Here is a 56,970-nt window from a genome sequence, read left to right as displayed (position 1 = left end):
TCTCGTTCACATAGTCGATCGCCTCGTCGATCCCGCGATAGGTCTTCACCGGCAGGACCGGGCCGAAGATTTCCTCCTGCATTGCCTGCATGTCGTCGGTGACGTTCTTGAGGATCGTCAGCGGCATCTTGCGCTGATTGGCATTGCCGAAATCCTCGTTCCCGGGATTGATCTCGATCACCTCGGCGCCCTTCTCCTTCGCATCCGCGACCAAACCTTTCAGGCGGTCGAAATGCCGATCGCTGACGATGCTGGCGTAGTCCTCGTTCTCGAGCATGGTCGGATACATGTTGGCGGTGCCCTGCCACACGCCGTGGATTGCCTCGTCCTGCTTGCTTTCGGGCACATACATATAGTCCGGGGCAAGACAGATCTGGCCGGCATTCATCATCTTGCCAAGCGCGATACGCTCACCCGCCTTGGCGAAATCGGCACTTTCGCCGAGGAAGACCGGGCTCTTGCCACCGAGTTCCAGCGTTACCGGCACCAGGTTTTTCGACGCCGCTTCCATGACCTTGCGGCCGGTCGCGGTGGAGCCGGTGAAGACGAGGTGATCGAAAGGAAGCTCAGAGAAGGCCCCCGCGACTTCGGGGCCGCCGGTGAAGACCGCGCACTCGTCGGGCGTGAAATACTCTTCCACCAGCTCCTGCGTCAGCAGGCTGGTCTTCTCGGTAAACTCGCTCGGCTTGATCATCGCGCGATTGCCGGCGGCGAACACCTGCATCAGCGGACCGAAGGCGAGATTTACCGGGAAGTTCCACGGGCTGAGAATGCCGATCACGCCCTTGGGCTCGTAGCGAACCTGCGCCTTGGCGCCCATCAGGCCGAGGGGGAACTGGACATGTCGCTTTTCGGGCCTCGCCCATTTGTCCATGTTCTTGAGACAGTATTTGCCGAAATTGATCGTGCCGGCGATATCGGTCAGCATCGACTGCATGGGCGAGCGATTGCCGAAGTCGGCGCTCATCACCTTGCATAGATCCTCGCTATGCGTTTTCAGCAAGTTGATTGCGCGCTCGATACGATCCTTGCGGAGCGCCATCGGTTCGGGACGCATCTGGTGGTGGGCCGCCCGCTGCTTGCGCAGGACTTCTTCCATCTCGCTCTTACGGTCGTCCGCCATCGTATTCTCTCCTGCATCGTGTTGCGCCACGCGGGCGCGTGTCCTATCTCGCGGCTACGATATTTCAGAACCAGAGGACCAGCACAAGCATGACCCAGTTCAGCGCAGCCGACCCCGTCGTCATCCTGTCTTACGCCCGCACGCCGATGGGGGGCATGCAGGGCGCCCTTGCCGACGTTTCGGCGACCGATCTGGGCGCTACGGCGGTGAAGGCCGCCGTCGAGCGGTCCGGTGTCGCACCGGAGAAGTTCGACCGCACCTACATGGGCTGCGTCCTTCCCGCAGGCCTCGGCCAGGCGCCGGCACGCCAGGCGTCGATCAAGGCCGGCCTGCCGAAATCGGTTCAGGCGACCACCGTCAACAAGGTCTGCGGCAGCGGTATGCAGACGGTGATCATGGGCGCAGAGGCGCTCGCCACGGGCGACGTGAACTACATTGTTGCTGGCGGGATGGAGAGCATGACCAACGCGCCGTACCTGCTGAAAAAGCACCGCAGCGGCGCACGCCTCGGCCACGATACCACTTACGACCACATGTTCCTCGACGGGCTGGAGGACGCCTATGAGGAAGGTCGCGCCATGGGCACCTTCGCGCAGGACACGGCGAACGAATACCAGCTGACCCGCGAACAGATGGACGACTATTCGATCGAGTCCCTGCGCCGTGCGAATGCCGCCATCGAAAGCGGCGCCTTTGCGGACGAAGTGGTCCCGGTCAGTTTCTCGACCCGTCGCGGGGACGTGACGGTCGAGCATGACGAGCAGCCCGGCAAGGGCAAGCCCGACAAGATACCGACGCTGCGTCCTGCCTTTGCCAAGGACGGCACGATTACTGCGGCAACCTCCTCTTCTATCTCCGATGGCGCGGCGGCTGTCGTCCTCAGCCGCGAAAGCATCGCCAGGGCCAACGGTCAGGAACCGGTTGCGAAGATTGTCGCCATGGCCGCGCATGCACAGGAACCGAGCGAATTCACCGTGGCCCCGGTTGGCGCCATCAACAAGGTGCTGGAGAAAGCGGGCTGGTCGGCGGACGACGTCGATCTTTGGGAAGTGAACGAGGCGTTCGCCTGCGTCGCCATGTTTGCGATGCGCGACATCGGTATCCCGCACGAGAAGATCAACGTGAACGGTGGCGGCACCGCTCTCGGTCACCCGATCGGTGCCAGCGGCACGCGGATCATCGTCACGCTGCTCAACGCCTTGAAGCAACAGGGGAAGACGCGCGGCGTGGCCTCGTTGTGCATCGGTGGCGGCGAGGCGACGGCCGTCGCCGTCGAGATTGTCTGACCGATGGGCTTTGCGGACTCGCGGGCTTCGTGTGCCCTGCTGGTTGCGCTGAGCGTCCTGCCAGCGGGCTGCGGCGCGTCCGATCCCGAACCCGCGCCTGAGCAATCGGACAACGCGGAGATTGCATCGAATATTGCTGGCAAATACGAGACGACGCTGAGCGACGGCACGGTCATCCTGCAGACCGTCTCGGCGGACGGAACCTATCGCGAAACCAATGCCGACGGGGCGATGACCGAAACGGGCCGCTGGCGTCAGGACGGCGCGAACATGTGCTTCGATCCCGAGGGCGATGCGCCGGAAACTTGCTACAGCGGCGGCGGCGCCACCGAAGGCGGTGTGCTTACGGTACTCGATGCCAATGGCGAGATCTCGACCACCGTGCGCCGGCTGAACGAGGAACCCGGCGCACCGGAGTGATCAGGGCGCGCCGGCACCCCACAGCATTTCTTGCGCGATCCAGCCCGCACGCGGGCCGATGGCGACCTCGCACCAGCCATCCTCGCAATCGCCGAGCGAAGCGACCACGCCAGGCTCTACCCGCCATTTGAGAGCCGCACCCGCCCCGGGAGCATCGCGCATGTCGACCGGTTCGTCAGCGCGAACAATTGCCCCGCGATCGGGGCTCAGCAGGCGCGCGACCACCCATCCCTTGTCGCCCGCCGGATCCTCGATCAACCGCCAGCCTTCCATCACCCTGATGACCTTCACCGGCAGGCCCGGACGGCGATAGACCCAAGCAATCTTGTACTCCGCGCTCGGCCCGACGCGCATGTTGAGTTCGCTCGCGCGGATGGTCGCCCAATAGGGCACATCGCGTTCCTGAGCGGATGCGGGCGTCGCGATCGCGAAAACGATAGCGATCGCTGGCAGGAGAAGTCTGATCATCGCTGCGATCCATACATGATTCGACATCGCTGCGGCAACCGCGCTTGACCGGATACCCCCCTGCGCCCTAGCGGATGAATCCAGATGGTCAGTCACAGCGAAACGGTCGAGAAACGCCTTGCGCGCAAGCCCCGCGTCTTTGTTACGCGACGCCTGATGCCCTCCGTTGAGGAGCGGATGGGCGAGCTGTTCGACGTCACGCTCAACACCAACGATGCCCCACTATCGCGCGAGGAACTTGTGGCCGCGCTGCAGCAGTGCGATGTGCTGGTGCCGACGGTGACCGATCGTATTGATGCCGACATGCTGGCTCGGGCGGGCGAGGACCTCGGCCTGATCGCGAATTTCGGCGCCGGGACGGAGCACCTCGACCTCGGCGCGGCGCATGACCGCGGCATCATGGTCTCGAACACGCCGGGCGTCTTTACCGACGACACTGCCGATATCGCCATGGCGGGGATCATCGGCGTCCCCCGGCGCGTGCGCGAAGGCGTGCAGCTGATCCGCAGCGGTGAATGGAGCGGCTGGACGCCCACGGCGCTGCTCGGCACCAAGCTCGCCGGCAAGATCCTCGGCATCGTGGGCATGGGTCGTATCGGGCAAGCGGTGGCGCACCGGGCGCATGCTTTCGGCCTCGAGATCGCCTACCACAACCGCAAGCGATTGCCAGAAGCGGTGGAGCGGATGTTTGCCGCAACCTACGTCGCCGATCTCGACGACCTGCTGGCCAGTTCCGATATCGTGACCCTTCACTGCCCCGCTGGCCCGGCGACGCGGCAGATGATCGACGCGCGGCGCATCGGTTTGATGAAAGCCGGCGCAAGTCTCATCAACACGGCGCGCGGCGATCTTGTGGACCAGGAGGCGCTGGTCGCCGCGCTGGAAAAAGGGCACCTGGCAGGCGCCGGGCTCGACGTCTATCCGGACGAGCCCCATGTCGACGAACGGCTGATCCGGCATCCCAACGTGATGACCCTCCCCCACATCGGCAGCGCCACGCGCGAGGGACGTGAAGAGAGCGGGTTCAAGGTCATCGCCAACATCCGCATGTGGGCCGACGGCCATCGGCCACCGGACCAGGTGCTGACGGGGCTCGGCTAGCCGGCTTCGCCCGTACGGACAGCAGAGCACTTGCCTTCGCACGCGCAAAATGTATCGCCTGCGCCATGGATGAATTCGCCACCAGTATCGAAGCGCTCGAACACCTCTGGATGCGTTCGTGGATGCAGCGCGATCGCAATCAGATGAAGGCGCTCGCCGCGCGCGATTTCATCTTTCTGCTGGGATCGAGCAAACCCGTGATTCTCGACCGCGCCAGCTGGCTGGAGGCTGCAACCACGCGTTTCCGGTGCACCGGCTATCGCTTCGACGAAGTCTATGTCCGCCGGCACGGCAATGTCGCCGTGTTCGCCACGCGCCTGGGGCTGGAGGCCTCGGTCGAGGGCCGCGACTGGAACGGGGATAGCTGGGTCGTCGATTTGTGGCAGAAGGGCCGGATGCGCCGCAAATGGAAGCTGATCGAACGCACGCTCTCGCGTCCGGATACCGATAAGCACATGCCCGATGCGATCAGGGCAATGCAGCTGTGGCGCTAAAGCTGTAGCGCCTTTTCGTAGAAGATGTTGAAGTCGGTCTCGACATAGTCGCCGAAGGCTGCGCGACGGGTGAAGCCGTTGCACAGAAAAAGCCGGTTTGCCGCCTCGAAGGCTTCGCCTGTCCCGGTTTCGAGGAACAGTTTCGCATACCCCCTGTTGCGCGCCTCGGCCTCTATCCCGTCGAGCAGCGTCTGTCCGACACCACGCCTCAGGGCTGTAGCTCGCGTCCGCATCGACTTGATCTCGCCACGCGTTTCCGGGAGCGCCATCAGCGCGCCAATGCCGAGCAAGCCGGTATGGTCCCGGACGGCGAAAACCGTAACCTCAGGCTGATCAAGCCCGCTGAGGTCGAGCGCGAAGGAGGTGCCCGGCGGCGAGGCATCATACATTTCGCGCTGGTGCAACGTGACAAGGTCGCGGACGTCGGCATCGGCAAGGCTGGCGATGCCGAACTCCACCGTCAGTCGCCGGTCAGAATCCGCTCGACCAGTTCCTTCACCGTCGGAGTGAAATTGTTCGAATAGAACGGGTCCTGCTTGAAACGATAAGCTGCGTGGCCCGCGAAAGCGAGGTTCTCGTCCGGGTCGCCGCCATGGGCAATGTCCTGCAGGGTCTTCTGGATGCAGAAGCTGCGCGGGTCCGCAAGGCGCCCGGTCGTGTGGTTGTCGTGATCCTTCCAGCTCGAGAACTGGCAGTGCGACAGGCAGCCCATGCAGTTTTGCTGGTCGAGCCGTATCTGCTCGGCACTTTCGGGCGTCACGAAAACCACCGTATCATCGGGTGTTTTCAGCGGTTCGGTAAAGCCCTCGTGCATCCAGCTTTGCGCCTTGCGCTGGTCGCCGGGGTGGACGAAGAAATACTTCGCCTTGCCGTGGTCGAGCAGCGGGATCGTGCCCTCCTCCTCGTCACGCTTGAAGATCGGAATCTGGCGCTCGCTGCGGTGCATCAGATCGTAAAGGAAGGGCGTCTTCACCGCGCTGGAATAGAAGCCGGTGGGTGAGAACTTGTGCAGCAGCACATCGCCTGGCTCGACCGTGCGCAGCATGTCCTTCCACACCTGCGGGATCGGACTTTCATGCGTCAGCAGCGGGCGCGTTCCGAACTGGAAAGCAATCGTGCCGAGCTCGGGATTGTCGATCCAGTCGTTCCACTCGCGCAGGAACCAGACACCCCCGGCCATGACGATCGCCGTGTCCTCGCTGACGCCCTCATTGCGCATGGTTTCGCGCAGCGCCTTCACCCGGGGATAGGGATCCTCGGGCTTGGTCGGGTCCTCGGCATTGGAGAGGCCGTTGTGGCCGCCCGCCAGCCAGGGGTCTTCATAAACCACCGCCGCCAGCAGGTCCGGCACCTTGGAATAGCTGCGCTTCCACAATGCGCGGAAGGCGCGGGCTGAGGAGACGATCGGCAAGTAGTGAACGTTGTAGCGCTGGGCGATCTCGGCCAGCTTGTAGGGCATCCCCGCCCCACACGTGACGCCGTCAATCTTGTCGGCGCAATTGTCGAGCACGCCTTCGAGCACCTGCTGCGCCCCGCCCTGTTCCCACAGAACGTTGATATTGATCGCGCCCTTGCCGTCGGCGATCTCGTAGGCGCGGTTCACCTGTTCGGTCGCCCCGTCGATGGCGTAGCGGACCAGCTGTTCGAAGCGTTCCTTGCGGGTCGCCTGCGGATACACCTGCGGGATCGGGTTGCCGTCCTCGTCATAGCTGTCGGCATTGACCGCGCTGACCGTGCCGATGCCGCCCGCCGCGGCCCAGGCGCCGGAACTCATGTGATTGGTGGCGGACACGCCCTTGCCGCCCTCGATCAGCGGCCAGACTTCCTTGCCGCCATAGACGATGGGTTTGAGACCCTTGAAACTCATTATGCTTTCTCTTTCTTCGTCGTCCGCTCGGTGGGCGGCGCGTCGTGCGCGACGCTGTCGCCGCGGCACGGTTCGATCTCTCCGGGTTCGGGCCTCGTAGCCGCTGCCTTGAACTGTGCATAGTAGCCGAGCAGTTCGGGCGCATCCTTGAAGGCGACCAGTTCGTACCCGACCCGCTCCAGCTCGCACGACAGGAGCAGCGGGTCGATCCCGTGTTGGTCGGTCGGGCGGTCCTTGTCCACCACGATGACCTGCCCGCCCTCGCGCAGCGAAGGCCACAGGCGCCAGAGGAATTCGTAAGGTTGTTCGATCTCGTGATACATGTGGACCATGAAGACACGGTCGAAACTGTTGGGCGGCAACCGCGGATCAGCCGGTTCGCCGCGACGGATCGAGACATTGTCGAGCCGCTGGCGTTCGACACGGCGCGCAAGCCGCGCGAGCGCATCGCCGTCGATATCCTGCGCCAGCACGCGCCCGTTTTCGCCGACACGCTTGGCCAGACGCAGCGTGTAATAGCCATTTCCCGCGCCGATATCCGCCACGGTCATGCCGGGCTCGAGTTCGGCAAGATCCATCACCGTCTGGGCCTCGCCGCGGCTGTCGCGCTGGTCCTCGCTGGCGACGGAATAGGTGCCGATACTGGATACCGGCCGGTCGGGAGTCGGGAAGCTGGCCGGTTCGCTCCCGGCGCTCAGCAAGTCGCCGTCGCAGGCGGACAGGCAGGCTGCGACGAGAGGGAGAAAAGCGAGGCCGCGCCTCACTCCGCGTCCTCCACCTCAACCGTCTCACCGGTAACGCGCTGGGCGAGCGCTGCCGAGATGAAGGGATCCAGCGCGCCGTCGAGCACATCGTCGGGTGTCGGGGATTGTACACCCGTGCGCAGGTCCTTCACCATCTGATAGGGCTGGAGCACATAGCTGCGAATCTGGTGACCCCACCCGATATCGCTCTTTTCCTGATACTCGCCCGATGCAGCCGCCTCGCGCTCTGCCATTTCGCGTTCGAACAGGCGCGCCTTGAGCATGCTCATCGCAGTGGCGCGGTTCTTGTGCTGGCTGCGGTCGTTCTGGCTGGCGACGACGATGCCGGTCGGCTGGTGCGTGATCCGCACTGCGGAGTCGGTCGTGTTCACATGCTGCCCGCCCGCGCCGCTCGCGCGATAGGTGTCGATCTTGAGGTCGGCCGGATTGATCTCGATATCGATATCGTCGTCGATCACCGGGTAGACCCAGACCGAACTGAAGCTGGTGTGGCGCCGCGCCGAACTGTCATAGGGGCTGATGCGCACAAGGCGGTGCACTCCGCTTTCGGTCTTGGCATAGCCATAGGCGTTCTCGCCCTTCAGCAGCAGCGTTGCGCTCTTGATACCTGCCTGGTCGCCTGCCTGATACTCAACCGTCTCGACCTTGAAGCCACGCCGTTCGGCCCAGCGGGCGTACATGCGAAACAGCATCTCGGCCCAGTCCTGGCTCTCCGTCCCGCCCGCGCCGGCGTGAATTTCGAGATAAGTGTCATTGCCATCCGCCTCTCCCGACAGAAGCGCCTGCACCTTGTCGCGGTCGGCGCGGTCGGCAAGGCCCGCCAGCGTGGCGAGACCTTCGGCAATGACCTCGTCATCCCCCTCCGCTTCGCCCATTTCGACGAATTCGACAGCATCCGCCATCTCGCTCTCGATCTCGCGGACGGTGTTTATCGCGGTTTCGAGCCGCTTCTGTTCCTGCGTGATCGCCTGCGCCTGTTTAGGATCATCCCACAGAGTGGGATCCTGGACGCGCGCGTCCAGTTCATCGAGACGCCGCAAGGCGCGCTCCCAGTCGAGCGACTGGCGCACCAGCGACAGCGCCGCTTCGATCCTGTCGATATTGGCCTGCCCTTCGGCACGCATCGGTAATTCCTTCAGAAACTTGTGTGCCGCCCCTAACGCGCGGAGAGCGATTGTAAAGCTGAGCGGCCGTGGCTGCCAGAAGATTTCAGCTAGTAGATACCGCCCTGTTCCTCGACGAAATCGGCCGGCTCGCTCTCGTTGCGGGCGCTCGTGGCCGCCTGGCGCGGGCCCTGCCGGGCGCGGCGGATGAGGTCGAGGATCTCGTTGCGCTTGGCCGCGATCGCATCGCCCCGGGTGGCGCGCGGCGGTTCCGTGTCGGGCTTGAACGCTTCCCAGATGACCGCGGCAGTCGGTTCGTCGGACGGCGTCGCATCGAACACGCGCTTGCCGCTTCGGCGGTCGATCTTGACCATGCGAATCCCGGGCGGTGCGATGAAGTCTTCCGCATCCCAGCGGTCACGCGTAGCCTCGACGAAGCGCTTCATGATGGTTGCCGCCGTATTGCCGCCTTGCACCCACCCGCCAAGATTGCGCGGCTGGTCGAAGCCGACGTACATGCCCGCGACGATATCCGGCGTCCCGCCGACGAACCAGGCGTTGGTCGGGCCGTTGGTGGTGCCGGTCTTGCCGAACATCGGCAAGTCGAGGCTGCGCAGGCGCACCGCCGTGCCGCGGGTAACGACGCCCTTGAGCATGTGCACGACCTGGAACGCGGTGCGCGGATCGAGCACCTGCCGCCCTTCCGGTTCGAAGCGCGGCATGGGCTGACCGTCCCATTGCTCCATGTTGCAACCGGTGCATTCGCGCTTGTCGGACCGGAAGATCACCTTGCCGTCGCGATCCTGGACGTAGTCGATGACCGAACCTTCGGTCTGACGTCCCCAGTTCGCGAGAGCGGAATAAGCATTGACCATGCGCGCCACGGTCGTGTCGCCGGCACCGAGCGCGAAGGAATAATAGGGCTCGTATTCGCCGATGCCGAGGCGCTTGATGGTTTGCACCACATTCGGCATGCCGGTCGTATCGGCGATGTGAATAGTCATCAGGTTGCGGCTCTGTTCGAGACCCCAGCGCATGGTGTGGACGCCGCCCCCGCCACCGCCGAAGTTGCGGAAGCACTTCTCGCCCAGTTGTGCACCCTGCCAGACGCAGAAGGTCTGGTCGGGCACTTCGGTCGCAGGCGTCATGCCGTGGTCGAGGGCGGACGCGTAAACGAAGGGCTTGATCGTCGAGCCCGGCTGCCGCTCGGCCTGGGTTGCGCGATTGAAGGCCCCCAGGCGGCTGTCGAAACCGCCTTGCATCGCCAGGATGCGGCCGGTCTGCGGTGCCTCGGCAAGGAAGGCCCCGGACACTTCGGGTACCCCGCGCAGGCGATAGCCATCGCCCGATTTGGCGGCTGCCACGACATCGCCAACCTTCAACGAGGACGGAGCGCCGACCAGCGGATAATCCTCGCCGTCGGTGAACCCGATCGTCGCAGACGAGCCGGCGGCAGTGATCACACCGATCTGCCAGTCCTCGTAATTGATCGAGAGGTTCGACGAGGCGAGCTGCGAATGCAGGTCGCCATTCTCCGGGTTCAGCGTCGCCACCGGCCCGGTGAAGCCGCGATTGCCGTGATAGCTCAGCAACTGTGCGCGCAGGGCATCGCGTGCCGCTTCCTGCAATTCGGTATCGAGCGAGGTGCGCACCCACAGGCCCCCGGCATAGACGCTGTTCTCGCCATCTTCGGCGGTCTCGCCGAACTGATCGATCAGCTGGCGGCGGACCTCTTCGAGGAAATAGCCTGCATCGGCCGAACGCTCGCTGCGCTGCTGGACCAGCCCCAGGGGTTGGCGCTTGGCGGCCGCCGCATCGGCAGCGCTGACGAAGCCGTTGGCCTGCATCTGGTCGAGCACGAAGTCGCGCCGCACCAGCGCCAGCTCGCGGTAACGTTCGCGGCCATAGCGTTCCGGTGCCTTGGGGAGGATCGCCAGGAAGGCCGTCTCATGCAGGTCCAGGTCGCCGACATCCTTGTCGAAATAGGCCCGCGCGGCGGCCTGCACGCCGAAGCTGCGGCGCCCGAGCGGGATTTCGTTGAGGTACAGCTCCAGGATTTCCTGCTTTGTCAGCACGCTTTCGATGCGCGTGGCGAGGATCATTTCCTTCAGCTTGCGGGTGATCGAATATTCGTCGCCCAGCAGCAGGTTCTTCGCAACCTGCTGCGTGATGGTGGAACCGCCCACCGCACGCTCGCCCGAACCGAATTTGACGAGATAGTCGACCGCCGCATTCAGCGTACCCGTAAGGTCGACGCCATTGTGGCTGAAGAAGGTCTTGTCCTCTGCCGAAAGATAGGCCTCGATCATTTGCTCCGGAAAATCGGCATATTGCAGCTGCACGCGCCTTTCGCGCGCGTAGGAATGCACGATCTCGCCATCCACCCCGCGAACCACGGTCGGCAGCGGCGTTTCATAGTCGAGCAGGGAATTCGCATCGGGAAGATTGCGAGCCAGCGTTGCCCAGGCGAGGACCAGCAGGACAACCAGCACGCCGGCGGCGTAGCTGATCACGCGCAGTTTTCGATTTGTAGCCCAATTGTCCGAGACCCAGGCGATCAGACGCCGGGGATCGTCGGTCAGGCGGTGGCGGACATAGGGGAAGGTCGAGAGGTCGGACATGGTCAGGGCGAGGTCTCTAGCACGCCAATCCTGCACTCTGCCAGAACAAGAATGGCCTTGCGGTGCGATTATTCCTGGCGTGCGAAATAGATCCGGATCGCACGCGCCATCACTTCGGCGAATTGCTCGCGTCCCTCGGGCGAGGCCAGTCGCTGCGCTTCGCCTTCATTGGTCAGGAAGCCGCTCTCGTACAGGACCGAGGGCACATCGGGTGCGCGCAAGACCTTGAGGGCCGACGAACGGATGGCCTGCGGATGAAACTGCAGCACGCCTTCCCCTTCCCGCCGGATCAATCGTGCGAATTCAGCCGATTGTTCCTGCGTGCGCCGCTGCGACAGTTCGACAAGGATCGTGTTGACCACATCGCTCTGGTCGGACAGCGAAACCCCGTTGAGCCTGTCGGAGGCATTTTCCCGCGCGGCATATCGCGCCGCAGCCTCGCTCGACGCCTCGTTGGACAGCGTGTAGATACTCGCCCCCGATATGTCGCTGGCATCCCCGGCGCTGTCGGCATGGATCGAGAGGAACAGGTCGGCTCCCAGGCGCCGTGCAATCTCGAATCTTTCGGCGTGCAACAGATAGCGGTCGTCATCGCGCGTAAGGGCCACGCGCACACCGCCCTGTTCCCGCAATTCCTCCGCTAGCGCCCGGGCGAGTCCGAGCACCAGGGTCTTTTCAACGATGCCCTGACCCGACGCGCCGGGATCGAAGCCGCCATGGCCTGCATCGATCACCACCAGGGGCATTGTGGTATCGCCTGTAACCTGCGGAAGGTCGAGCGTGTCGGCCGTCTCCGGCAATGCGATCCGCATGACATATGCGGGGCGAGCGGCAGCCTCGCTCGCGGAGTAGAGCGACGCGACAGCGCCCGCCACCAGCACGAGCGGTATCGCAGCAAGCAGAATGGTTTGCAGTCGCGGTGACATGAGGCCTTCGTGGTTAGGGCTTTCTTGTCCCGTGGCGCAATATGGTTGCCGATGGAAACCCACGGTGCTAGCACAGCAGTACCGGTTTTCCGGCGCCCGCAATCGGCGCGAATTCACGCGACGATACAGGTTGCCGTATTAGACCATCCAACCGATCCGCGGGCGCTCGCCCGATCGAGGATCGCAATGATTACAGGTTGATGCAGGACATGGTCTCCTTCTCCCCGACATGCGCAGCAAAGGCTTCCGTCCTTTCTGCGTTTGCATCGGGCCGGACACCGCGACATTCGCAAGGCCACGTTCCAGCAGTCACGAATACCCGAACCCGTGCCCCACGGCACGGTGATCGGTCCAGCAACGCCGCGCTCCGCATGGTCGGTCGCGGATTTTCCAACATGATACGCCGCGCGGACGACGGGCCCGCCCCGCCCCGCAGCGGCTGGAGACTATTACATGGCAACGCGCATGCTTATCGATGCGCGCCACCAGGAAGAAACCCGGGTGGCGGTCCTCAAGGGAAACCGCATTGAGGAATTCGATTTCGAATCTGCCGATCACAAGCAGATCAAAGGCAATATCTATCTCGCGAAAGTAACCAGGGTCGAACCGTCGCTGCAGGCGGCCTTCGTCGACTTCGGCGGTAACCGCCACGGCTTCCTCGCTTTCAGCGAAATCCATCCCGACTACTATCAGATCCCCAAGGAAGACCGCGAAGCACTGCTCGCGGCAGAGGCCGAGGCCGCCGAAGAGGAAGCCCGCCTGCGCGCCGAAGAGGAAGAGCGCGGCGAGATGCCCGGCGAGGAATACGACGCCGAGGAAGAGAGCGCCGAAGCGCTTGCCGAAGACCTTGCCGAAGACGGGCTCGAGGAAGTGGACACCTCCGACAAGGACAAGGTCGCCACGATCGAGGAAGGCCAGCTCGACGGTGACGACGAAGACGATGACGCCGATGAGGACGAGGACGACGCCGACAGCGAGGACGACGACAATGGCGGCAAGCGCAATGCGCGCGGTCGCAAGGGTCGCGGTCGTCGGCAGGGCAAGGGCCGCGCACGCGCCAAGGAAGTCGACGAAGCACGCGCCAAGCGAATGGCGCTGCGCCGCCGTTACAAGATTCAGGACGTCATCCAGCGCCGCCAGGTACTGCTGGTTCAGGTCGTAAAGGAAGAGCGTGGCAACAAGGGTGCTGCGCTGACCACCTATCTCAGCCTCGCCGGCCGCTATACGGTTCTGATGCCGAACAGCAGCCATGGCGGTGGCATTTCGCGCAAGATTTCGTCCGCCGCCGACCGCAAGCGACTCAAGCAGGTCGTCAGCGACCTCACGCTGCCGCGCACCATGGGGCTGATCGTTCGCACTGCCGGCCTCAGCCGGACCAAGACCGAGATCAAGCGCGACTTCGATTATCTCGCCCGGCTGTGGGACGAGATACGCGAACGCACCTTGTCCTCCGCCGCGCCGGCGCTGATCCATTCGGACAGTGACCTCATCAAGCGCGCCATCCGCGACATCTACAATCGCGAGATCGAGGAGGTCGTGGTCGAGGGCGAGGCCGGCTATAAATCGGCCAAGGAATTCATGAAGCTGCTGATGCCTAGCCATGCCCGGCGGGTGAAGCAGTATGCGGACCCCGTGCCGCTCTTCCAGCGCTATGGCGCGGAAGACCAGCTCAAGGCGATGTATGATCCGGTGGTGCAGCTGAAAAGCGGCGGCTATCTGGTCATCAACCCGACCGAGGCGCTCGTTTCGATCGACATCAACTCGGGCCGCTCCACCAAGGAGCACAACATCGAGCAGACGGCGCTGCACACCAATCTGGAAGCGGCACGCGAAATTGCGCGCCAGCTGCGCCTGCGGGACATGGCCGGGCTGGTGGTCATCGACTTCATCGACCAGGAGCACCACTCCAATACCCGCAAGGTCGAGAAGGCGATGAAGGAAGCGCTCAAGAGCGATCGTGCGCGCATCCAGGTCGGTCGCATTTCGAGCTTCGGCCTGATGGAGATGAGCCGCCAACGCCTGCGCACCGGCGTGCTCGAGGCGACCACCCGCGATTGCCCGCATTGCGATGGCACGGGTCTCGTGCGCACCGCCTCCAGCGCCGGGCTTTCGGCGCTGCGCCTGATCGAGGACGAAGCCGCCAAGGGCAAGGGTACGATCATCACCCTCGCCGCCAGTACGGAAGCGGCAGTTTATCTGCTCAACGAAAAACGTGCCGATCTCATGGAGATCGAAGAGCGTTACGGCGTGACCGTTGTCGTCCATCCGGAAGGCGAAGACGAAGGCGCGAAGATGAACGTCTCCAGCTCCGGCCCGCGCCCGACCAATGTGCCGAAGTTCGAAACACTGGTCGAGGATGACGAGGACGACGAAGCGGACACCGAAGCCTTCGATGACGATAGCGACGATGAGGAAGAGGATGGCCGCTCAAGGAAGAAGCGTCGCCGTCGGCGGGGTGGCCGCGGTCGCAACAAGCAACGCGACCGCGACGATGCCGAGGGGGACGATAGCGACGGCGACGATGCTTCCGATGATGCCGAGGACTCGTCCGACGACGATGGTTCGGATCGGCCCAAGAAGCGGCGTCGGCGCGGCGGACGCCGTCGTGGTGGCCGCGGCCGTGGTGGCAGGACCGACGATGGTGTCGACAGCGGCGATGCCGAGCAACTCGACGCCGTTTCGGAGCAGGTCATGGAAGACATGGCGGTGGTCGCAGGGCCCGAAGACACGCCGGAAACCGCCGAGGCAGCCTCTGCCGAAGAGGATGCGCCCAAGCCCAAGAAGCGCAGCCGGCGAAAGAAGACCGACGATGCCGAAACCGGCGGCGAGGACGACAGTGGCGAAAAGGCAGCCAAGCCGAAGGCCAAGCGCGCACGCAAGGCCAAGGCAACGGACGAAAAGCCTGAGGACACTGCCGATGCCGCCGAGGCAAAACCGAAACGCAGCCGGACCCGCAAGGCACCGGCCAAGGCGGCCAAGGAAGACGCTGCGGAGCTGGCCGAGCAGGTGAAGGACGACATGGCCGTCGTCGCCGGTCCGGACGAAGCGGGAGAAACGGGAGAGGCGCCGGCTAAGACCAAGCCCGCCCGCAAGACCAGAAGCTCCGGGAAGAAGTCGAAGGCTGAAACCGGCGCGACCGCCACGGAAGAACCCTCGGAAAGCGAGGACAGCGCCGGCACGGTCGAGACGGCAAAGCCACGCAAGGGCTGGTGGCAGCGGACCTTCGGCGAAAGCTGAGCCGCACACCCTCGCAAGAGACGAAAAGCGAACGCCCCGACCGGTCTGCGGATCGGGGCGTTCTGCTATCTCGGAGTGATCAAACGCCTTCCTTGCGCGCCAAGCCCCACTCCATCCAGCCCATTACTTTAGGGGCCTTGGGAAGGTACGCCTGGCCCAGCGGCTCCACGGAAAAACCCGCTCCGCGCAGGGCAGAACCTATCGGTCGGGTGAGGTGGCATCCGCCGGCCAGCGGCTTCCATAAAGGTTCAATCCGCTCCTGCCACCGGGCGATCCCGGGATCGGGCGCACGCCCGTGCTCGAGGAACAGCAGCTGGCCGCCCGGCCGCAGGATGCGGCGCAATTCCGCCAATACCTGTGCCTGGTCGTCCACGGAGCACAGCGTATAGGTACAGACCACGGTATCGAAGCTGCTGTCGGCAAAGGGGATCGCTTCCCCCACGCCCTGGCGCAGATCGACCTCCCATCCCTTGCGTTCAGCCTCGGCACGTGCGCCGGACAGCAGTTTCTCATGCGGATCGATGCCACTGAAACCAGTAACCTTCTCGGGATCGTAGAGCTTCTGGTTGAACCCGCCGCCGCACCCGATCTCGAAGACCTGCCCACGTGCCAGCGGAACCACCATCCGGCGTCGCTCCTCGATTTCCTTCTGACCGCAGGCATAGGTGATGAGCCTCGGCATGATGGCGGCATCGTACCAGCTCTTCAGTCCCACCTGCCGCCCTCCCCACTAAAAGGCCGGCCTTCACGCTAACCGGTTTCCCCCGTGCGGCAAGGAGATTTTCGCTGGCAGAAATCTGTAGCGGGGTGACGCGGGCAAGACTAAGGCGCCGGCTGGAAACAAGACGGACGCCCTCGACCAATGACCAATGCCATTTCGCCGCTCCGCATCCCCCAGGATGCCAAAGACCGCATTCGCATGCTCTTCATGGCCAAGCATGCCCTGTTCGGTGGCGGGATGCATCCCGAAGACGGCAATCATGCCATCTACCACCACGAGGTGCGCACCACGCTCGAGGATCTCGGGCTAAATCTCGAACTGGCCAACACTTACGAGGTTCTCTTCGAAAAGCCCGATGTCGACTTCGTATTCCCCCTCCTCAATCGCGGCGGCTTCGTGAACAGTGAAATGCTCATCCCGATCCTGTGCAACCGGGTCGGCCTGCCCTATCTGGGTGCAATGCCCTTCCTTCGCGGGCTGGGTGACGACAAGTCGGTTTCCAAGCTCGTCTGCGAACACGCAGGCGTGCCGACCGCCCCGTGGTTCTGCTATCGCCGCGGCGCCCCGGTCCTTGAGGAGAACCTGCCGGCAAAGGATGCCGGTCGCTGGGTGATCAAGCCCAACGCCTCGTCGGCCAGCTGGGGCATTACCGACGCTCGCGAGTGGACCGAGGTGGCCAACGCGGTCTGGCACATTCATACCGAGGGCCACGATGCCATCGTCGAGCCCTATCTCGACGGCTACGATGTCCAGTGCGCCTTCATTACCTTGAATGACGAACCCACCGCGCTGCCGATGCTGTGGTACGAGCGCGAGGATACGCAGCGTCTCTGGACCTATTACGAGAAGCGCGATCTCGTCGAAAACAAGGAGAAGGCAGCACTCAAGCGATTCGACGATCCCGATCTTGCGCCGAAGATCGAAGCTATGGCGCGCAAGGTGGCCCGCGAATTCATGCCCTTCGATTACGGGCGCATCGAATTCCGGCTGGATCTGAAGACCGGCGACATCAATTTCATCGAGATCAACCTCAACTGCAATCTCTGGTCGGAAAAGGTCATGGCAAAGGCTGCGGCCCACGCAGGCTTCAGCCACGCGGACCTGCTCGAAACGCTGTTGGCGGAAAGCTGGCGGCGCAATGGGTTGATGGCCTGACCCGCTGTTCCGCAAAGCCGAGTGGCTATGCTGTGTAAATAAGTTGCGTTGTCTTGCCTTGGGACGTCTTGCCTCTTGCAAGACGCCGTCCAATGGTTACGAAAGGGTTAGCTGCTGTCGCCGACGGCAACTTGGATCGTACACCTTTTCTTGGACTGGAGGGCCGCATGCCACGTCGCAACGTGCTTGCTGAAAACGCAGACTATCTCATTTCCCACACCTGCACCGATGCGTGCGACCACGGCGGTGAACTGTCGGAACAGCTGACCGTGGATACGGTGCTGGACTTCAACACCGGTGACATGACTCAGGACTTCAACCTCGATAACTTCGGTGGCTTCGGCTTCACCTATCGGGGCAAGATCGTTGCCGACCTCGACCAGGTTGTCGACCAGATCGATTCGGGCAACTCGCAGTCGATCAGCGGCAATGGCCGCATCACCTACACCTTCCTCGAAGGCAGCAACCTTACCGGACTGTACAACAATCCGAACTACGGTTTCGGCGCGAACAACGGTGCCAACTCTTTCACCGAAGCGCAGAAGGCCAACGCTCGCGGCTCGATCGCGCTGTGGGACGACCTGATCGCCCCCACCTTCGTTGAAAGCAACGGCCGCGGGGCGGACATCCAGTTCGCCAATTCGTGGGATCCGGCGCAGGCATATGCCTATTATCCGGAATACGACTTCACGAATGCGAGGGGCTGGAAGTTCTTCGGTGACGTCTTCATCGCCGATCCGCGCAGCTACTTCAGCGAGGAAGGCGAGCTTCTTCACGAGGGTAATTTCTCGAACGGCGACCTCAGCTTCGGCGGCTATGGCGCAACCACGATGATCCACGAGATCGGTCACGCCGTCGGCCTCAGCCACCCGGGGGCCTACAACGGCGCCGGCGCGACGAACTATGCCGACCAGGCGGAGTACGCTCAGGATTCCGAACAGTACTCGATCATGTCCTATTGGTCGGCTCAGGAAACCGGTGCGCGCATCGTTAACTGGGGCACGTTCTTCTTCAGCAATGCGCAGACCCCGCTGCTGCACGACATCTATGTCATCCAGCAGAAGTACGGCGCCGATCCGACCACGCGGACGGACGACACGACCTACGGCTTCAATTCGACGGCCGATCGCGACGTGTTCGATTTCACGCAGAACGAGCATCCATATCTGGCGATCTACGATGCCGGTGGCATTGACACGATCGACCTGTCGGGCTTCGAAGCCAGCGTGGTCATCGACCTGCGTGACGGGCAGTTCTCATCGGCCGGCCAGGGCAACATCACCACGGCCGACCAGGCAGAAGCGCTGCAGTCGCTCAACGACGCCTACGAGGTTGCCTATGGCGTCCCCGATTTCTTCTCGCCCCAAAGCCAGGCGACGATCGATGCCGTGATGGGTTCATTCATGACCCGCAACGCCAGCGACATTCTGGCCGATACGGGCCATGCCGGCGTTCGTACGACCCAGTACCAGAACATCGCGATCGCCTATGGTACCGAAATCGAAAACGCGGTCGGCACGGCCTATCGCGACGTCATCATCACCAACGAGCAGGACAATATCCTGACCGGTGGCGGCGGCGCTGACGTATTCGTCTTCGCGTCGGACGAGAAGCTGTTCACCGACGGCTTCACCAACGGTGGCACCGACATCATCACCGACTTCGAGGAAGGCGTCGACACGATCGACCTTTCGGGCCTCGGCCTCGGCGGTGATTCCGAGCTGACGGTGGTCGACAACCGCCTCGACATCGATATCGATGGCGACGGTATGATCGACCAGTCGATCATCTTCGAAAATCTCGATACGGTTCCGGTTCCGGACATCGTGTTCGGCTGATCCGAACCGGGGTCCTGCGGGACCAACAAAATTAAGCCGCCCCACGCATCGCGCGCGGGGCGGCTTTTTCGTTGCGAGGGTGATTGGCTTACGCCGGTATCGCCTTGCCCGCGAAATCGAACACCGTACCGCTGTCGGCCGGGTCGAGATTGCCGAGCACCGACAGCAGGTTTGCCGCTGCGTCCTGCGGAGCGGTAAGCTGGCCGTCCGGCAGATTGGACTGGAATGGCTCCGAGAGGCTGGTGTCCACAGTGCCCGGATGGAGGCCGACCACGACAGCCTGCTTGTGCGTGCGACCGAGCTCGATCGCGAAGTTCTTCAGCAGCATGTTCAGCGCCGCCTTGCTGGCACGATAGCTATGCCATCCGCCCAGGCGATTGTCCGAGATCGAGCCGACCCTGGCGGACAGTGCCGCAAACACACATCGCTCCTTGCGGTCGAACAGCGGCAGCATGTGTTTGGCAATGATCGCCGGGCCGATCGTGTTGAGCAGGAAGACACGTTGCATCGCCTGCGCATCGAGCCCGCGATAACTGCGCTCGGGGCCCGTCCCGTCATCGAGCGTGAGCACGCCGCTGGCGACGATGACCAGATCTGGTGGTGCCTTGCGCATGGCCTCCGCCGCATCAGCGATAGTCTGTTCGTCGGCGAGGTCGAAGGCGAACGGTCGCGCGTCCTTTATTCCGGGATCGCCCGAGCGGCAGCCTGCCCATACCTCGACACCGTCCTCGATCAGCGCCTGTGTCAGCGCCCGGCCGATACCGCCGCTGGCCCCGAAGACGGCGGCCCTGTTAACTGGCTTTCCTACTTCCATCGTACCGGACTAGACCGATCGCGCGTGCACATTGTTCCCCGAAAGCCCGCAGGTTTTCGCCATTTTCGCATCATTCTGCTTTTCCGCCCTGAACTGTGTTCCATGCGGTCCATGTCTTCGATCCTGTTGGACGCAGCTTGCGTGAAATGCAGCATACTCGGCCTTGCACCACTCGCCCGAACCGCTAGATGGGTTGCATAAGGCAACAGGACTGACGACGAATGGCGACCTTCACCCTCCCGAAGAACTCCAAGATTACCGGCAAGGGGCACGCCCACAAAGCCGATGGCGGCTCGCGCATTCGCAAGTTCAAGATCTATCGCTACGATCCCGATAGCGGCGAAAATCCGCGCTATGACACATTCGAGCTCGACCTCGACGATTGCGGGCCCATGGTCCTCGACGCGCTGTTCAAGATCAAAAACGAGATCGACCCGACGCTGACCTTTCGCCGCTCCTGCCGGGAAGGCATCTGCGGCTCTTGCTCGATGAACCTCAATGGGAAGAACGGCCTCGCCTGCACCACCGCGATCGAGGACCTGAAGGGCGAAATCCGCATCACTCCGCTGCCGAGCATGGACGTGATCAAGGACCTCGTGCCTGATTTCACGCATTTCTACGCGCAATACGCCAGCATTCGTCCCTGGCTGCAGACCGTCTCCACCACGCCGAGCGGCAAGGAGCGCCTCCAGTCGCCCGAGCAGCGCGAAAAGCTCGACGGCCTCTACGAATGCATCCTGTGTGCCTGCTGCTCAACCGCCTGCCCGAGCTACTGGTGGAACAGCGACAAGTTCCTCGGCCCTGCGATCCTGCTGCAGGCCTATCGCTGGCTGGCGGACAGCCGCGACGAGATGACGGGTGAGCGGCTCGATCAGCTGGAAGACCCCTTCCGCCTCTATCGCTGCCACACGATCATGAACTGCGCGAACGTGTGCCCCAAGGGCCTGAGCCCGGCCAAGGCGATCGCCGAAACCAAGAAGATGATCGCCGAACGCGCCATCTGACGTGCTGCCGGACGAGGTATTCGACCACGGGCCGGACCCGGAAAATCCGGGCTGGCGGCACTGGAATCTCAAGGATCAGACGCTGTTCAACGGCGCGGTGATGGGCAAGCTCATCACCCGGGTCGACGATGACGGAAAGGCGCGGCTGCGCATGTTTCCCGAACGGCGGCACGAGAACCTCCAGGGGATCATCCACGGCGCGGTGACGCTATCGCTGATCGACATCGCGCTGTTCACGACCTTGCACACGATCGGCAGCGGCAATGCCGGGCCATCGGTCACGCTTGAATTGTCGACCCAGTTCGTCGGTGCCGGACAGCCCGACCGTCCGCTCGACGCCATCTGCGAGATCGTGCGCGAGACCGGGAGCATGGTGTTCGTACGCGGCCAGGTCGTGCAGGAAGAGCATCTCGTCGCGTCCTTCTCTGGTATCGTGAAGAAGATGCATCGCCGGCCCCCCGCCCAATGAGCGGCATGCTTGCGCGCTACGAGCGGCTTGTCGCGGCAGGCGAACTGCGTCCCGACCCTGACCAGCGGCGGGCGGCCGAGCGGCTCGATCGTCTGCAGCGGGAAGTGCAGGCGGAGGCGCCCGGCGGCCTTCTCTCGCAGCTCTTCCGGCCCAAGAAAACGCGGCCGCAAGGCGTTTATATGTGGGGCGGCGTCGGTCGCGGCAAATCCATGTTGATGGACCTGTTCGTCGAGACGCTCGAGATCGACCAGAAGCGCCGCGTCCACTTCCACGAATTCATGCTCGAGGTCGACCGCCGCATGCGCGAGCGGCGCGAAACCGATCCGGGCGATCCGACGGGCAAGGTCGCTCGCGATATCGCGCGAGACGTCCGCTGCCTCGCCTTCGACGAGATGGTCGTGACGAACACAGCCGATGCCGCCATCATGAGCCGGCTGTTCACCGCACTGATCTGCGACGAGGGGCTGGCTGTCGTCACCACCAGCAACCGCCCTCCCCGCGATCTCTACAAGGATGGCCTCAATCGGTCTCTGTTCCTGCCATTCATCGATCTCGTCGAAGCGGAATTCGACGTGATGCCACTGAACGGGCCGACCGATTATCGCCTTGACCGCCTGGGCGACCTCGAAACCTGGCACGCGCCCCTTGGCGATGCTGCCACGGCGCAGGTTCGCGAGGCCTTCTTCCGCCTCACCGACTACAAACCCGAAGATGCCGACCACGTCCCGTCGGGCGAGGTGGACCTCGGGGGCGGCAGGACGCTTCACGTGCCGAAGAGCCTCAAGGGCGTGGCGGTCTTCAGTTTCAAGCGGTTATGCGGCGAGAACCGGGGGGCGGCCGACTATCTGGCCATCGCCCACGCCTATCATACCGTCATCGTGGTTGGCATCCCGAGGATGTCTCCGGAGAACCAGAACGAGGCAATCCGCTTCACCAAGCTGATCGACGCGCTGTACGAGAACAACGTAAAGCTGTTCGCGACCGCGGCGGCCGAGCCCGAGAATCTCTACACCGCGGGCGAAGGATCTTTCGAATTCGAACGCACTGTCAGCCGGCTCATGGAAATGCAGAGCAGCGACTACATGGCAAGCGGCCACGGCGTCGCCGCATAGGATGAACTAGCTCGTCGGGCTCAAGCGATCGAGCGAGCGTTCGAGCATCAGCAATTGCCAGAGCGTGCGGCTGTGGTCAGCCTGTCCGGCGATATGCTCTTCGGCAAGGCGTGCCAGCGGCCTGCGCGCGAACCATCCGGTCCCGACCAGTTTCTCGCTTGCGACAACCTCGCGCGCAACTTGCGCCAGTGGCCCGCGAAACCACTGCGCAATCGGCGTCACGAAGCCCTGCTTGGGGCGGTACAGGATGTCGTCGGGAAGATAGCGCTGCATCGCATGTTTCATGAGCCATTTGCCGGTCGTGCCGCGCAGACGCTCCCTGTGCGGCAGATTCGCAGCGAATTCGATGAGCCGATGGTCGAGCAGGGGCTCGCGAGCTTCGAGTGACACCGCCATACTGGCACGGTCGGTCTTGGTCAGGATATCGCCGGGTAACCAGAACTTGAGGTCGGCATATTGCGCGCGATCCAGACCGCTGCGCGCGGGCGCGTTGCGCATCAAATCCTCGAAAGGATGCTCGGCGCGATAGTCGCCCCGTTCGGCCAGCAGCGTATTGCCGTAGAGTGCATCGCGCTGCTCCGGTGCAAGGATCGACAGCGCGCGCGCATATCCGGCCTCGCCCTCCTCCGCGAGCGCCAGCAATGTCGCCTTGGCGCGCAGGGGCCGCGGGGCCCAATCCGCCTTCGGCCAAACCCGGCCAAGCGCGCCGAAGAGGGGTTGGCGCAGAAGTTTCGGGACGACCGCCCTCGCCTGCTCCTCACGAGCATGGAACATCTGGCGGCGATAGCCGGCCAGAGCCTCGTCCGCCCCGTCGCCCGACAATGCGACGGTTACGTGCTCGCGTGCCAAAGCACAGACACGCAGCGTCGGCAGCGCGCTGGCATCGGCGAAAGGCTCGTCGAAAATCGCCGCTATATCGTCGGCCTCGTCGAATTGGTCGGCGGAGACGACGCGCTCGTGATGATCGGTTCCGAACAGCTCTGCGACTTTACGCGCATGACTCGTCTCGTCGACGTCCTTGACATCGAATCCGATCGAACAGCTTGTGACCGGACGCGCACTTGCCTCACTCATCAGCGCGACGACCGAGGAGCTGTCGACCCCGCCGGAAAGGAAGGCGCCGAGCGGCACATCAGCCACCATTCGGCTGGTGACGCCCTCACGCATCAGATGCAGGAGTTCGACAGCGTGATCCTCATGCGTGCCGCGAAGACGTTCGGCAAAACTCACATCCCACCACTGGACCGGCGGACGAGGGGGCCGTCCATGGTCGAGCAACTGGAAATGACCCGCGGGCAGCTTGCCGACATTCTTCAGGATCGAGCGGTGATCGGGGACATATCCCCATGTCATGAAATCCTCGATCGCCAAGGGATCGATGCGGCGCTTCAGCAGCGGATTGGCAAGCAGGCCTTTCAATTCGCTCGCAAAGGCGAGCGCTCCGCCTTCGATTTCGGCGGTGTAGAGCGGCTTCACCCCAAGGCGGTCGCGGGCGAGGAACAGCTGGCGCTTGTCGAGGTCGTAGAGCGCAAAGGCGAACATTCCGTCCAGTCGCTCGAGGCAGGCAGGGCCCCATTTCTGCCAAGCGGCCAGGATTGTCTCAGTATCTCCGTTGGTGCGAAATTTGCTCCCGGCAAGCTCGAGTTCGCGGCGCAATTCGCGATAATTGTATATCTCGCCGTTGAAGACGATTACCGCCCGGCCGTCGGCAGAATGCATGGGCTGGGGCGAGCCGGCAAGATCAATGATCGACAGGCGGCGATGGCCGAGACCCACACCGGGGGCAGTCCAGACACCCGACCCATCAGGCCCCCGATGGGCCAGGGCGTCGGTCATCCGTTCGACCCGTTTCGGATCGACGGGCTTGACCGTCTCGTAATGGAAGATTCCCGCGATCCCGCACATTGCCCAGTGCCCTAGCCGAGCCGGGCGAGCGCGACAAAGGTCATTGCAAGACCGATACCGCAAGCCGTGATCGCGAAAGCCGAGCCATGAAAACGCTCCAGGCTATCGACCAGCGGCAAGCTGGAAATCTCGTCAGAGGTCCATCCGGAGTCCTCCGGATCACGCTCGAACCAGGGCCAGGCAAAGCCAAGAACCAGCGCGATGACGATGCCGAAGAAAACCCACCCATAAACGATATGATCGAAGCTGCCCGCCGCTTCGGCACCGACATATTGCGCGATGAAGATGGTCGCCCAGGCGCGAATACCGTTGGCGAGGATCGGAACGGCGATGCAGGCCAGCATGAACCACGCCCGCCGCGACCAGCTCTCGAAGCAAGTGAAGATGACGAGGACGCCCAATGTCACCATGGCGATCAGAAATTTCACCCCCGAACACGCCTCGGCGACGATGAAAAGCCCCGCTGGCGTATCGATATAGATCCCATCGGCGATCATCGCGATTCCGCTGAGGTCGGTAAGCCATGTTGCGAGGTTTGCGGTTACGGCCTGCAATTGCGGGATGATCTCGTCGCCGAAGGGCACCAGGAAACTGGAGTAAGCGATCGGCAGAGCGAGAAAGAGGCTGATGCGCAAGCCCAGAAGCGCGACCGTTGCGCCCTGCACCGCCATCAGCGTCCCTGTCTGCGCAAAGAGGTTCACCTCCAATGCGCGCCCGACCGTCCACAGAGCGAGGCCGAGCAACGCCCAGATCAGGCCTGGCCACCAGCCAGTGGGCGCAATCCGCACAAGGGCATCACGCTTCAGCCAAACCAGCCAGGCGATGATCGGTGGGATCAGAAGGATGTGGCTATAGGTGTCGATGTTCCACCATTGATGGAACATCTGCGCCCATTGGTCGAAGGTCGCGGCGAACAGCAGCGACCAGATGACGGCGAGCTGCGCGATCGCTGCCCTCCACGATCGTGTCGCGGCTCCGGCCATGGCAAAATCAGGCTGCATCGCGCCCGGCCGCGCCCGGAGAGACAAGTGCGGCCAACTGGCGATAGACGCTTTCCCAACTCAGATTCCCGACAACATAGCGACGAGCCTCCGCGCCCATCGCCGCCGCCCTTGCGGGTTGGCCGAACAACTCATCGATCGCCTCGATCCAGATTGCCGGGTTGGCCTCGCGCACCAGGAAATGCTGGGCATTCTGAGCATCGATGCCGGTTGCCGCACCGGGAGTAAGCAGGACCGGCCGGGCCATGGCCATCGCCTCGAGCACCTTGTTCTGCACTCCGCGAGCAAGGAGCAGCGGCGCGACCACGATGTCCGCGGCCCGCAGGAATGGCCGGACATCGGGAACTTCGCCCCATACCCTGGTCCCGACCTCGCCATGCCGTGCCGTAAGTCTGGCGGGGGCCGCACGTCCGACGACGTGGAAGCGGGCGCGCGGATGGTGCTGGCGGAGCCGCGGCATGACCTCATCGATCATCCACTCGACCGCAGCGATATTGGGCGGGTAATCCATCTGCCCGGTGAAAACGAGCTGCGGGTCCTCCGCCTCGGCCAAGTGCTCGGACGGGGTTATCCCGTCAGGGGCGAAAAACGCGGCATCGATCCCGTTGCCAAGGGATCGCACGTCGATACCGGCAGTATCGCCGATCTGCTGGCGAAACAGTCCGACTTCCGCATCGCTGATCAGGAAGGTCATGTCGGCGCGATGGGCCAGCCTTTGCTCTTCCCGCGCCAGCAGGCGAGCCTCCCTTCGATTGAGCCAGCGCCGCTGGCCGCTATCCGCATAGGCAGCGAACTTGGCGCTATCGACGTCGCACAGATCGACAATGATCCGCCCGCCGAAATCCGACGGAATATACTGACCCATCTGGCCGGAGAACACGAAGATCGTATCGATACGGTGATTTCTTACCGTCTTCGCGACATAGGACCGCATCGCCGCGTGATCGAATGCCGCCAGGCTCACGGGACGGTTCGTCACCACAGCCTGGAGTCCGGCGAGCGGCAACGGTTTCTGACGGTCGATCAATGCGTGCGTTTTCGCGAGTGCCGCCAGCTCTCCCTTCCGCATGCGATCGGCGGGTGTTTCCGCAAATGTCCCCACGTGAACCGGGGCAATCCTCGCCAACCCCTTCAGCAGGTGGTGCGAGCGTATCTTGTCGCCGCGATCGGGCGGAAACGGAACACGATGTCCGAGGAACAGGATGTCGCCCATCTTCGGCTCGATCAGCCCAGTCCGCGCGCGATATGCGGCCCGAACGCATTGGCGAGGGATAACGGCATGCGCTTCCATAGCTCGATCTTCGTCGAATAGCTCGCATCGTTCGGGTCGATATTGCGTTCCGCGCTGCCGGGCGCCGACCAGCTGCGATAGGTCAGCGGTTCTGGTTCGAAGCCCCAGTTCTTCTTGAAAGCAAACGGCCCGCTTCCCGTCTTGGAGCGGCCGAAGTCGAACCGGGAGCACCCCTTGCGACGGGCATGCAACATGAGTTCGTAGTACATGCGTTCATTGGCGCGCAGGCCTCGCGCGGCGAAGGTCCCGCCTCCCCAGAATGGCATGACCGTCCCTGCATGATAGAGCGAAAGAACGCTCGCCACCGGGCCGGTTTCGGCATGCACGGTCAGAATGTCTGCATCCGGGCCGAAGCCGTCCAGCACGGCGTCGAACAGGCTACGCGGAAAAACCGGCGTTCCGAGGTTGTGCACGCTCCGCGAAAAGACGGCATAGTGCGCCGCGCGATCCGCCTCGTCCCGGCCGACCGAAACCGTAAGCGGATTGGCCATTCCCTTGCGGACTTCCGCCCGGGCCTTGCGCGGAATAGCCAGCAGTTGCGCTTCGTCATCCGCGGCAAGTTCGCGCGAGAAATTGGCATGCTTGCCCTCGATGGACTTCCATTCCCCGGGCGCTGTCGCATCGCGCAGCTCGATCGTTGCGACGTTATGTCTCTCGGCAAGCTCGATCGCTGCCGCACCGAGCACCTCGATATCCGCCTCGCGCGAGACCAGCATTCCGCCACCGACACCGAAGCCGCTCGACACGAATGCCCGGCCGAACAGCGGCGAATGAACCAGCGTCAGCGGCAGCCATGCGTCAAGCGCGCCTCCGCGTTCGACAACGAGGCCGAAAGGCGTGTTTCGCGTACCCTCCGCAGTGGTTTCGACCCACAGTGGCCGCTGAAAGACGCTGCCCTCGCGATCCGCCACGAAACTCTCGACCCGCGCGATCTCGGTGCGATCGTTGAAGTCGACGGATCGAACGGCAGCCGCGAGCCGGACCGGAGCGTTCACGCTGCCCACTCGAGACTACGCCCGGCCTCGACCTTGGCGAGCTCGTCCATCCGGCCCCAGGAAAACTCCTTCAGCAGCCCGGAGAGCTTGTCCTCCATCCGCGCGAGATTGGTATAGTGCCGCAGGCGCGATCGCATCGGCGCGGTCGCAACACGCGGCTGGTCCGGATCGACTTCCCACGGGTGGAAGTAGAACACCGCTGGCCGTGCATCCCGCCGGTTCACCTGCCGGATCGCCCAGCGGCTGAAGCCATAGGGCAGGACGCGGAAGAAACCGCCGCCACCTGCGGCAAGGCGGCGGCCGCGAAACATCGCCGTAGTCACCGGTATTTCTACCAGATCGCTGCCTGCCACCGGGTTGAAGGCGAAGCGCGGCGCCTCGCGCCATCCGTAATGATCATGCACGACAGGCGCGACGCTGGAAGAATAGGCATACCCGTGGTCGGCAAGCACTTCATGCGCCCACGGATTGCGCGCATCGATGGAAAAGCTCGGCGCGCGATAGCCGGTTATGCGTGCACCGGACGCGTCTTCAAGGATCGCCCGGGCTCTGGCGATGTCGTCGGCGAATTGCTCCGGCGTGAAGGTGAAGACCCGCGTGTGGTCGTAGCCATGGCTTGCCAATTCGTGGCCCCGCTCCACGATGGAGCGCATGGCGGAGCGGTTGCGCTCGGCCACCCAACCCAGGGTGAAGAAGGTCGCCTTGACGCCGGCTTCATCGAAGAGGTCCAGGATCCGTGCGACATTGTCGCCGACCCGCAATTGCAGGGAATCCCAGTCCTCGCGATGGATGGTATTCTCGAAAGCACCGACCTGGAACCAGTCTTCCACGTCGACTGACAGGCCGTTGACGATGCCGGATTCTGTCATCGGCTCCTCCCGCCCACGTCAGGCCGCAGCGCGCGTAGCCTGGCTTTCGAAATAGTCGATCATCATCGTCAGGACATGACGCAGAGATTGTTCCTGTTCGTCGAGACGACGCTCGATGTCAGCCAGACGCTTATCCGCATCGCCCGAAAGCTCGCCACCGGCCTCTTCGCGGGCAGCAGCGAGCTTTTCGACCTCACGGCGCAAGCGTGCCAAGTGGCGGTCGCGTTCGGCAAAGGCGTGCTCGATTGCCTTGATCTGGCGGTTCAACAAGACTCCGCCAGACCGGCCCGCCGTTGCGGAGTCGGGCGTCGTCTCTCCATGAGCGCGGGCAATCGCATCCGCGGCAGGCAGGTCGCGATCCGGCCGTGGCTTTGATGCAGGCTCGCCAGCTTCCTCCGAAACTTCGTCACCGGACATCTCAAGCAGCACGGCCTCGAGCATCTCCGCATCGAGCCGTGCGCGTTCTTCCAGCGCGCCCATGAGCAACAGCCGGGTCATGATCTGGTTGACCTTGCGCGGAATTCCTCCACTCGCCTTGTGCAGCCTGACCCAGATCGCCTTGTCGATCTCCGGCGCACCGTCCCAGCCGACATGGCGCAGCCGGTGGGTCACATAGGCCTCGACTTCACCCGGCTGCATCGCATCCAGGTGATGCGCCGCGATCACGCGCTGGCGCAGCTGCTCCAGTTCCTCAGATTTCGCCAACAACTGCTTGAATTCCGGCTGTCCGAGAAGCAGCGTCTGCAATAGCGGATGCGAGCCCAGCTGGAAGTTGGACAGCATGCGCAATTCTTCGAGTGCACCGATCGAGAGGTTTTGCGCCTCATCGACGATCAACAGGACACGGCGCCCATTGCGGGCCTCTTCATGGAGGAACAGCTCGATGGCGGCGAGCGCGGTTGCCTTGTCGCCACCAGCGACATCGAGCCCGAAGCTGCGCGCAGCGACGTGGATCATCTCGTCATCGTCCAGAGCGCTCGTGACGACTTCGCCGACCGTCATCTGCTCGCCATCGAGCTTTTGCCGGAGATGCGCGACCAGCGTCGATTTGCCGGCCCCGACCTCGCCAGTGATGACAACAAAGCCTTCGCCCTGGTTCAGCCCGTAGCCGAGATAGCTCAGCGCCTTCTTGTGCGTGATGCTTTCGAAATAGAACGCCGGGTCCGGGGTAAGCTGGAAGGGGCGCTCGCTGAAACCGTAGAAATCTTCGTACATAGCTAGCGTCCTTATCAGAAATCGTAGCGCAGTCCGAGGAGCGCGGAGGCAGTCAGGAAGGTGTCAGGCGCAGCTTCCAGATCTACCATGGTCAAGGCAACGGCAGCACGTGCCGAAAGGTTGCGCCAAACGCGCTCCGAATAGGCTGCCGACGCGCCGACTGCGAAAGCATCGCCGAGCGAACTCGCGCCGCTGTCGAACCAGTTGGCGTAGCCGTTGAGCGAGTAATTGCCGCGAGCCAGAGGGCCGGCGAGGTTTGCCGAGACAAACACGCTCTCGTCGACGATACCGTCGGCCAGCTCGAGGATCGTACCCGGCGCGCCGATAAAGCGGCGGCGATCGTAGCCGGCACCGATGCCGGCTACGGTACGACCGAAATCGTAGGTATAGCTCGCCACGACACCGCGACCCCGGAATACAGACGACCTGACGGAGCCAAGCGCCCCGTCGAGGCAGCCGAGCCCGTCGAGGCTGTTGACGCAGCCGGTGATATCACCCGTCACGGGATCACGGACGACAGAGAAGTCGGTGGGCAGCGCTGCCAACGCATTGTTGAGCCGTCCACCAAAGCCCTGGATGCTATCGTAAACACCAAGGCCGAAGCTGCTGCGACGGTCGGGTTGCCAGGTAAAACTGCCGTAGAAAGTCTCGCTGTCGTAGCGGTGGCCGAAGGTCGCCTGAAGCTCGGTCCGGCTGCTCGGCCGCCACACGACACCGACGTCCCAGATCAGGCCGTCAGCTTCATAGGCGATGACGCGCGGGCTGGCCTCGTCGGTTATCAGCCGACCGTCGGTCCCGAGGATCGGATCGCCATCGGCATCGCGCAGCACATCGCGGCTCGATACCTCCACATCCTCATAGCCTGCCCCGAAGACGACAGCGAGCGTCGGGGTCACGGGTACCGTTACATCGCCGCGGACGAAGGCATCGCGCACTCGCTGGTCGAGATTGGAGATGTCTTCCTGGTAGAAACCCGCGCCAACGCCCAGCCCCACCGGCAAGCCTCCCCAGCCCGGCTGCGTTCCAGCGCGCGCGCTGGCGCTGTGGCTGACGCTCTCGTCGAAGATGTCGACCGGATCGCCCGCGAAAGTCAGGAAATCCGGCCCTTCGACGCGCGTGTAACCGATGCGGTAGTCGGCGGATATGTCGATATCCTGGACACGGGTCTGAAGGTTGGGCCCGGCATAGACCGAATAGGTCTGCGTAGTGAGATCGTCCGCCGCCAGTGGCGCGATGATGGATCGGCCGGATCCATCTACGCTCGTTCGCGACGCCAGCGCGCCCGCTTCCAGTGTGAGGACCCGCGGAACCAGCGAGACATAACCGCGCGCAAGCCCGGTCAGCGTGTCGGAATCCGCGCCGTCCGATTGATGCGCGAAATTGCGCTCGTAACGAAGGGATATTGCCCCACCGGTGTTTCGCCCCTGGACGGACCCGTCAACTCCGACCGCCAGCTGCGTGTAGGTGAGAACGTCGTCGCCCGGTGTGATCTGCCAGTTGGCGATCGTGTTCGCCTCGATATAGGGATCGATGCGCAGGCTCCGGCTCGCCTGCGCCTCTTCCGGCTCCGCCGATTGCGATGATGGTGCGGTGGCCCCCGATTGCGCATGCGCGGGGGTGGCCATCGCGCAAACGGCTGCCAAGGACAGCGCTATCGCTTGACCGGAATGGCGAAGAAAACCCATTATTTTTCTTCACCGTAGCCATAATAGCTGCCGAACTTTCGACCACTCGGGCTGAAGGTTGCATCGTTGAGCAGGAGTTTGATGTCGGGACACGCCGACAAAAGGTCGATCGCATCCTCCAGAGCCGCGCGTCCGGTCTGATCGCTCCGCGCCACGAGCAGGGCCTGCCCTACATGCTTGGCCAGTTCGGCTGCCGGTGTGGCCGCCAATGCCGGAGTACTGTCGAAGATTATGAAGCGGTTGGGGGCATTTCGCGTGAGCCGGTTGAGAACCTCCCAGGTTCGCTCGCTGGCGAGATACTCGCTGTCGCGACCCGTCCGCTCGCCCGCCGGCAGCAACCACAGCCCGGAGATGTCGGTACCGACGACGAAATCCTCGACCTGGCTCGCGGGATTGGCGAGCACGTCCATGAAGCCTTTCCCCGCCTCGAGGCCCAGTTTCGACATGATCGACGGCTTGCCGAAATCGGCGTCGATCAGAAGCACTTCCGTATCGCGTTCGGCTGCCATCGCCATGGCGAGATTGAGCGCACAAAATGTCTTGCCCTCATTGGGATGGGGCGAACAGATCAGCACGCGCCGCGCCTGCGCCTGGCCTTCATCTGCCTTGGCTGCCGCGAGAACCTGCCGCTTCACGATGCGGAATTCTTCCAACAGGGTCGAAGCACCGCCGTCGGGATCGATCAGACCCTGCTCGCGCAAGAGCGAGCGGACGATTTCGCGCTTCTCGCCGGTGAATTCTACTGCCGGCCCCTTGGCTTCGGGAACTGCCGTCTTGCGATCTTCGCGCTGCGTTGCGGCGGGAGCGGCGTGGGCAGGTTCTCCGATGTAATCGGATGCACGGCGGCGAGGCGTCTCCTGCCCCTGCGGGTCGCGGCCAAGCTCACGGTCTGAGTCGCGGCTCATGTCACGCTGTGGGTCGCGGCTGATCTCGCGCTGCGGAGCGAATTTGGTGGCCCTGTCGCTCGCCAGTCCCTTCGGCACGGCGGCAGGCTTCAGCTCGTCGAGCCCGAACGCCCCACTGGCGCGCTCAAGCAGAGAGTCCCGCTTGTCGTCCTTGCCCTCGGCGGGCGGAGTGAGATTGGCCGGCTTGTTCACTGACACGTTCCTCTCAGGCCACCGAGCCAACTTGAATGATTTCAACCAGCAGCAACACCATGCACAGACCGGCAAGTGCACCGCTTGCGGCGAAAAACTTCTTGAGCTGCACGCGCCCGCGACGCCTGTCGGCGACGGTCACCGATCGCGATATCGTGCCGACGACAGGCAGATCCAGCATGCGTTCGAGCTTGTCCGCAGTCGTGAAACTGGAGCGCAGCTGTCCCATGACGAAGGCGACGGCAGAACCGATCGCGACACCTGCGAGCAATACACCGACGAGGAGCAGCGGGCGATTGGGCGCAGCAGGCCGTGTCGGCGCAGTCGGCGGGTCGATGACCTCGAACTGAAACGCGCTGCGTTCGGTTTCGACCTGGCCGCGCAGCCGCATCTCCTCGCGATCGTTGAGGAGCTCGTCATATTTCTCTTTCAGCACCTCGTAATCGCGGCTGATCCGATTGGCTTCCGCGGCAACGGCGGGCTCCTCCGCCTGATTGGCGATCAGCCGCGAGATATCGGATTGCAGGGCCGCCTTGCGTGCCTGCAGCGCCTGAAGGTTAGCCTGCCGCTCCGAACGCATTGCCACCAGCGAAGCGTAGGCCGGATTGGGTGCGCTTCCCGCTCCCGAAGGCTCGTTTGCAGCCTGTTCGCGAAGCAGGGCGATCTGGCGCTTCTGCGCCTGCACGTCCGGATGGCTGTCGGTAAGCCCGCGTGCCCGCATCGCAGACAGCTGAGATTGTGCTTGAGTAAGTGCCATCCGTGCCCCGCCCACATCGCCGGCGGTCGCGATGGAGCGCGGCGTGCTCGAGACCTGACCGCTGATTGCCGCGAGCGCACTTTGCGCAGCCGCGATATCGCTATCGACGTCGCGCATTTCATCGCGCATCGCATTCAGCCTGACTGTTACGCTGCCGCTTCCACCAATAAGCTCGGGATTCTGTGCCTCGAAGGCGAGGCGGCGTTGTTCCGCTGCCTCCAGCTCGCGTTTGCGCTCCTCGAGCTGCTGGTCGAGAAAAGCGAGCGTATCGGCAACTTGCCCGCGATTGCCTGCGACATTCTCCTCGCGAAAGATGTCGATCAGTTTCTGAACGACGTCCTGGGCGAGCGCCGCATTCTCCGCATCCGTCAACGATGCGTTGCCGACGGTGGCGGTCAGTTCGAACAGATTGTCTTCCGTGCTCTTGATGCCGACCTGCTCGGTCAGTCGGTCGACAGCGTCCTGCATCTCGCGCTGGGTGTTCACATTTTCGCCCAATTGGGTCGAGCGCACCACTTTCTCGAGATTGACCGCGCTGGTCAGAGTCTGGCGAACCTTGGTGATGGCCTGGCGCCCCTCGCCGGAAATTTCGAGCTGCTTGGACAGGACGTCGTCGAGCTCCACGTAAATGCGAGCCCGGCTTTCATAACTATTTGGGATCGTCGCGACGAAAAGCCATCCGAGGACGCACACGCCCCAGGCGACCGCGAGCGCCAGCCACCGGCGGTTCCACACCGTGTGCAGCGCACTGCGAACCTCGTCGAAGACTTCCTGCATGGATCAGGACTACCGTCAGAAAGTGCTTTCCGGGATGATGATCACATCTCCGGGCTGCAGCAGGACGTTCGCTTCGCTATCGCCACGCTTCAGCAAGTCGGTGAGCCTTAGCGCGTATTCGCGTTGCTGCCCCATCTGCTTGTCGAAGCGTATCAATTTGGCACGATTGCCCGCCGCAAATTCGCTAAGACCACCGACCGCTATCATCGCGTCGAGAACGGTCATATTGGCGCGATAGGGCAAAGATGCCGGCTGCTCCGTCGCCCCGACTATGCGGATCTGCTGGCTGAAGGTGCCGGCAAACTCATTCACGATAACCGAGACAAGCGGATCCTCGATATATTCGCTGAGCTGCAGGCGAATGTCCTCCTCAAGCATGGAGGGGGTCTTGCCGACGGCCGGCATGTCTTTCACCAGAGGAATGGTGATGCGACCATCGGGGCGGACCTGGATCTTTTCCGCACCAAGTTCGGGATTGCGCCAGACATGGATGGTCAATTCGTCGAGTGGGCCGATGACGTATTCTTCGCCCGGCCCCTCCTGCAACGCCACGAAAGTGGCCGGCGGCAATTCTTCGCCGGTGGTCGTGCAACCACTTAATACCAAGGTTGCGGCAAGACAGTGTCCGATCAGTCTGGCCTTCGCATGGAATAGCATCAAATTCTTACCTCAAGCGATCGCGGGCGTATTCGGCAAGCCGACGGCTCGCACGGATTGCGAACCTTATGCGCTGCAAAGGTGAATATAGCGTTATCCATAGACCGGAAGACGCCCCGATTCCCGCAGGTTTACCAAGTCTTTGCAGGGCTGTCCCTAAATGGGACTCGATTCCGTCAGACCAGCATCTCGCGCGCCGGTCCGTGGCCCAGAAACTCGCTTGGTGAGGCACTGGCACCATAAGCGCCAGCGCAAAACACCGCGACGATGTCACCGATCTCTGCTTGGGGAACTTCCACCTTGTCGGCAAGTCGATCCAACGGAGTGCATAGACACCCGACGATATTGGCGGTTTCCACCGGTGGCGCTCCAAAGCGGGATGCGATCGCCACCGGATAATTGCGGCGCACCACCGTCCCGAAATTGCCTGAAGCGGCAAGCTGATGGTGAAGCCCGCCGTCTGTCACCAGATATGTCTCGCCATGGCTGACCTTGCGATCGACAATTTGCGTCAGATAAACCCCGGCTTCCCCCACCAGAAACCGGCCAAGCTCTATGAAGAACCGCGTTTTCTGATATTTATCCTTGAGGCCTCGCAACTTATCTTCAAGGGCAACGCCAACCGCCGCTATATCGAGCGGCTCGTCGCCCGCGAAATAGGGAATGCCAAAGCCACCCCCCATATTCAGTTTGGGAAGGTCGACGCCTGCTTCGTCGCAAATGCGAAAAGCCAAATCGAGCACCTCGGCCTGCATCTCGATTACCGCATCGGCCGAGAGCGCCTGACTGCCGGTGAAAATATGCAGACCGCGCCAGTCGCACCCCGCGTTGGCCAAATCACGCGCTAGGGCCGGCACTCTTACAGCATCAATGCCGAATGGCTTGGGCCCGCCGCCCATCTTCATGCCAGACCCCTTGAGGTCGAAGTCCGGATTGACGCGGATCGCGAGCTTCGGCCTAGTTCCTACTCGCTCGGCAATCTTCACCGCCCGGGTTGCCTCGTTTTCGCTCTCGAGATTGAGCGTGACGCCGGCGGCGATGGCGGCCTCCAGCTCGCTATCGCGCTTGCCCGGACCTGCAAAACTCACACGGTCCATGTCGTAACCAAGCGACTGTACCATTTCGAGCTCGCCGCCTGACGCGATATCCATTCCGTCGACAAGGTTCGAGATTGAGCTAAGAACAGGCGGAAAGCTATTGGCTTTTATGGCGTAATTTATCTCAATTCGGGCGGGCATAGCCGATCGCAAGGCGGCGATCCGCTGTTCGATCATCTCCTCTGAATAGACGAATAGGGGAGTTCCCCCAGCTTCCTGAACAAGTGAGGAAACCGGTCGTCCGGCGATCGCAAGCTCTCCATCGATTGTGGAAAATCCAGACGGGATCGGGCCTGTCGGCTTCACTGCGCTAGCTCCTCGAGAAGTGCCGCGCGATCAATCTTGCCATTGGGGTTGGTAGGCAGCGCGTCCCTCCATTCTATGGAGTGAGGTTGCATGAAGTTCGGCAGGATATCTTTCAACCTGTCGGCCAGCGCGGCGTGCGCATGTTCCGCTTCGGCTGCAGGCCGGACCACGAGATGGATGGCCTGTCCCAACCGGCTGTCTGGCACGCCGAGCGCGACCGCGTCCGAGACCAGGCCGGTGGCACGCGCAGCGTCTTCGATCTCCTGCGGACTGATGCGGTTGCCAGCGCTTTTGATCATCGCGTCGCGTCGGCCGACGAAATACAGCAAACCGTCCTCGTCTCGGATGACCCGATCACCCGACCACACGGCCGTTCCTCCGTAGCGGGACTCTGGTGGCGCAGGCCTGAAGCGTTCCTTGGTTTTCGCCTCGTCCTGCCAATAGCCCTGCGCCACGAGAGGACCGCAATGTACCAGTTCGCCTTCCTCGCCAGCTTCGCTGACCTGCCCTGCGTCGTCGACGACGATGATCTCGGCGAAGGGAATCGCGCGTCCCATGGAGGTCGGATGCGATGCGACAAGCGACGGATCGAGATAGGTTGAGCGAAATGCTTCGGTCAGGCCATACATCGGGAAAATATCCGTCTGGGGCAGCTTTTTGCGCAGGGCGTCAATCAATTCGGTAGTAAGTGCGCCACCTGAATTCGTGATGCGCCTCAGGGATCCGACAGCGTCTTCCGGCCAGGCAGCTTCGGTCAGCTGGACCCATAGCGGCGGAACCCCGGCCAGCGTCGTTATGCCATGTTTGGCACAGGCTTTCGTCACGTCCCGCGCAAACAGATAGTCGAGCGGAACTGCGCAGCTTCCGGCATACCAAGCCGAGAGAAGCTGGTTTTGCCCGTAATCGAAACTCAAGGGCAGCACTGCCAGCGTGATGTCATCTGCTGCAAGGCCGAGATAGTGGCTGACCGAGACGGCGCCCAACCAGAGATTGGCATGGCTCAGCATCACGCCCTTGGGCTTGCCTGTCGACCCGCTGGTATAGAGGATCGCGGCAAGATCCTTCGTCGGGCGATCCGACGGCGCGAGGCGATGGCCCAGTGCGCTAGCCTGGCTGATCGCGGCTGCTTCAGACACCACGTGACAGTCATTTGGCACATCTTCAGCGTTCAGCGATTCAAGCCGGGCCGGAGTACCTACCAGCATCGAGGCACCACTATCGGTCAGAATATGAGCGACTTGCGCCCGCTTGAGCAAGGGATTGATAGGCACGTGGACGAGGCCCGCGCGCGCGGCCGCTAGCGGCAGGAGGCAGGTCAATTCGCCCTTCGTCGCCCAGCTAGCGACCCGAGAGCCTTCAGGTACTTGATCTGCAAGCCACCCTGCCAGCAGAGCCACGCCCTCCTCCAGGTCACCGAAAGTCAGAGTCCGATCCTTGAGGACGAGCGCATTCGCCTGTGCATCGCCCCGCACGGTCAGTTGATCGAGCGGATACGGCGTGAGATCAGGCATCAAGGCTCCGGCACGAGGATTCACGGGTGGCATTCGAAGTCAGCTATCACGACAGGATCGACAAACTGCAAGGCCTCGACACGAATGGCACCGGGCCTTTCGACAGGCTGGCCTGGTACGCGCTGCTCGCGGAAGATCGCAACGACGTGGTCATTGCCGAAGCTGCTTCTGGCGACGAGGCCGCAGCCATGGTGCTCGCTCGTCGCGCCAAGGGGCTCGAAAGCCTGACGAACTGGTTTTCGTTCACCTGGCGACCGGTCGGAACCGCACCGGAAGCGCTGGCAGCATTGGGACGCATGCTACGGCGCAAGACAGCGTCCATCATTTTGGCGCCGCTGCCCGAGGAGGATGGGACCGCCTCCCTTCTGGAACGAAGCTTCCAAAAAGCGGGCTGGCTCGTTTTTCGCGAGCATTGCGACGAGAACCATATTGTCGGTGTCCGCGGCAGGTCGTTCGCCGAGTACTGGGCAGGCCGTCCCGGACGATTGCGCACAACCTTGAAACGCAAACGGGGCAAGATCGACATCGAGATATTCGAAGATTTCGACGCAAATGCCTGGTCAGATTATAATTTTGTCTACGAGAAGAGTTGGAAACCAGTGGAGGAACGGGCCGACATTCTCGAACGGTTCGCAAATAATGAAGGCCATGCGGGCCGTTTGCGGCTCGGCATCGCATCGGCCGATGGCACGCGCGTTGCGGCGCAATTCTGGACCGTGGATGGCGGGACAGCCTATATCCACAAGCTTGCCCATACCGAAGCAGGAGCGGCATTGTCGGCCGGCACCGTGCTGACCGCCGCGATGTTCGAGCACGTCATCGACCGAGACAAGGTGGAGATGATCGATTTCGGCACCGGCTCAGATGCGTACAAGAAGGATTGGATGGAAACGGTACGCGCTCGCTTTCGGCTGGAGTGCCTTGATTGGCGCAATCCCCGCGCGTGGCCGGCAATCGCCAAGGCCGTGGCACGCCGCCTTGCGCGCGGAACTTCGCAGAGCTAAGGGGCACCGGCTTGTGACGCAGGGGAAACCGAGAGAGCGAATGACTGCCGAGACCGCCACAGCCGAGCCTGCCGGCCCGAGCCGCAGCGACATCGATCAGACCCTGCGTGCCATCCTGCGCGACGTATTGGGCCTGAAAGACAAGCAGGTCGAGGATTTCGACTCCGACACCGGCCTATTCGGCCACCTCCCGGAGCTTGACTCCATGGCAGTCGCGGGCTTGCTGACCGAGATGGAAGACCGGCTCGATATCGTAATCGACGATGACGAGATCGATGGAGAGATGCTGGAAAACTATGGTGCGCTGCTCGCCTTCGCCGAGGCGAAGGCGGTCGCAGGCTGACGCACGGCATGTACAGCGACTGGCCCTGCCCATCGCCGTCAGGGACCACGCGCGAAGAGCTCCTCTTCAGCTTCGACCGGCAACGGGAAGCGCGGCTGCTGATCCTGCCGCCGCTGTTCGACGAAGCCAACAAGTTCCGCTGCCAGATTGCTGGGACGATGCGACTTTTCGATGAACGCGGTGTGGATACCTTCTGCCCCGACCTGCCAGGTGTCAACGAGAGCCTTGCCCCGCATGGACATCAGTCACTCGCCATCTGGCGTCGCTGCGCCGAAAGTGCAGCGACGGCTTGTCGCGCGACGCATATCCTGACCATTCGGTCGTCCGCCTTGATCGCTCCGCAGGGCTTGACGGGATGGTGCTTCGAACCGTGCGGGGCCCGTCCAGTCCTCCAGCGACTGTTGCGAGCGGAGATCCTCTCCGCGAAGGAAGCAGGGCGCACTGCGACGGCCGAGGAATTGCTCGAAGCGGGAGCATCCGACGGAATTACTCTGGCAGGCTGGGACCTGAGTCCCGAGCTGATGAAAGAACTGGCCGATGGCGCAGAACCCGATATCGTCGGCTACGAGGTGATCAAGCAGACTGACATCGGCGGACGACCCCTGTGGTTGCGAGCTGAGAACGACTTCGATGCAGCGCAGGCGGAAGCCCTCGCTACGCACATCATTAAGGCGATGGCTTCGAGATGAGCCGGCTACCCCTCACTTTTCAGTGCCAAGGCAGAACCTGTGCCGGCACGCTGGATACCGCACCCGGAACAACCGGCCTGTTGATTGTGAGTGGTGGCAACGAGATCCGCGCGGGCGCTTTCAATGGTCAGGCGAGGCTCGCCGCCGCGATCGCCGCCCGCGGCTTTCCGGTCATGCGGTTCGATCGACGGGGCATCGGCGATAGTGAGGGGGAGAACCGCGGGTTTCGTAACGCGGCGAAAGATATCCGCGCTGCCCTGCAAGCTTTTCGGGCGATCGCCCCGCAAGTCGAGCGCGTAATCGGTCACGGCAATTGCGACGCGGCAAGCGCACTGATGCTCTTCGCTGGAGCAGGCTGCGACGGGCTGGTGCTGAGCAATCCCTGGACCTTCGACGATGGGCAAGAGCAGTCCCTGCCCGCCGCTTCGATCCGAGAGCGTTATCGCCAGAAACTGGGCAATCCGCGAGAAATAGCACGGCTTTTGGGCGGCGGGGTGGACCTGCGCAAACTCGCGTCCGGCTTGAGACGGGCCGCACGGCCGGCGCCGACTGCATCCTCGCTAGGCAATGAGATGCGAGCAGGCCTGGACCGGTTCGACGGATCGGTTCAAATCCTCCTGGCCGAAAATGATCGCACGGCGCAGCAATTCAGCGCCACCTGGCCGGATAGGCGCTTGGCCATCGCGACCTGTCCGAACGCAAATCACGCGTTAGGGGAGGCACACGCGCAGGCATGGCTAGAGGCTCGATTGCTAGAAAGCCTGCGCAACTAGCGTGTGAAATAGCTGGTCAATTCGACATGCGTTGACCAGCGGAATTGACCGACCGGTCGCAGTTTTCGAAGGCCGAAGCCTGCCTCAACCAGAGTTTTCGCGTCCTTCGCCCAGCTTGCCGGGTTGCAACTGATGTAAGCGATCCGCTCGGCACCACTCGCTGCGATCTGCGCAATCTGGTCGCGTGCGCCTGCTCGCGGCGGGTCGAGGACAACCGCGGCAAAGCGATCGATCTCCGCTGGCTGCAACGGATTTCGGAACAGATCGCGATGCATTGCATGGACGGGCAACTGCCGCGAGTTAGCGCTTGCCTTGCAGGCGAGATGCGCGTCGCGGCCTGCCTCGACCGCTAGCACCTTCGCCGGATTGGCCAGATCGAATGCGAAGGTGCCCAGCCCCGAAAACAGGTCGGCGACCGTTGCCGCCTCGCCCAGAAAATCGCGGGCATCATTGATCAGGACTTGTTCGCCATCATGTGTTGGTTGCAGGAAGGCCCCGTGCGGGAGGGACACCGCTACGCTCCCGAGCTTCACCGTCACCGGTTCGGGCTCCCATATGGTCTCAGGGCCATAACCATAGTCGAGCGATAGACGCGCCAAGCCATGATCGCGCGCGAAACCCGCCAGCGCTTCCTGCGCCGCCAGTCCTTTCGGCTCCAGCCCTTTGAAATTGCAATCGATACCCTGGTCGGCGCGCGTCAGTTCGACATCCACCGGATCGCGTCCGGCGTAGTCCGCTATCAAACGCCGCAGGGGATCGATAAGTGCGACGAGTTCCGGCTGGAGGATGTGGCACTCGCGTAAATCGACGATGCGCCGGGATGCGGCCTCGTGAAACCCTAGCATCGCGCCTTTGGCCGTTCGCAAGCCGTGTAGGGTGGCTCTGCGGCGCGACGCTGGCGGCGACAAATGCGTCTCCAGCAATTCATCGATCACCAGACCCTGACCCTCGGCAGCGTAAACGACACGATCGGTCACGAATTGCCGCAATGCTGCTTCGTCGACATGCTGCAACTGGCATCCGCCGCAACCTGTGGCAGGAGGCGTTGCGAAGTGACGGCACGGTGGCTGCGCACGATGCGGGCCGAGCGACACTGTGCCATCAGGCTTCACGGTGTCGCCTGGCACTCCTCCCGCCACATGGCGCCCGGACCGCGTGACGCCATCGCCGCGCGCAGCAATGCGCTCGATCTGCTCGCCTTCGCTCACAGGAACGACGCCACGGCTGATTTAACGCATTGCGCGAGGTCGCTCGCCGAGAAAGCCGGCGCTGCATGACGGGCCGCTTCGTGGTGGAGCCAAACCCCTTCCTCGGCCGCCTTGGCCGTATCGCCGTGAACGGCGAGGCGAGAGGCGATGATACCGGCCAGCACATCGCCGCTTCCTGCAACCGACAGCCAGCTCGAACCCCTATCGAAAAAGGTAGCCCCCTTTGCCGTGACCATTACGGTATCAGGTCCCTTCGCAAGCACAGTCAATCCGGTCGCGTCATGGAGCGCTCTGGCCTTGGCTAGCTTGCCATCGGCGGTGAGACCGAAGGTATCGCACAATTTTGCCAACTCGCCTTCATGCGGCGTCACACATATCCGCCTGGTGTCGACGCCTTCGAGATATGCCTCGTCGAGCAGGTATAAGGCGTCCGCATCGAGAACGCCCGGCTTTCCGCTTTCAAGGACCTTGCGAAGGTGTTCACGACCGATTTCGTCACGACCGAGGCCCGGGCCAATGAGCACGGCCGACAAGCGCTCATCCGCCAGTACCTGCTCGAGATCGCTTTCGATGACGAGATCCGCTGGTGCATCGGGGTGCGAATGATCGCTCACAAGTTTTACATAGCCCGCGCCGGATCGCATGGCAGCCTCGGCAGAAAGCAGGGTCGCGCCAGGCATGGAGCCAGCCACGACTGCCAGCAGGCCACGACGGTATTTGTGGGCATCGGGCGCGGGTTTCGCAAAGCGCGGCCGCGCCGAGGGCCAATTGGGTGCTCCTTCGAATGACAGACCGATCGGAACGCAGCGCCTCGTGCCCATCGAAGGCATCGCGGGCATGAGAAAATGTGCTTGCTTCCATGCGCCCAGCGCAAGCGTAAGATCGTAGTAGGGAAGAGGACCGAGCAACTTGCCCGTATCGCTCTCGATCGCGCTGGGGACGTCAATTGCGATTTTGTAACAGGGCTTTGCGGATAGTTCTTCGAGCAAAGTCGCAAAACCACCTTCGACCCGCCGCGACAAGCCGTAACCGAACAGGCAATCGACGATTACGGCATGGGTGATCGGGCCTTCGCTGCGCACCTTACCGCGATATCGCGACCGCGCCCTTTTCGCGCTCTCGGTGGCGGGCTCCTTTGGCGCGATGACCTCTATGGAGCTTCCGCGCGCACGGAGGGTTTCCGCAATGACGTAGCCATCACCGCCGTTGTTTCCCGGACCGCAAAGCACGGTAATCGCTCGTCCGGAGGCGGCTCGCGCAACCCAGGCGGCGGCCCCTTCGCCCGCTCTCTGCATGAGCCTCCAGGCGCTGGTTCCCTGCGCTATTGCCGCCTCTTCCGCGGCCCGCATCTCATCAACAGTGAGAATGGGTGACGGGATCATGGCTGGCGAGTGTCCGGCAAGCTGTAAGTCGCGTTGTCGATCGTCACGAATGCCCGGCCGTTGCGGAATTCTGTCTGCGCTTCGGCGGATCCGTCAGCTGTCTGAAAGCCTTTGGGCCCTGCGATCAGCCGGCGAAAGCCACCGTCGGGATGCCGGATAACGAGCACATTCGCGCCGCCCACTCTTGCAGTCTCTAGGCGGCACTCGTCGGACCATTCGGTGTCCCCTGCGACCGCGCACAAGACGGGCTCGGCACCCTCGCTGGCAACAGGCTGAGTCTCCGAGCAACCGATCGCGAGGGGAACGGCACAGGGCAACAGAAGACACGATCTCAAGCGCATGCGGCGCGGCTGCCACGGCTGGCAGCGTTGAGCAAGCCCTACCGACGGCGCAGTTGCGAAACGTCGCGGATGGCGCCGCGTGCTGCGGAGGTCGTCATCGCAGCATATGCTCTGAGCGCGTCGGTCACGCGGCGCTCGCGCGGGCTCGCGGGATGCCAGCCATCCTCGCCCTTCGCGTCCATCATTGCGCGGCGTCGCTCGAGCTCTTCGTCGGAGACCTCCAGCGTGATCGTGCGGTTGGGGATGTCGATCGCAATGATATCGCCCTCTTCGACCAGCCCTATAGTGCCGCCTTCCGCCGCCTCAGGAGAGACATGGCCGATCGACAGTCCGGAGGTGCCGCCTGAAAAACGCCCGTCAGTCAGCAGCGCACAGGCCGCGCCGAGGCCCTTGGATTTCAGGTAGCTGGTCGGATAGAGCATTTCCTGCATCCCCGGCCCTCCGCGCGGCCCCTCGTAGCGGATCACCACGACGTCACCCTCCACAACCTGTCCGGTGAGGATTGCCGTCACGGCATCGTCCTGGCTCTCGTAGACTTTTGCCGGGCCGGAGAAAGTGAGGATGCTCTCGTCCACCCCCGCAGTCTTCACGATGCAGCCGTCGCGGGCGATATTGCCATAGAGCACGGCCAAGCCACCGTCCTGGCTGAAGGCGTGATGGGCGCTTCGAATGACGCCGTTTTCGCGGTCGAGATCGAGTTCCTCCCAACGGCGCGACTGGCTGAATGCAGTCTGCGTCGGAACGCCGCCTGGCGCGGCGGAATAGAATTCGCGCACCTTATTGTTCTGCGTGCGCCCGATGTCCCAATCGTCCAGCGCATCTCCCATGGTCGGGCTGTGCACGGTCGGCAGCGCAGTATGGAGCAGGCCGGCCTTTTCGAGTTCGCCGAGGATCGACATGATGCCGCCAGCACGGTGGACGTCTTCCATGTGGACGTCGCTCTTGGCCGGAGCGACCTTGCTGAGGCACGGCACCTTGCGGCTCAATCGGTCGATATCTTCCATGGTGAAATCGACACCCGCCTCATGCGCAGCGGCCAGCAGGTGCAGGACGGTATTGGTCGAACCGCCCATGGCGATGTCGAGGCTCATGGCGTTTTCGAACGCCTCGAAACTGGCGATGGAGCGCGGCAAGACGCTCTCGTCTTCCTCCTCGTAATAGCGGCGGGCAAGCGTGACCACGAGGCGGCCGGCCCGCTCGAACAGGCTCTTGCGGTCGGCATGGGTGGCCAGCGTCGACCCGTTACCGGGCAGCGAAAGGCCCAGCGCCTCGGTCAGGCAGTTCATCGAATTGGCCGTGAACATGCCAGAACACGAGCCGCAAGTCGGGCAAGCGTTCTGCTCGATGGCGGTCACTTCCTCGTCGGTGTAGCTTTCGTCCGCCGCGGCGACCATCGCGTCCACCAGATCGAGCGCGACTTCCTTGCCCTTCACCACGACCTTGCCCGCCTCCATCGGTCCGCCGCTGACGAAGACCGCCGGTATGTTGAGCCGCATCGCCGCCATCAGCATGCCCGGCGTGATCTTGTCGCAATTGGAAATGCACACCATGGCATCGGCGCAGTGGGCGTTGACCATGTATTCGACGCTGTCGGCGATCAGGTCGCGGCTGGGCAGCGAATAGAGCATGCCATCGTGGCCCATGGCGATGCCGTCGTCGACCGCTATCGTATTGAATTCCTTGGCAACTCCGCCAGCAGCCTCGATCTCGTGCGCGACCAGTTGGCCCAGATCCTTCAAGTGGACATGTCCGGGGACAAACTGTGTAAAGCTGTTCACGACCGCGATGATCGGCTTGCCGAAATCGCCGTCCTTCATGCCCGTCGCGCGCCACAGACCGCGTGCGCCCGCCATGTTGCGGCCATGGGTGGTGGTGCGGGAGCGGTATTGCGGCATCGGGTGTCTCTCTTTGCTTCGGCAGCAAGCCTAGCAGAGGAGTGGGCCGACGCTAACGCTAGATTGGCGCGAGGGCGGCCAAGCCTGACTATCAGACCTCGAGCGCGACCCGCCCCAACACATCGGCAAGCATCACCGCCCAGCGCGCCTGGCCCGCGGGCGTATCGATCTGGTCCTGGCGGATTTCGACGGTGCAGTAGGGAATGCCGCTGGCCTCCGCATGCCGGTCCATCGTGGCGTTTAGCTGCTTGCCCGAATAGGGCTCGTTGTCGCCCACAGTCAGTCCCTGTTCGCCGAACAGGCGGATGGCGTGGCGCGCGGCCCTGTCGTCCTGGTTATAGAGCAGCGCGACTTCCCACGGCCGTTCTTCGTCCTTGCTGGCCATGCTCGGCGTGAAGCTGTGCAGCGCGATGATCAGCTTCGGACGGGTTTCCTCGATGAAGCTGGCCAGCGCCTCGTGATAGGGTCGATGATAGTGCGCCAGGCGCTTTTCGACATCCGCGCCGATATTGCCCGGGATCAGATGCCCGTCGCTTTCCGTCGGGACGACGGCCGGCTCGTCTTCCCGCCGATGGAAGTCACAGACGAGGCGACTGACGGTAGCAATATGTGCGGGAATATTGTGGCGACGGGCAAGCCGATCGGCAATGCCTTCGACTCCGATGTCCAAGGCGATGTGGTCATTCAGCAGTTTGCTGTCGATGCCGAGGTCGATCCCCTCCGGCACGAAATTGGAGGCGTGGTCCGCCACGCAGACCAGCCCGCCGGGGCGGATCGTGTCCATACCAACCTGGCGGTACGGAAGACCGTCGATCATCTGAGGTTCCCTCGCATCTGCCACCAGCCGGGGTGGTCGGCGGCAATGCGTGCCGCGGCCTCGTCCCGCGCTGTTTCGTTCTCGAACAGCGCGAAACACGTCGCGCCCGAACCTGACATACGGGCGAGAAACGGCGAAGTTCCGCGCATTGCGGCGAGCACGTCGGCGATTTCGGGGCACAGTTCGATGGCCGGGGCTTCGAGGTCGTTGCGGCCTTCCAACGCGATCGTCCGCGCGTCGCCTTGCGACATCGGCCCGCAGTCCGCACCATCCCATGCCTTGAACACCGGCCCGGTCGAAAGCGGCAAGCGCGGGTTGACCAGCAGTACGGGCGTTCCGGCAAGACTGTCGTCCGCCGGCTCGAGCTCGGTCCCCGTCCCGCGCCCGATGCAGGTGCGGCTCTCGACGCAGGCCGGGACGTCTGCCCCGAGCGCGGCGGCACGCTCCCGCCAGTCGTCCGGCAGACCGAACCGCTCGCGCATGATGCGGAACACGGCCCCGGCATCCGCCGAACCCCCGCCCAGCCCGGCCGCGACAGGTAGGTTTTTCTCAAGAGTGATCGCGAGCCCTTCGGCTCGCGGCAGCTTGCCGAGCGCCTTGGCGACGAGGTTGTCGAACGGATGGTCAAGTCCGCCCGCAAACTCCCCGACCACCTGCACGCTGTCCTGCTCGGCGCTGCTGGTGCTCAGCACATCCCCTGCATCGACGAAGGCGAACAGCGTTTCGAGTTCGTGATACCCATCATCCCGCCGCCTGCGGACATGCAGCGCTAGGTTGACCTTGGCGTAGGCGGTTTCCGTCATAGTGTCAGGCACGATCATCACGATGGAAACCGATACGGCGGCTCTTGGCGTAGAAGAAGAAACCCATCGTAGGTATTCCGACGAAAGCGATGCCTCTCATGCCGTCTATACCAAGCAGGCTTCCGTCAGTCAGGAGGTTCGCAAAAACAGCGATGGAGGCAGCGACGAGGATACCCGCCAGCACTCGTTCGAAAGTCTTAGGTTCTCGCCTGTATTTGCCTTCACTCACCAAAGCAGTCTCCTGCCGAGAAGGCCGTCACATATTCGGATAGTTCGGCCCGCCGCCGCCTTCGGGCGTGGTCCATTCGATGTTCTGGTTCGGGTCCTTGATGTCGCAGGTCTTGCAATGGACGCAATTCTGCGAGTTGATCTGGAACTTCGGCTCGCCCGTGTCTTCGTCGGTCAGCCATTCGTAGACGCCGGCAGGACAATAGCGGTTGGAAGGGCCGGCATAGACGCCCAGCTCGCTTTCCTTCTGCAGCTCCATGTCCTTCACCTTGAGGTGAACCGGCTGGTCCTCCGCATGGTTGGTGTAGCTGTAGCTGACGCTGGTCAGCTTATCGAAGCTGAGCACATTGTCGGGCTTGGGATAGTCGATCGGCTGGTAAAGATCGGCGCGCTGCAGCTGCTCGTGGTCCTTGTGGTGCTTCATACTGATCGGCAGGCCGATCTTGAGGTAGCGCATCCACATGTCGATGCCGCCGAGCAGCGTGCCGATGTCGGCGCCGTAGCGCTCGATCGCGGGCAAGGCATTCTGGACTTGCTTCAATTCGGTCGCGATCCAGCTATCGCGCACCGCGGCATCGTAATCCATCAACTCGGTCTTCTCGTGCCCATCGGCAATCGCCTTCGCGACCGATTCCGCTGCGAGCATCCCGCTCTTCATCGCAGTGTGGCTGCCCTTGATCCGCGGGACGTTGACGAAGCCCGCGGCACAACCGATCAGCGCACCGCCCGGGAAGGCGAGTTTGGGCACGCTCTGCCAGCCGCCATCGTTGATCGCGCGCGCGCCATACGCCACGCGCTTGCCGCCCTTCAGTGTCTCGGCAATCAGCGGATGGTGCTTCCAGCGCTGGAATTCCTGATAGGGCGAGACGTAAGGATTGCTGTAATCGAGCCAAGTGACGAGACCCAAAGCGACCTGATTGTTCGCCTGGTGATAGAGGAAACCGCCGCCGTTGCTGCCGCTCTCGCTCAGCGGCCAGCCCTGCGTATGGACGATCTTGCCGGGTACGTGCAGTTCGGGATCGATGTCCCACACTTCCTTGATGCCGAGGCCGTAGACCTGCGGCTGGCAATCGGCCTCGAGGTCGTATTTCGCCTTCATCTTCTTGGTCAGATTGCCGCGCGCGCCCTCTGCGAAGAGCGTGTATTTCGCGTGGATTTCCATCCCCGGCTGGTAATCGTCCTTCTGCGACCCATCGGCCGCGATGCCCATGTCCTGCGTGGCGACGCCCGACACGGCGCCATTCTCGTCGAACAGCACTTCTGCTGCTGGGAAGCCCGGGAAGACCATCACGCCCAGCGCCTCGGCCTGCTCGCCCATCCAGCGGCACAGGTTTGCCAGCGATCCGGTGTAGCAGCCGTCGTTCGACATGAAGGGCGGGAAAAATGCATGCGGCATGGCCGACTGACCGGTTTCCGAAATGCCGTAGAACAGGTCTTCGGTGACCGGCGTTTCCGCCATCGGGCAATCCATGTCGCGCCAATCGGGAAACAACTCGTCCAGCGCCTTGGGGTCAACCACGGCGCCCGAGAGGATATGCGCGCCGATTTCGCTGCCCTTTTCGAGCAGGACGACCTCGAGCTCCTCGTTGATCTGCTTCAGCCGAATGGCCGCGCCAAGACCGGCGACCCCGCCGCCGATGATGACGACGTCGCAGGGCATGGATTCGCGTTCGCTCATGTCTCTCTCTTTTCGTCGCTAAATGTGTTGCGGATGCCTTGATTGCTGGTGCGTTAGAGGTCAAGACCTGCACCGACACGATGATGCGATCCGATACTCCAGAACCGCGCGATTTCGACGCAGCCGAGGCGCTGGAGGGGGCCATCGCATGGTGGCGCGAGGCAGGCGTTGATTTCGACTATGCTGATGCGCCGACGCAATGGCTGGCGGAACCCGAAGCCGACCATGCCGTAGCGGCTCCCCAGGGCGCGGTTCCACCCCCGCCGCCGCCCGCCACGCCGCTCACTCGGGCACTGGAGCAGGAAGCAGCACCCCTTATTGGCGGGGCGCTCACCGACTGGCCCACCAATCTGGAAAAATTTCGCGAATGGTGGATGACCGAGCCTTCGCTGGCAGAGGGTTCACTCGACCGGCGTGTGCCGCCGCGTGGGGTCGCAGGTGCGAAGCTGTGCATTCTCGTTCCGCAGCCCGAGCCCGATGATGGCGAGGGGCTGCTGACGGGCGGCGCTGGCAGACTGCTGTCGGCCATGTTGCAGTCGATGGAGGTCAGTGCGGACGAGGTTTATTTGGCGAGTGTCCTGCCAGCCCCGATGCCTCTTCCCGACTGGAGCGTCCTGGCCCGACGCGGCTTGGCCGAAGTGACCCGACACCACCTTGCGCTTGCCGCTCCCGCGCGCGTGCTTGCGATCGGTCGCTCGCCTCTGGCCCTTTTCGACATCGCGCCCGACAAGCTGCGCGAGCCCTTGACGATAGAGGTGGGCGAGAAGCCCCTCCCCCTGCTCGCCGCGCCAGATTTCTCGCAAATCGCCCGCAGTGCCAAACGCCGCGAGACCCTTTGGCACCGATGGCTGGAATGGACGACATGATCCTGAGACACACTCTTGCCCTCGCCTTAGCTGCAGGGACACTGATCGCGGTGCCAGCCGTGGCCCAGCAAAGCAGCGTCGACTACTTCACCCGCTCGCATGCCGATGCGCTGCCGCGCCTGCTTTCGAGCGAGGATCGCGCCTATTACGGGTCGCTTTACGAGGCGATCAATGCGGAAAATTGGGACCGCGTGGAAGTCATGCTCGGCCAGCAAAGCGATGGTCCGCTACACGGGGCGGCGCTAGCGCATTATTACCTGCATGCGAATAGCCCGCGGATCCCGCTGGAACGCGTCGAAGCCTGGCTCGATCGCTATCGCGACCTGCCTTATGCCGAAAGCCTGGTTCGCCTCGGCCAGACGCGCGGGCTGGAGCGGGAATACGATCTGCGGCGCGAGCGCCAGCTGGTGCGCCAGCCCGGCATCACTCGGCGGACGCTGCCACGCACAGTCAACGACGGCAGCATGCCGCAATCGGTGAGCGAGGCGATTCTCGGCCACATCCGCAACGACGATCCCGACGGAGCTCGCTTGTTGCTCGACGGCGTTGATGCAACGCTCTCCTCCGCCGCCCGAGCCGAATGGCGGCAGCGTGTGGCATGGAGCTACTACATTGAGAACCGGGACGCACAGGCTTCTGCCATCGCCGAGACGGTTCGCGACGGCGGCAGCGGGGCCTGGATTGCGGAGGGGGACTGGGTAGCGGGCCTTGCCGCATGGCGCCTTGGCGATTGCGCGCGCGCGGCACAAGCATTCGGTCGCAGCGCCGGCGCGGCCACCAATCCAGAACTTTCCAGCGCAGCCCATTACTGGGCCAGCCGGTCACTGGTTCGCTGTCGCCAGCCCGAGGATGCGGCCGAGCAATTGCGCGGCGCAGCGCGTTTCCCGGACACGCTCTATGGCATGATCGCGCATGAGCAACTCGGCAAGCCACTGCCCGAAACGCACACCACCCCCGATCTGACCGAGCGTGACTGGCAGAGGCTATCGCGCGAAGAAGCCGCGCGTCTAGCCGTCATGCTCGCCGAGATCGGGCGACGCGAGGAAGCCGACGAGGCCTTGCGCTGGCTGGTGAGGACCGGCGATCCCGATGATTTCGAGGCCATGGGCAAGCTCGCCCGCGCGCTTGGCCTCACTGGCACGCAGAACTTCATGGCCTATAATGCGCCGCCACGCACGGGATCGCATCCGAGCTTGAAATATCCGGTGACCTTCCGCCAGCCGATCGGTGGCTGGCGGGTCGATCCCGCCCTCGCCTTTGCCCATGCCTTGCAGGAATCCAATTTCCGCGAGCGCGTGGTCAGCCCGGCCGGCGCGATCGGACTGATGCAGATCATGCCGATCACCCAGCGTGAGTATGCCGCTTCGATCAATATGAGCAGCGGCGCGGACCTGAAGGATCCGGCAGTCAATCTCGCCTTCGGACAGCGTACGCTCGAGGCGCTGGGATCGGCCGGCTACACGCAAGGCAGGCTTCCGAAAGTCATGGCCGCCTACAATGCCGGACCAACCCCCGTGGCCCGCTGGGAAAACGAGGTGCGCGATCAGGACGATCCGCTGCTCTACATGGAGTCGCTGCCCTATTGGGAGACGCGCAGCTATGTCGCCATCGTGATGCGCAATTATTGGATGTACCTGCGCCAAGCCGACGCGCCAGCGCCAAGTCGCATCGACCTCGCTGAAAACGACTGGCCGCAATTTCCGCGAGCGCAGTAGCATGGCGATCGACGAGAGCCGCACCTTCAAGCCCGTGAGCATCGCACTGTTGACGGTTTCCGACAGCCGCACGCTGGCTGAGGACACCTCGGGCGACATTCTTGCGGAGCGGATCGGGACGGCCGGTCACTCCCTGGCATCGCGCGAAATCAGCCGAGACAGCGTCGAGGAGATTGCTGCGCATCTCCATCGCTGGATTGACGATGAGGCGATCGATTGCATCATCACGACCGGCGGGACCGGCCTCACCGGTCGCGACGTCACGCCCGAGGCACTCGATCGGGTGAAGAGCAAGGACATCCCCGGCTTCGGCGAACTGTTCCGCTGGCTGAGCTACAAAACCATCGGCACAAGCACGGTGCAAAGCCGTGCCTGCGGTGTGGTGGCGCGCGGCACCTACATCTTCGCCCTGCCCGGTTCCAACGGGGCGGTGAAGGATGGTTGGGACATGATCCTCGCCGAACAGCTCGACAGCCGCAATCGCCCCTGCAATTTCGTCGATCTCATGCCGCGCTTGCGCGAGCGCTAGGAACTCCGCACGCTCTTCGCGCGTCATAGGGTGACGCCAGCGGGGAGCGAAACTGTTTGTAGTAACGGCCTTTTCCACCCAGACGCTGCTGCTGGTTTTCGGCGGCGCGGCCGTGGTGATCGCATTGATCGGCACCCGTATGGCGGGTCTTGCCGACACATTGGCAGACCGTACCGGATTTGGCGAAGCGCTCGTCGGCTCGGTCCTGCTCGGCGCCGGCACCAGTATCGCGGGCATCGTAACCTCTGCCAGCACGGCGGCCAGCGGCGCGCCGGACCTCGCAGTGTCGAACGCGATGGGCGGCATCGCAGCACAGACGATGTTCCTGGCACTCGCCGATGTCGCCTATCGCAAGGTGAACCTTGAACACGCGGCGGCGAGCCCGGTCAATCTGGGGCAAGCGACGGTGCTGATAATCCTGCTTATCCTTCCGCTGATGGCATGGGTGTCGCCTCCCTATGCCATCTTCGGGGTCAATCCGCTGACGCCCGTGCTGGTGGCAGTCTATTTCGTCGGATTGCACAATGCGCACCGGATAAAGCAGAAACCCATGTGGCTGCCGCGCCAGACCGACGCCACGCGTGACGAGGATGACGATGACTGCGACGACCACCGACCGCTCGCGCTGCTCTTCGCTATCTTCGCCGCGATGGTCGGCATTGTCGGGCTGTGCGGCTATTTCGTCGGCACTGCCGGGCTGGAGCTGTCGGACAGGCTCGGCATTTCGCAAGGGGTCGTCGGCGCGCTGGGCACAGCGGTCGTCACATCGCTGCCTGAACTCGTCACGACAATCGCTGCCGTGCGCCGGGGCGCGTTGCAGCTGGCCGTGGGTGGCATCATCGGCGGCAACATGTTCGACGCGCTGTTCATCGCCGCCAGCGACGTCGCCTATCGCGAGGGCAGCATCTACAACGCGATGAGCGAGCGCAGCGTTTTCTGGGTCGCGCTTGCGATCCTGATGACAGGAATACTGCTGCTGGGTCTGTTGCGCCGCGAACGGCAAGGGCCTGTCGGTATCGGATGGGAATCGGCACTGTTGGTGGGTCTCTGGCTCGGGGGGGCTGGATTGCAGATTTCGCTCGGCTGAGCGCTCGACAGCACTGCTTGTTCTGTTTATGTTCGCCGCTATGGAGAAACGCCTCGAACCTCCCATTTCCGGCCGTGGAGCGCAGTCCGGTACCGTCCCCACGCGATTCGGGCTGGCAACGCGCGAACAGGATGGCGACTGGCGCGACCATATGGAGGCACTGGACGGGCCGCCGGTGAAGCTACGCACTCGGGTGACCGAGGAACGGCCCAAGACGATCCTCAGCTTCAACCAGTCGCCCGACATTTTTTTCGACCGCTCGATCAATGCCTATCGCGGCTGCGAGCATGGGTGCGTCTATTGTTTTGCTCGTCCGACGCATGCCTATCACGACCTGTCGCCGGGGCTGGATTTCGAAACGCAACTGTTCGCAAAGCCCAATGCGGCCGAGATATTGCGTGCCACACTGGCCAAGCCGAAGTACCGGCCCAAGCCGATCGCGATGGGGACCAACACCGATCCCTACCAGCCGATCGAGCGCGATTACCGGATCACGCGTTCGGTGCTGGAGGTGTGCCTGGACACGCGGCATCCGGTTACAATCACGACCAAGTCCGACCGCGTGCTAGACGATCTGGACCTGCTAGCCGAAATGGCTCAACGCAGGCTGGTAGCAGTGGCCATCTCCGTCACGACCTACGATCCCAAGCTATCGGGCAAGCTCGAACCGCGCGCAGCATCGCCTGCCAAACGATTGCAGGCGCTGGGAAAATTATCCGACGCCGGCGTACCAACTCATTGCTCGGTCGCGCCGGTCATCCCGGCGATTACCGACGAGTTCATGGAAGAGATCGTCCAGCGCGCCGCGGCGATGGCCGTCGACAGCTGCGGTTGGATTCCGCTACGCCTGCCACACGAGGTCGCCCCGCTGTTCCGCGAATGGCTCTCGGTCCATTACCCCGAGCGGGGCGACAAGGTGATGAGCATCGTCCAGTCGATCCGCAGCGGTAAGGACAACGATCCGAACTTCTTCAGCCGTCTGCGCCCCACTGGCGTGTGGGGCGACCTCTTCCGCGCCCGCTTCCGCCTCGCCTACAAACGTGCCGGAATCGGCAAGGCGAAGTTCGAGCTGGACTGTACGGCATTCAGGCCGCCCGCTGTCGGCGGGCAGCTGCGGTTGCTTTAGCCTCCCCGGTCCGGGGAGGCTAGAACCCGTCGCCCGCATCACCCGGTGCAAACCGTACCAGCCTGCTATCCACCAGCGCCGCCGTGCGGTTGACGACCGCCTTCTGGTACTCCGGATCCGTGATCATCTCGAAGAATGCGCCGCTGTTCGGATATTCCGCCACGAAGCCATCGTGCCAGCGCATGTCGTCCGGGCCAGTCACCATGGTCTGGAACGCGCCGCGCCACACGATGGAGCCACCCACGCGGCGGAAGATCGGGCCGCTGGTCTTCCCGTATTCCTCATAGGCGCGGCGGCCGCTCCAGCCGTTGCCATGATGCTCGTGACCCTCGGGATACTCGGCTTTGTCGCGATAGAGCAGAAGGTTGAGCATGTGGATCGGCTCGTCGCGCGGGAGGGCCTTGAACGCCTCGAAATTGGCACGGCTCGGGTCGATGTAGTTGGTCAAATTGTCTCTCCGTACTCGATCGTGCTCAGTGCTTGTGGGCTTCGGCTGTCCCCTCATGGGTCGCCCATACGCGGTGCTTGCCGTCACGCATGATCAGGACGGTCTGGTAGGTCTGGCTGCGCCCCGCCACTTCCATCCCCGGAGAGCCGATGGGCATGCCCGGCACGGCGAGGCCGACGGCATCCGGCTTTTCATCGAGCAGGCGCCGTATGTCTTCGGCAGGCACATGGCCTTCGATGGCATACCCGCCAACGGTCGCGGTGTGGCAGCTGCGCAGATTGGCGGGCACACCGGCCGCATCCGCGACCGGCGTCGTGTTCTCGACGTCGCGTACGGACATCTCGAAACCGGCATCGCGCATCCGCTCGATCCATTCGCTGCAGCAGCCGCACCACGGGGTCTTCGCCACGTTGATGGTACTGGCGGAGGCGGCCTGCGCGCAGGCGATCAACGCCAGCGGGGCCAGTGCAAAAACAGGGCGAAAGCGGGGCATTCGAATACTCCTTGGAAAGTCTTGCAAGCGACTGTCGCAGCTTATCTATGCAGGGCTAGCTGCATGTAAACTGTATCGAGCCGCCGTCCGAATTTCATGCCGACCTGCCGCATCCGCCCTGCCTCGACGAAGCCGAGCTTGCCGTGCAGCGCCACCGAGGCGGGTTCGCCCCCGCCGATGACTGCGATCATCTGCTCGAAGCCCGCGTCGCCCGCTGCATCGACCAGCGCCGCCAGCAAGGTGGAGCCGAGGCCCGAACCGCGCTGTAAGTCGGCGATATAGATGCTGTTTTCGCAAGTATGCGCATAGGCCGCGCGGTCGCGGAATTGGGTTGCATAGGCATAGCCCCCCACCTCGCCATCGCGTTCCACCATGAGAAACGGCCAGCCACGCGCTGCAACCGCGCCGATTTTCTCGCGCCAGAACGCCTCGTCCGGTGCCACGGTATCGAAGGTCGCCGTGCTGTGCGCGACGTGATGGGCGTAGATCGCCTGCACCGCAGCGGCATCCTCCACCACTGCGGTGCGCACAGCTACGTCAGGCGAGCGTATAGTCGCTGAACCGATCGCGCAGGTCCTTCTTGCTGATCTTGCCGGTGGCGGTGTGCGGGATGTCGTCGACGAACTCGACCGCATCGGGCAGCCACCACTTGGCCACCTTGTCGGAGAGGAAGTTTACCACCTCTTCCGCCGTGCAGTCCTTGCCCTCCTTCTTGACCACGAACAGCACCGGGCGCTCGTCCCACTTGGGGTGAAACATGCCGACGCAAGCCGCCTCGGCCACGGCAGGGTGGCCGACTGCGGCGTTTTCGAGCTCGACCGAGCTGATCCATTCGCCGCCGGACTTGATAACGTCCTTGGTGCGGTCGGTGATCTGCATCGTGCCGTCCGGGTGCAGGATGGCGACATCGCCGGTATCGAACCAGCCATCAGCTGTCAGCGCGTCTTCTTCGGCCTTGAAGTAGCGTTTGACGACCCACGGGCCGCGGATCTGTAGCGCGCCCGATGCCTCGCCATCGCGCGGCAGGACCTTGGTGCGATCGTCGAGATCGACCGTGCGCAGCTCCACGCCGAAAATCGGGCGGCCCTGCTTCATGGTCTTCTCGACCTTCTGATCGAAGGTCATCTCGTCCCAGTCCGCTGTGGGGCCGCCGACGGTGCCGATAGGCGAGGTTTCCGTCATCCCCCAGGCGTGCTGGACGCGGGTGCCATTCTTCATCAGCCGCTCGATCATGAAGCGCGGGGCGGCCGAACCGCCGATGGTTGCCGCGCGTAGCTTGGGCAGCTCGATATCGTTGGCATCGCAGTATTGGAAATGGGCAAGCCAGACGGTCGGCACGCCGGCGCTGTCGGTCACGCCTTCCTTCTTCATCATCTCGTCGAGCACGGCCGGATCGTTGACCGCGCTGAACACGAATTTGATCCCCGCCATCGCGCCAGCGTAGGGCAGGCCCCAGCTCGCCGCATGGAACATCGGCACGACCGGCAGCATTACCGAGGACGCGCTGAAATTGAATGTGCTCGGCTGCAAGCCGGCAAGCGCGTGGAGCACAGTGGAGCGATGCTCATACTGCACGCCCTTGGGATTGCCGGTAGTGCCGCTGGTGTAGCAGATCATGCAGGGATCGCGCTCGTCGCCCGCGACCCATTCGAATTCGCCGCTCTGCGCGCCAATCCAGTCTTCGAAAGCCGTGGCATCGCTGCCCTCGGGCGGATCGAAGCAGATGTAATGTTCGACCGTCGGCCACTGGTCGCGCATCTTGTCGATGATCGGCTGGAAGGCCGCATCGTAGAGCATCACCTTATCCTCGGCATGGCCGACGATATACTCCAGCTGCTCTTCGAACAGGCGCGGATTGC

At 63.1% G+C, this 56,970-nt stretch carries 53 protein-coding genes (2 of these 53 cut by a window edge); 19 read left to right on the top strand and 34 right to left on the bottom strand.

Features of this window, described 5'->3' with window-relative positions; genetic code table 11:
- Positions 1-1,123, bottom strand: partial view of a coniferyl aldehyde dehydrogenase gene (locus P8Q88_RS04740; protein ID WP_278322667.1) — the 5' portion only. 308 nt of this gene lie to the left of the window's left edge; only the first 1,123 of its 1,431 coding nucleotides appear in the window; it begins with the start codon at positions 1,121-1,123; its stop codon lies off the left edge, out of view.
- An 89-nt stretch (positions 1,124-1,212) separates the two neighbouring features.
- Between P8Q88_RS04740 and P8Q88_RS04735 the strand changes: the two genes are divergently transcribed.
- Both P8Q88_RS04735 and P8Q88_RS04730 read left to right on the top strand, forming a co-directional pair.
- Complete coding sequence (locus tag P8Q88_RS04735) at positions 1,213-2,409, top strand: thiolase family protein (protein WP_278322666.1); 1,197 nt, start codon at positions 1,213-1,215, stop codon at positions 2,407-2,409.
- 3 nt (positions 2,410-2,412) lie between these two features.
- Positions 2,413-2,829: a hypothetical protein gene (locus tag P8Q88_RS04730; RefSeq protein WP_278322665.1), complete on the top strand. Its 417-nt coding sequence runs from the start codon at positions 2,413-2,415 to the stop codon at positions 2,827-2,829.
- On the opposite strand, the gene P8Q88_RS04725 is transcribed toward P8Q88_RS04730, so the two are convergent.
- The gene (locus tag P8Q88_RS04725; protein ID WP_278322664.1) at positions 2,830-3,297 is read right to left on the bottom strand and encodes an SH3 domain-containing protein; all 468 of its coding nucleotides are present in this window, start codon (positions 3,295-3,297) and stop codon (positions 2,830-2,832) included. It lies immediately after the preceding gene.
- Between the two features lie 84 nt (positions 3,298-3,381).
- Here P8Q88_RS04725 and P8Q88_RS04720 point away from each other — a divergent pair, with 84 nt between their 5' ends.
- Together P8Q88_RS04720 and P8Q88_RS04715 are read left to right on the top strand one after the other, a co-directional pair.
- On the top strand, positions 3,382-4,398 hold the full coding sequence (locus tag P8Q88_RS04720; protein WP_278322663.1) for a 2-hydroxyacid dehydrogenase: 1,017 nt from the start codon (positions 3,382-3,384) through the stop codon (positions 4,396-4,398).
- A gap of 65 nt (positions 4,399-4,463) precedes the next feature.
- Positions 4,464-4,892, top strand: coding sequence for a nuclear transport factor 2 family protein (locus tag P8Q88_RS04715; RefSeq protein WP_278322662.1), 429 nt, complete (start codon positions 4,464-4,466; stop codon positions 4,890-4,892).
- On the opposite strand, the gene P8Q88_RS04710 is transcribed toward P8Q88_RS04715, so the two are convergent.
- The 6 genes from P8Q88_RS04710 to P8Q88_RS04685 all read right to left on the bottom strand — a co-directional run bounded on the left by P8Q88_RS04710 (position 4,889) and on the right by P8Q88_RS04685 (position 12,173).
- Positions 4,889-5,350 carry a GNAT family N-acetyltransferase gene (locus tag P8Q88_RS04710; RefSeq protein ID WP_278322661.1) on the bottom strand — a complete coding sequence of 154 codons (462 nt, stop codon included), beginning with the start codon at positions 5,348-5,350 and terminating at the stop codon, positions 4,889-4,891. The genes P8Q88_RS04715 and P8Q88_RS04710 overlap by 4 nt on opposite strands.
- Before the next feature lie 2 nt (positions 5,351-5,352).
- Positions 5,353-6,759: an NAD(P)H-dependent flavin oxidoreductase gene (locus P8Q88_RS04705; protein ID WP_278322660.1), complete on the bottom strand. Its 1,407-nt coding sequence runs from the start codon at positions 6,757-6,759 to the stop codon at positions 5,353-5,355.
- Entirely contained in the window at positions 6,759-7,523 is a 765-nt protein-coding gene (locus P8Q88_RS04700; RefSeq protein WP_446532529.1) for a class I SAM-dependent methyltransferase, read from the bottom strand. Before P8Q88_RS04700 ends, P8Q88_RS04705 begins: the two co-directional genes overlap by 1 nt.
- A complete protein-coding gene (gene prfB, locus P8Q88_RS04695) occupies positions 7,520-8,647 on the bottom strand; it encodes a peptide chain release factor 2 (protein ID WP_278322659.1) in 1,128 nt (375 codons plus the stop codon). Before prfB ends, P8Q88_RS04700 begins: the two co-directional genes overlap by 4 nt.
- Positions 8,648-8,736: 89 nt before the next feature.
- Positions 8,737-11,247 carry a penicillin-binding protein 1A gene (locus P8Q88_RS04690; protein ID WP_278322658.1) on the bottom strand — a complete coding sequence of 837 codons (2,511 nt, stop codon included), beginning with the start codon at positions 11,245-11,247 and terminating at the stop codon, positions 8,737-8,739.
- A 68-nt stretch (positions 11,248-11,315) separates the two neighbouring features.
- Entirely contained in the window at positions 11,316-12,173 is an 858-nt protein-coding gene (locus tag P8Q88_RS04685) for an N-acetylmuramoyl-L-alanine amidase family protein (protein ID WP_278322657.1), read from the bottom strand.
- A gap of 453 nt (positions 12,174-12,626) precedes the next feature.
- Here P8Q88_RS04685 and P8Q88_RS04680 point away from each other — a divergent pair, with 453 nt between their 5' ends.
- Positions 12,627-15,410, top strand: coding sequence for an Rne/Rng family ribonuclease (locus P8Q88_RS04680; protein WP_278322656.1), 2,784 nt, complete (start codon positions 12,627-12,629; stop codon positions 15,408-15,410).
- A 79-nt stretch (positions 15,411-15,489) separates the two neighbouring features.
- Here the strand turns inward: P8Q88_RS04680 and P8Q88_RS04675 are convergent, their stop codons facing one another.
- Entirely contained in the window at positions 15,490-16,125 is a 636-nt protein-coding gene (locus P8Q88_RS04675) for a class I SAM-dependent methyltransferase (protein WP_278322655.1), read from the bottom strand.
- 147 nt (positions 16,126-16,272) lie between these two features.
- Between P8Q88_RS04675 and P8Q88_RS04670 the strand changes: the two genes are divergently transcribed.
- The gene (locus P8Q88_RS04670; RefSeq protein WP_278322654.1) at positions 16,273-17,286 is read left to right on the top strand and encodes a D-alanine--D-alanine ligase family protein; all 1,014 of its coding nucleotides are present in this window, start codon (positions 16,273-16,275) and stop codon (positions 17,284-17,286) included.
- A 167-nt stretch (positions 17,287-17,453) separates the two neighbouring features.
- Positions 17,454-19,124: a M10 family metallopeptidase C-terminal domain-containing protein gene (locus P8Q88_RS04665; protein ID WP_278322653.1), complete on the top strand. Its 1,671-nt coding sequence runs from the start codon at positions 17,454-17,456 to the stop codon at positions 19,122-19,124.
- 88 nt (positions 19,125-19,212) lie between these two features.
- On the opposite strand, the gene P8Q88_RS04660 is transcribed toward P8Q88_RS04665, so the two are convergent.
- Positions 19,213-19,938, bottom strand: coding sequence for an SDR family NAD(P)-dependent oxidoreductase (locus P8Q88_RS04660; protein WP_278322652.1), 726 nt, complete (start codon positions 19,936-19,938; stop codon positions 19,213-19,215).
- A gap of 221 nt (positions 19,939-20,159) precedes the next feature.
- Between P8Q88_RS04660 and P8Q88_RS04655 the strand changes: the two genes are divergently transcribed.
- The 3 genes from P8Q88_RS04655 to zapE are packed head-to-tail and all read left to right on the top strand — an operon-like array spanning position 20,160 to position 22,523.
- A complete protein-coding gene (locus P8Q88_RS04655) occupies positions 20,160-20,942 on the top strand; it encodes a succinate dehydrogenase iron-sulfur subunit (RefSeq protein WP_278322651.1) in 783 nt (260 codons plus the stop codon).
- 4 nt (positions 20,943-20,946) lie between these two features.
- Positions 20,947-21,411: a PaaI family thioesterase gene (locus P8Q88_RS04650; RefSeq protein ID WP_446532536.1), complete on the top strand. Its 465-nt coding sequence runs from the start codon at positions 20,947-20,949 to the stop codon at positions 21,409-21,411.
- Positions 21,408-22,523 carry a cell division protein ZapE gene (gene zapE, locus P8Q88_RS04645; protein WP_278322649.1) on the top strand — a complete coding sequence of 372 codons (1,116 nt, stop codon included), beginning with the start codon at positions 21,408-21,410 and terminating at the stop codon, positions 22,521-22,523. Before P8Q88_RS04650 ends, zapE begins: the two co-directional genes overlap by 4 nt.
- 6 nt (positions 22,524-22,529) lie before the next feature.
- Here zapE and P8Q88_RS04640 read toward each other — a convergent pair whose 3' ends face one another.
- The 12 genes from P8Q88_RS04640 to P8Q88_RS04585 all read right to left on the bottom strand — a co-directional run bounded on the left by P8Q88_RS04640 (position 22,530) and on the right by P8Q88_RS04585 (position 37,686).
- Positions 22,530-24,428 carry an XrtA/PEP-CTERM system amidotransferase gene (locus P8Q88_RS04640; RefSeq protein WP_278322648.1) on the bottom strand — a complete coding sequence of 633 codons (1,899 nt, stop codon included), beginning with the start codon at positions 24,426-24,428 and terminating at the stop codon, positions 22,530-22,532.
- An 11-nt stretch (positions 24,429-24,439) separates the two neighbouring features.
- Positions 24,440-25,429, bottom strand: a complete 990-nt coding sequence (gene xrtA, locus P8Q88_RS04635; RefSeq protein WP_278322647.1) for an exosortase A — start codon at positions 25,427-25,429, stop codon at positions 24,440-24,442.
- Positions 25,419-26,642: a TIGR03087 family PEP-CTERM/XrtA system glycosyltransferase gene (locus tag P8Q88_RS04630; protein ID WP_278322646.1), complete on the bottom strand. Its 1,224-nt coding sequence runs from the start codon at positions 26,640-26,642 to the stop codon at positions 25,419-25,421. Before P8Q88_RS04630 ends, xrtA begins: the two co-directional genes overlap by 11 nt.
- An 11-nt stretch (positions 26,643-26,653) precedes the next feature.
- Complete coding sequence (locus P8Q88_RS04625; RefSeq protein WP_278322645.1) at positions 26,654-27,715, bottom strand: FemAB family XrtA/PEP-CTERM system-associated protein; 1,062 nt, start codon at positions 27,713-27,715, stop codon at positions 26,654-26,656.
- Positions 27,712-28,584 (bottom strand): XrtA system polysaccharide deacetylase, encoded by an 873-nt coding sequence (locus P8Q88_RS04620; protein ID WP_278322644.1) that lies wholly within the window; start codon positions 28,582-28,584, stop codon positions 27,712-27,714. Before P8Q88_RS04620 ends, P8Q88_RS04625 begins: the two co-directional genes overlap by 4 nt.
- 18 nt (positions 28,585-28,602) lie before the next feature.
- Positions 28,603-29,799: an XrtA/PEP-CTERM system-associated ATPase gene (locus P8Q88_RS04615; protein ID WP_278322643.1), complete on the bottom strand. Its 1,197-nt coding sequence runs from the start codon at positions 29,797-29,799 to the stop codon at positions 28,603-28,605.
- Positions 29,800-29,813: 14 nt separating this feature from the next.
- Entirely contained in the window at positions 29,814-31,424 is a 1,611-nt protein-coding gene (locus P8Q88_RS04610; protein ID WP_278322642.1) for a preprotein translocase subunit YajC, read from the bottom strand.
- A gap of 59 nt (positions 31,425-31,483) precedes the next feature.
- Positions 31,484-32,581, bottom strand: coding sequence for a P-loop NTPase family protein (locus P8Q88_RS04605; RefSeq protein ID WP_446532528.1), 1,098 nt, complete (start codon positions 32,579-32,581; stop codon positions 31,484-31,486).
- Between the two features lie 13 nt (positions 32,582-32,594).
- Complete coding sequence (locus P8Q88_RS04600; protein ID WP_278322640.1) at positions 32,595-34,115, bottom strand: XrtA system polysaccharide chain length determinant; 1,521 nt, start codon at positions 34,113-34,115, stop codon at positions 32,595-32,597.
- A gap of 15 nt (positions 34,116-34,130) precedes the next feature.
- Complete coding sequence (locus P8Q88_RS04595) at positions 34,131-34,772, bottom strand: XrtA/PEP-CTERM system exopolysaccharide export protein (protein WP_278322639.1); 642 nt, start codon at positions 34,770-34,772, stop codon at positions 34,131-34,133.
- Positions 34,773-34,948: 176 nt separating this feature from the next.
- On the bottom strand, positions 34,949-36,175 hold the full coding sequence (locus P8Q88_RS04590) for a pyridoxal-dependent decarboxylase, exosortase A system-associated (RefSeq protein WP_278322638.1): 1,227 nt from the start codon (positions 36,173-36,175) through the stop codon (positions 34,949-34,951).
- The gene (locus tag P8Q88_RS04585) at positions 36,172-37,686 is read right to left on the bottom strand and encodes an acyl-CoA ligase (AMP-forming), exosortase A system-associated (RefSeq protein WP_278322637.1); all 1,515 of its coding nucleotides are present in this window, start codon (positions 37,684-37,686) and stop codon (positions 36,172-36,174) included. The genes P8Q88_RS04590 and P8Q88_RS04585 overlap by 4 nt, the downstream gene beginning before the upstream one ends.
- A gap of 26 nt (positions 37,687-37,712) precedes the next feature.
- Between P8Q88_RS04585 and P8Q88_RS04580 the strand changes: the two genes are divergently transcribed.
- The 4 genes from P8Q88_RS04580 to P8Q88_RS04565 are packed head-to-tail and all read left to right on the top strand — an operon-like array spanning position 37,713 to position 40,495.
- Entirely contained in the window at positions 37,713-38,690 is a 978-nt protein-coding gene (locus P8Q88_RS04580) for a GNAT family N-acetyltransferase (RefSeq protein WP_278322636.1), read from the top strand.
- Between the two features lie 40 nt (positions 38,691-38,730).
- Positions 38,731-39,033, top strand: coding sequence for a phosphopantetheine-binding protein (locus P8Q88_RS04575; protein WP_278322635.1), 303 nt, complete (start codon positions 38,731-38,733; stop codon positions 39,031-39,033).
- 8 nt (positions 39,034-39,041) lie between these two features.
- Entirely contained in the window at positions 39,042-39,722 is a 681-nt protein-coding gene (locus P8Q88_RS04570; RefSeq protein WP_278322634.1) for a hypothetical protein, read from the top strand.
- Positions 39,719-40,495 carry a hydrolase 1, exosortase A system-associated gene (locus tag P8Q88_RS04565; protein WP_278322633.1) on the top strand — a complete coding sequence of 259 codons (777 nt, stop codon included), beginning with the start codon at positions 39,719-39,721 and terminating at the stop codon, positions 40,493-40,495. The genes P8Q88_RS04570 and P8Q88_RS04565 overlap by 4 nt, the downstream gene beginning before the upstream one ends.
- Here P8Q88_RS04565 and P8Q88_RS04560 read toward each other — a convergent pair.
- The 8 genes from P8Q88_RS04560 to P8Q88_RS04525 all read right to left on the bottom strand — a co-directional run bounded on the left by P8Q88_RS04560 (position 40,492) and on the right by P8Q88_RS04525 (position 48,847).
- Complete coding sequence (locus P8Q88_RS04560; RefSeq protein WP_278322632.1) at positions 40,492-41,703, bottom strand: class I SAM-dependent RNA methyltransferase; 1,212 nt, start codon at positions 41,701-41,703, stop codon at positions 40,492-40,494. The two genes, P8Q88_RS04565 and P8Q88_RS04560, sit on opposite strands and share 4 nt — an antisense overlap.
- Positions 41,700-43,052, bottom strand: coding sequence for an NAD(P)H-hydrate dehydratase (locus P8Q88_RS04555; protein WP_347569007.1), 1,353 nt, complete (start codon positions 43,050-43,052; stop codon positions 41,700-41,702). Before P8Q88_RS04555 ends, P8Q88_RS04560 begins: the two co-directional genes overlap by 4 nt.
- Positions 43,053-43,081: 29 nt before the next feature.
- Complete coding sequence (locus P8Q88_RS04550; RefSeq protein WP_278322630.1) at positions 43,082-43,267, bottom strand: hypothetical protein; 186 nt, start codon at positions 43,265-43,267, stop codon at positions 43,082-43,084.
- Between the two features lie 197 nt (positions 43,268-43,464).
- Positions 43,465-45,321 carry a dihydroxy-acid dehydratase gene (gene ilvD / locus P8Q88_RS04545; RefSeq protein WP_278322629.1) on the bottom strand — a complete coding sequence of 619 codons (1,857 nt, stop codon included), beginning with the start codon at positions 45,319-45,321 and terminating at the stop codon, positions 43,465-43,467.
- 91 nt (positions 45,322-45,412) lie between these two features.
- Positions 45,413-46,138 (bottom strand): N-formylglutamate amidohydrolase, encoded by a 726-nt coding sequence (locus tag P8Q88_RS04540; RefSeq protein WP_278322628.1) that lies wholly within the window; start codon positions 46,136-46,138, stop codon positions 45,413-45,415.
- A complete protein-coding gene (locus P8Q88_RS04535; RefSeq protein WP_278322627.1) occupies positions 46,135-46,941 on the bottom strand; it encodes a 4-(cytidine 5'-diphospho)-2-C-methyl-D-erythritol kinase in 807 nt (268 codons plus the stop codon). The genes P8Q88_RS04540 and P8Q88_RS04535 overlap by 4 nt, the downstream gene beginning before the upstream one ends.
- A gap of 4 nt (positions 46,942-46,945) precedes the next feature.
- Entirely contained in the window at positions 46,946-47,170 is a 225-nt protein-coding gene (locus P8Q88_RS04530; RefSeq protein ID WP_278322626.1) for a hypothetical protein, read from the bottom strand.
- A gap of 27 nt (positions 47,171-47,197) precedes the next feature.
- The gene (locus tag P8Q88_RS04525; protein WP_278322625.1) at positions 47,198-48,847 is read right to left on the bottom strand and encodes an electron transfer flavoprotein-ubiquinone oxidoreductase; all 1,650 of its coding nucleotides are present in this window, start codon (positions 48,845-48,847) and stop codon (positions 47,198-47,200) included.
- Positions 48,848-48,927: 80 nt separating this feature from the next.
- Between P8Q88_RS04525 and P8Q88_RS04520 the strand changes: the two genes are divergently transcribed.
- Genes P8Q88_RS04520 through P8Q88_RS04500 form a run of 5 tightly spaced genes read left to right on the top strand, consistent with a single transcriptional unit; the run spans position 48,928 to position 54,170 of the window.
- Positions 48,928-49,713: a uracil-DNA glycosylase family protein gene (locus tag P8Q88_RS04520; RefSeq protein ID WP_278322624.1), complete on the top strand. Its 786-nt coding sequence runs from the start codon at positions 48,928-48,930 to the stop codon at positions 49,711-49,713.
- On the top strand, positions 49,710-51,428 hold the full coding sequence (locus P8Q88_RS04515; RefSeq protein ID WP_278322623.1) for a lytic transglycosylase domain-containing protein: 1,719 nt from the start codon (positions 49,710-49,712) through the stop codon (positions 51,426-51,428). Before P8Q88_RS04520 ends, P8Q88_RS04515 begins: the two co-directional genes overlap by 4 nt.
- Position 51,429: 1 nt before the next feature.
- Positions 51,430-51,957: a molybdenum cofactor biosynthesis protein B gene (gene moaB / locus P8Q88_RS04510; protein ID WP_278322622.1), complete on the top strand. Its 528-nt coding sequence runs from the start codon at positions 51,430-51,432 to the stop codon at positions 51,955-51,957.
- 52 nt (positions 51,958-52,009) lie between these two features.
- Positions 52,010-53,044, top strand: coding sequence for a sodium:calcium antiporter (locus P8Q88_RS04505; protein ID WP_278322771.1), 1,035 nt, complete (start codon positions 52,010-52,012; stop codon positions 53,042-53,044).
- A 40-nt stretch (positions 53,045-53,084) separates the two neighbouring features.
- A complete protein-coding gene (locus P8Q88_RS04500; protein WP_278322621.1) occupies positions 53,085-54,170 on the top strand; it encodes a PA0069 family radical SAM protein in 1,086 nt (361 codons plus the stop codon).
- Positions 54,171-54,189: 19 nt separating this feature from the next.
- Here P8Q88_RS04500 and P8Q88_RS04495 read toward each other — a convergent pair whose 3' ends face one another.
- The 4 genes in view from P8Q88_RS04495 to P8Q88_RS04480 are tightly spaced (at most 41 nt apart) and all read right to left on the bottom strand, a layout consistent with a single transcriptional unit that may run on beyond the window.
- Positions 54,190-54,618, bottom strand: a complete 429-nt coding sequence (locus P8Q88_RS04495; protein WP_278322620.1) for a DUF1330 domain-containing protein — start codon at positions 54,616-54,618, stop codon at positions 54,190-54,192.
- 25 nt (positions 54,619-54,643) lie between these two features.
- The gene (locus P8Q88_RS04490) at positions 54,644-55,111 is read right to left on the bottom strand and encodes a DUF411 domain-containing protein (RefSeq protein ID WP_278322619.1); all 468 of its coding nucleotides are present in this window, start codon (positions 55,109-55,111) and stop codon (positions 54,644-54,646) included.
- Between the two features lie 41 nt (positions 55,112-55,152).
- On the bottom strand, positions 55,153-55,641 hold the full coding sequence (locus tag P8Q88_RS04485; protein ID WP_278322618.1) for a GNAT family N-acetyltransferase: 489 nt from the start codon (positions 55,639-55,641) through the stop codon (positions 55,153-55,155).
- Positions 55,642-55,648: 7 nt separating this feature from the next.
- Positions 55,649-56,970, bottom strand: the 3' portion of a protein-coding gene (locus tag P8Q88_RS04480) for a long-chain fatty acid--CoA ligase (RefSeq protein ID WP_278322617.1). The gene runs 283 nt beyond the window's last position; the window shows 1,322 of its 1,605 coding nt (coding positions 284-1,605); its start codon lies beyond the right edge, outside the window — the gene reads right to left on this strand; it ends in the stop codon at positions 55,649-55,651.

Source organism: Qipengyuania marincola, from assembly GCF_029688625.1.
In the GTDB taxonomy this organism is placed as follows: Bacteria; Pseudomonadota; Alphaproteobacteria; order Sphingomonadales; family Sphingomonadaceae; genus Qipengyuania.
The sequence above is the reverse complement of the archived record's forward strand: the minus strand, read 5'-3'. Positions and strand labels throughout refer to the sequence as shown.

Excerpts from the sequence above, each read along its gene's own strand:
- P8Q88_RS04735 (WP_278322666.1), top strand. The coding sequence starts at position 1,213 with ATGACCCAGTTCAGCGCAGCCGACCCCGTCGTCATCCTGTCTTACGCC.
- P8Q88_RS04730 (WP_278322665.1), top strand. The coding sequence starts at position 2,413 with ATGGGCTTTGCGGACTCGCGGGCTTCGTGTGCCCTGCTGGTTGCGCTG.
- P8Q88_RS04725 (WP_278322664.1), bottom strand. The coding sequence starts at position 3,297 with ATGATCAGACTTCTCCTGCCAGCGATCGCTATCGTTTTCGCGATCGCG.
- P8Q88_RS04720 (WP_278322663.1), top strand. The coding sequence starts at position 3,382 with ATGGTCAGTCACAGCGAAACGGTCGAGAAACGCCTTGCGCGCAAGCCC.
- P8Q88_RS04715 (WP_278322662.1), top strand. The coding sequence starts at position 4,464 with ATGGATGAATTCGCCACCAGTATCGAAGCGCTCGAACACCTCTGGATG.
- P8Q88_RS04705 (WP_278322660.1), bottom strand. The coding sequence starts at position 6,759 with ATGAGTTTCAAGGGTCTCAAACCCATCGTCTATGGCGGCAAGGAAGTC.
- prfB (WP_278322659.1), bottom strand. The coding sequence starts at position 8,647 with ATGCGTGCCGAAGGGCAGGCCAATATCGACAGGATCGAAGCGGCGCTG.
- P8Q88_RS04690 (WP_278322658.1), bottom strand. The coding sequence starts at position 11,247 with ATGTCCGACCTCTCGACCTTCCCCTATGTCCGCCACCGCCTGACCGAC.
- P8Q88_RS04685 (WP_278322657.1), bottom strand. The coding sequence starts at position 12,173 with ATGTCACCGCGACTGCAAACCATTCTGCTTGCTGCGATACCGCTCGTG.
- P8Q88_RS04680 (WP_278322656.1), top strand. The coding sequence starts at position 12,627 with ATGGCAACGCGCATGCTTATCGATGCGCGCCACCAGGAAGAAACCCGG.
- P8Q88_RS04670 (WP_278322654.1), top strand. The coding sequence starts at position 16,273 with ATGACCAATGCCATTTCGCCGCTCCGCATCCCCCAGGATGCCAAAGAC.
- P8Q88_RS04665 (WP_278322653.1), top strand. The coding sequence starts at position 17,454 with ATGCCACGTCGCAACGTGCTTGCTGAAAACGCAGACTATCTCATTTCC.
- P8Q88_RS04660 (WP_278322652.1), bottom strand. The coding sequence starts at position 19,938 with ATGGAAGTAGGAAAGCCAGTTAACAGGGCCGCCGTCTTCGGGGCCAGC.
- P8Q88_RS04655 (WP_278322651.1), top strand. The coding sequence starts at position 20,160 with ATGGCGACCTTCACCCTCCCGAAGAACTCCAAGATTACCGGCAAGGGG.
- zapE (WP_278322649.1), top strand. The coding sequence starts at position 21,408 with ATGAGCGGCATGCTTGCGCGCTACGAGCGGCTTGTCGCGGCAGGCGAA.
- P8Q88_RS04640 (WP_278322648.1), bottom strand. The coding sequence starts at position 24,428 with ATGTGCGGGATCGCGGGAATCTTCCATTACGAGACGGTCAAGCCCGTC.
- xrtA (WP_278322647.1), bottom strand. The coding sequence starts at position 25,429 with ATGCAGCCTGATTTTGCCATGGCCGGAGCCGCGACACGATCGTGGAGG.
- P8Q88_RS04630 (WP_278322646.1), bottom strand. The coding sequence starts at position 26,642 with ATGGGCGACATCCTGTTCCTCGGACATCGTGTTCCGTTTCCGCCCGAT.
- P8Q88_RS04620 (WP_278322644.1), bottom strand. The coding sequence starts at position 28,584 with ATGACAGAATCCGGCATCGTCAACGGCCTGTCAGTCGACGTGGAAGAC.
- P8Q88_RS04615 (WP_278322643.1), bottom strand. The coding sequence starts at position 29,799 with ATGTACGAAGATTTCTACGGTTTCAGCGAGCGCCCCTTCCAGCTTACC.
- P8Q88_RS04610 (WP_278322642.1), bottom strand. The coding sequence starts at position 31,424 with ATGGCCACCCCCGCGCATGCGCAATCGGGGGCCACCGCACCATCATCG.
- P8Q88_RS04600 (WP_278322640.1), bottom strand. The coding sequence starts at position 34,115 with ATGCAGGAAGTCTTCGACGAGGTTCGCAGTGCGCTGCACACGGTGTGG.
- P8Q88_RS04595 (WP_278322639.1), bottom strand. The coding sequence starts at position 34,772 with ATGCTATTCCATGCGAAGGCCAGACTGATCGGACACTGTCTTGCCGCA.
- P8Q88_RS04585 (WP_278322637.1), bottom strand. The coding sequence starts at position 37,686 with ATGCCTGATCTCACGCCGTATCCGCTCGATCAACTGACCGTGCGGGGC.
- P8Q88_RS04575 (WP_278322635.1), top strand. The coding sequence starts at position 38,731 with ATGACTGCCGAGACCGCCACAGCCGAGCCTGCCGGCCCGAGCCGCAGC.
- P8Q88_RS04570 (WP_278322634.1), top strand. The coding sequence starts at position 39,042 with ATGTACAGCGACTGGCCCTGCCCATCGCCGTCAGGGACCACGCGCGAA.
- P8Q88_RS04565 (WP_278322633.1), top strand. The coding sequence starts at position 39,719 with ATGAGCCGGCTACCCCTCACTTTTCAGTGCCAAGGCAGAACCTGTGCC.
- P8Q88_RS04555 (WP_347569007.1), bottom strand. The coding sequence starts at position 43,052 with ATGCGGGCCGCGGAAGAGGCGGCAATAGCGCAGGGAACCAGCGCCTGG.
- ilvD (WP_278322629.1), bottom strand. The coding sequence starts at position 45,321 with ATGCCGCAATACCGCTCCCGCACCACCACCCATGGCCGCAACATGGCG.
- P8Q88_RS04540 (WP_278322628.1), bottom strand. The coding sequence starts at position 46,138 with ATGATCGACGGTCTTCCGTACCGCCAGGTTGGTATGGACACGATCCGC.
- P8Q88_RS04535 (WP_278322627.1), bottom strand. The coding sequence starts at position 46,941 with ATGACGGAAACCGCCTACGCCAAGGTCAACCTAGCGCTGCATGTCCGC.
- P8Q88_RS04525 (WP_278322625.1), bottom strand. The coding sequence starts at position 48,847 with ATGAGCGAACGCGAATCCATGCCCTGCGACGTCGTCATCATCGGCGGC.
- P8Q88_RS04520 (WP_278322624.1), top strand. The coding sequence starts at position 48,928 with ATGATGCGATCCGATACTCCAGAACCGCGCGATTTCGACGCAGCCGAG.
- P8Q88_RS04515 (WP_278322623.1), top strand. The coding sequence starts at position 49,710 with ATGATCCTGAGACACACTCTTGCCCTCGCCTTAGCTGCAGGGACACTG.
- moaB (WP_278322622.1), top strand. The coding sequence starts at position 51,430 with ATGGCGATCGACGAGAGCCGCACCTTCAAGCCCGTGAGCATCGCACTG.
- P8Q88_RS04500 (WP_278322621.1), top strand. The coding sequence starts at position 53,085 with ATGGAGAAACGCCTCGAACCTCCCATTTCCGGCCGTGGAGCGCAGTCC.
- P8Q88_RS04490 (WP_278322619.1), bottom strand. The coding sequence starts at position 55,111 with ATGCCCCGCTTTCGCCCTGTTTTTGCACTGGCCCCGCTGGCGTTGATC.